The sequence below is a fragment of the Massilia sp. W12 genome, assembly GCF_037300705.1.
Lineage (GTDB): Bacteria > Pseudomonadota > Gammaproteobacteria > Burkholderiales > Burkholderiaceae_D > JACPVY01.
Genome location: NZ_CP147776.1, coordinates 518,025 through 575,695 on the forward strand (window position 1 = coordinate 518,025; position 57,671 = coordinate 575,695).

The window sequence follows — 57,671 nt, forward strand, 5'->3', positions numbered from 1 at the left end:
GGCCGGACGGCACGCGGATTGCATATGACTACAGCAAACATGGGCGCCTGCAAAGCGTGCAGATTCCGGGCGAAGGCAGTTTGAGCGTCAACGCCTGGAACTGGCTGATGCCGGCCAAAACCACCCTGCCGGGCGGCAGCGTACAAGAAGCGCAGTATGACGGCGTATTGAATTTACGCGGCCTGCAACTGAAAAATCCAGCGCAACAAAACGTGCTGAGTTTGGAAAACCGCTATGGCAAAGCGTTTGAATTAACACAGCGCAGCCGCAGCCAGGCCGAAGGCAGTTGGCAGGAAAGCTTCCAATACGACCATGAACAGCGCCTGACGCAAGCTGCGCGCAGCGGCAGCCTGGGCGAAGAAACGCAAAGCTTCACGCTGGACGGCGTAGCCAACCGGACGCAACATTCACGCACCGACGGCGCCTGGGAATACGACGCCAACAACCGCTTGCTGCGACGCGGCAGCGGGGCCAACGCCACGCGTTACGACTGGGACGACAATGGCGCGCTGCAACGTCGCAGCGAAGGCGGCAATCAGGTGCAGCAATACATCCATGATGAAGAAAACCGTTTAAGCGAAGTACGCGACGGCGCCGGCAAGCTGATCGCACGTTACGGCTACGACCCGATGCACCGGCGCATCTGGAAAGAACAATTCCGTGACAGACAAGGCGCAGCACTGACACAAGCGCTGCGCACGCTGTATTTGTACAACGATGAAGGCTTATTGGCCGAAAGCACCCAGCCCATCAGTCTGCAAGCCGACGGCAGCGCAGTCAGCACAGGCGAAGTCCAGATTCAAGCGCAATACGGCGCCGAGCCGGGTACAATGTTCGGCACGTCGTATCAATTCGCCAAGCTGAAAGCCGGCAACGGCGAAAGCAAATTCGTCTATCTGCAAAACGACCACCTGGGCACGCCGATACTGGCGACGGACAAAGAAGGGGCGGTGCAGTGGAGCATGCGGGCGGATGTGTTCGGCATGGAAAACCAGGTGTGGACGGATGCGGGCCAGGGCGTCAAGCTGAATTTCCGCTTTCCGGGGCAGTATGCGGATGAAGAGACCGGGTTCTTTTATAATTGGCACAGGTATTATGATCCGGGGGTGGGGAGGTACACGACCAGTGATCCGATTGGGTTGTGGGGGGGGGATAAATATGTATGCGTATGCTAGGGCGTGTTGACAATTAACAGCACTTTGGATGGGAATTTTCAAAAAAAGCTGTTAACTTTTTGCCACTTGTGTTTACATTCTTGTTTTTGGGCAAAACAGAATGGCACGGATGATGTTACGGGACGATCAGTGGGCAAGAATTGAAGCCTTGGTACCAGGAAAGGTTGGCGATAGAGGCAGAACAGGCGTGAATAATCGGCTGTTTGTGGAAGCTGTTTTATGGATAGCAAAGACAGGCAGCCCGTGGCGGGATTTGCCTGCTGAATTTGGCCCATGGAACAGCGTCTATGTGAGGTTTGCGCGTTGGTCGGATAAGCAGGTATGGCACAAAATCTTTGCCGTGCTACGCGAGGACGCGGACTTTGAGGAAGTTTTTCTTGATAGCACTATCGTGCGGGCGCATCAGCATGCAGCAGGAGCCGCAAAAAAAAGGGGCCGCAATCCATTGGCCGGTCTCGTGGGGGATTAACCACCAAGATTCATGCTTGCGTTGAGGGCTTGGGCAATTTGGTTCAGTTCATCCTGACAGGCGGAGAAGTTCACGATATAACCCAGGCAACCGCGTTACTCAATGACGTCGCGCCACAAGCGGTGCTGGCAGATAAAGCCTATGATGCCAACACACTGATTGATTGCATTGAGGGAAAAAATGCCAAGGTCGTGATTCCACCAAAGGCGAACCGGAAAGAACAGCGGGATTATGATCAGTTCCAATATCGAAACCGCAATCTCATTGAGCGCTTTTTCGCCAAAATTAAGCAATTTCGACGGATCGCTACCCGCTACGACAAACTGGATACCCGTTTCTCTTCGTTTGTAACCTTGGCGGCATCAATGATATGGTTGAAATAAATGTCAACACACCCTAATCAAAATCCAATGAAAAACTTTGATCCTAGTGGGTTACTTTATGGACTTAATTTTGGTGAATGCTATGGTGCGGCTGCGGCACAATATTGGGCGAATAAGCACGTTGATACAGGTAATTTTTTCTATGCCATCCCAGGTCTATTTGCTTCTGCGTGGACTCCCAAAACCAGTAATGCAACTTTCGGAGTTCTCGTGGGAGCTATGGGCGGTGTGGGTGTTGCAAATTCGGCAGGAAATTTTTCGACATGGATGCGTAACCCAATTCTGTATGAAGTCGGACAAAAAACAGTATCAACTGCAATATATCAAGGAGTGGCTGCAATGCCTGTAGCGGCAAGAGCTAATGCAATCATTCAAAAGATGGGGTGGTTTGGTGTGATTTTTAACCTATTTGGTTCATGGAGTAAAACATGGAATACCGGTGCAACGCCTGGAGCGGCATTGGGGTTAGTTGCTTTTGGTGCGGGTACATCGGTTACTCCGCAATCTGGTAATTGTGAGTGTGAGTGATCATGTTCAACATATTTGAATTAATTATTTTCATCCTTCTTCTTAATTTCGCTCGGTTGTTAAGCATATATTTCGGGGGGGGAGGGTTTGTTTCTTTTTTTGTAAGTGTAACTTTCGTTTTTTTTGTTTATTTTGCATTTTGGAAATGCATGCGAATATTAGTGAAGAGGCCAATTTGCAAGAGAAATAGGTGTCGTTCATGGAACTATAAAAAATGCGGTAAATTAAAGGAGGGGGTTTTATATAAATGCAAATGTGGAGATTATTATTTAATGTTAAATAAAAACGAGTTTAATTTTTTAAATCATGATGGCACTTCGGAATTATACATGAGCCGAATAGATTCCAACTGCCGATGGCAGAGATGTAGTGTAAGCGCCCAACAGCCCCATCTCCCCAGCCCATAAAAACCAGCGCATGCTATGCCCATCAAAAAGGAGGCATAGGATGCACAGCAAATCACGCAAACAACGCAGGGAAGAATGGCTTGAGCTTCCCCTGAAATTTAGTCTGCCACAGGTGACGTAAAATAACGTTACTTGAGAAAGACAGGAAATGAAAAAAATACCGAAACAAGCATACACGACCGAGTTCAAAGAACTGGCGGTCAAACGCGTCCAAGATGGTGAATCGGTGGCGGTCGTGGTTAGGGAGCTGGGGCTGGGCGACCAGACGCTGCGAAATTGGATCAAGGCGGCAGCAGAAGGAAAACTCAAAGGCGCTGGCGGCAAAGTGGTGACGCCGGAAGCGATGGAACTTTCCAGACTGCGCGCAGAAAACGTCCGGTTGAAGCGGGAGAATGAAATCATAAAAAAAGCAGCGGCGTACTTCGCGAAGGATGTCCTGTGAAGTACGCCTGGATGGATGGACAAATCAAGAGCTATGCGCTGACAGAAATGTGCGCCGTTCTCGACGTCAGCATCAGCGGCTATCGGGCGTGGAAGCGTGGCGGCACGCCTGAGCGTAAGCGCTTGAAGGATGCACAAATGCTTGCAGTGATACGCGCCATTCATGCCGAACTCAAAGGGGCTTACGGCAGCCCGCGCATCGTGCGAGAACTGCGCAAACGAGGCTTCAGCGCTGGCAAAGAACGCGTCGAACGTCTCATGCGAAACAATGGTATCCGTGCCCGCCATAAGCGGCGCTACAAGGTCACCACGGATTCCAGGCATAGTTTGCCGGTTGCTGCCAACCTGTTGGCTCGCAATTTCACTCCGGCAGCCCCTAACCAGGTCTGGACGTCGGACATCACCTATTTGTGGACTGACGAAGGCTGGCTGTATCTGGCGATTGTGCTGGATCTGTTCAATCGGGAGGTGATCGGCTGGTCGCTCAAGCCGCGCATGACCAGCGACATTGTGACTGACGCTTTGACGATGGCGTGGTTTCGCCGTCGACCGGACGCGGGCGTTATGCATCATTCTGATCGCGGCAGCCAATACGCCAGCCAAGCCTTTCAGGACAAACTCAAGGAATACGGCATGACGTGCTCGATGAGTCGCAAAGGAAACTGCTGGGACAACGCACCGACCGAGAGCTGGTTTAACAGTTTCAAGAATGAGCGATACCATGGCGTGCGTTATGCCAGCCATGCTGAAATGAAGGCTGCCAGCTTTGAATATATTGAAGTCTTTTATAATCGAACCCGTCAGCATTCAACTCTGGGCTATCAATCGCCGTTTCAGTATCTTGACCGCTGGCAGCGTGAGCAAAATCAGGAAAAGCTGGCTGCATAAAATTCATCTGATGGCAGACGAAATATCGAGGGAACGTCAGGGGAGTGGCGGCGATGAAAATTATAGTTAAAGATATTGAATACGATGATGTTGAATATATTGGTTGTGCAGGACTACCAAGCTATCCAGTGTGCTTTAAAGCAAAACATTTCGAGGGATGGGCGCGGTTTGTTCCATTTTCTGAAAATTTGGAAAAATACATAGATGAGCAAGTGGGGGTTGAAGTTGCATGCGAAAAAGTTACAGATTTTAGTGTTGGTGAATTTTTAAATGAGAAAATTGAAAATCTACCTGAAAAATATTGCTACGCAGTTTGCGGGAGGGTTACTGAGATAGCTCATCATTCGCAACCTGTTGGGAATAAAACAATCTATATTACATCGCATGATGCTGAGTTTTCACTGAGTTGGCTTGATATTGGTGATTGTGATATTAAAAAAGGTGATATTGTAACTTTTAACATTCATGGATTGTCTCTGTGGGATGAGATGATTTGACGCATTGGTGTCGAAGATGATTTGAGCGTCAGCACGCGGCATGGCCCCTTGCGCTGGAAGCGCTATTGGGACGGTACGCACTGGCGCTTTAATTCGCATTGGGAAAGCCTGTCGCAGAGCTGGAGTAATCTGACCTGCAACCGGGTGGATGAAAGCCATCCGCATTCGCCCGGCGGGTATTGGGCGGTAGTGGATATTTCCTGGCAACCCGGGGAAGGCGGCGGCCAACCTGCCCCCCTGTTCACGCCATTTAACAGCCGCTTGAGCGACAACCCGAATGACTATGTGCAAGCGCGCACCATGAATTTGAACTGGCAGCAATTATGCAGCGCGCCAACAGAGGGACAAAGCTATGAGGCCGATGTGGTGCGGCGCATTAATCAGCTGTTTACCGGAAAAAATGGCGAATACGCCTTTGACAACCGCACCATTTTGCGGCACAGAACGGTGCAAGCATATCGCCCCGTCGCTAAGCAGCCGGATGTGCCACAGAGCGAGGCGCAGAATGCAGTAAAACATGCGGCACCCGCTATGCGCAGCTTCAATTCGCCAATTGAAACGGTAAAGGGCTACCGCTTAAGCGACCGCAACGGCGGCTGGGTGGATTACAACGCGCGCGGCGAAATGCTGTCCTGGGGTGATCAGAATGGCAATGCGAGTTGGTTGCTGCGCGATGTGGATGGGCGCTTGATTGCGGTGTTAGGGCACGATGGGCGCACCCTGATGACGCTGCACTACTACCCCAGTACCTTGCTGGCCGAAGTGCGCGATTATCCGGCCCCGGACATCGCGCAAGACCTGCCGCCACGCGTGGTGCGCTACTTCTACGATAGCTTAAACCGCCTGACCGGGGTGGAAGATGTGCTCGGCCATCGCACGCAATACAAATATGATCAATACAGCCGCATTATTAAAATCATTGATCCCGAATTGCACGAGCAGCAATACAGCTACTACCCGTTCGGTTCAGTCAAACAATACATCGCAGCAGATGGTGGGGTGACGGACTACGAATGGGACTACGATACCGACAAAAAACAGTTTGAGAGCAAAATCATCTGGCCACGCGGATTGACGATGCGGCGCACAGAAAGCTATCTGCACGACCGCAGCGGCAGATTGTTAGAGCGTTTTGTGAATGGGCGGCGGGAAGAGAACATCACACGCGACAGCGCCAACAACAGCACCATCAGCACCGATGCGCGCGGCTTCAAGACGGAAGTGCGGCGAAATGAATTTGAACAAGTGGTGGAAATCCGCTACGGCGATAACAGCACAGTCCGGCGCAAATACTCAGCCTCGCATATGCAGTTGCTGGAAGAAGAAGACGAAGCCGGCATCAAAACCCGCTACGAATATGACGCCAAGGGCAATTTACTGAGCAAAACCGAAGCGCTGGACTTACCGGAACAACGTATCACCGAATATGCGCGCAACCCGCAGGGACAGCTCATCAAACTCACACGCAAAGGGCGTACCGAAAGCAATGGGACAGTCACACCGGATGCCGTGCTGCAGATGGAGTATGACGCAGTGGGCCAATTGGCCTTATTGATCGACGCAGAAAACGGCCATTGGCGTTTCAGCTACGACCGCGCCGGCAATTTGCGCAGTGTGAGCAACCCGCTGCGCGAGCGCACCAGCTTCACCTACAATCATGCCGGCCTCTTGTTGGAAGTGACAGACGCGCTGAATCATAAAACCAGCTTTGCGTATGACAAAGTGGGCAATCTGATCAAGCAAACCGATGCGCGCAGCAAAGCATGGCACAGCAAATATGATGGCATGCGCCGCCTGGTGCAGCGCATCAACGCAGTCAACGGGGTCAGCAGCAGCCGCTACTTGCACACCGGATTGGCGCAGGAAGAAGAAGATGAAGACGGGCGTAAGCAGCACTATCAGTATGATAGTTATCAGCGCTTGATGCTGGAGACGGACGATCTCAAGCATCAGACCGAGTATGGTTATCATCTAAGCGGCGATCCGGGCCAGGGGCCAGTGTACACGCCGCTGGAAATTAAATATCCGGGCTACAGTAAAAGCCAGCGCTTTGACGCACGCGAGCGGCTGACCAGCGAAACCATTAAGCATGGCGACAATCTGCAAAGCAGCAGCCACACCAGCAGCCGCAGCTACGACAAGCGCGGCCTGCTGCTGACAGAAACCGACCCCTATCAAAAAACCAGCCAACGCAGTTATGACGGACTGGGACAGATGACCGTGTATGAAGACAGGCTCAAAGGCAAAACCATCCTGAGCTACGATGCGCGCGGCAATCTGCTGCAAGTGGAAGACGCCCGTGGCAAACAATACCGCTATGAATACGACCGCAACGATAAAGTGGTGAAAGAAATCCGTCCCCTGGGCCAGGAAATCGCCTACGTCTGGGACGCCGCAGGACGCTTGCAAAGCCGGACAGATCCCTTGCGCAATAAAGTTCAATACAGCTGGGATGCGGTGGGGCGCTTGCGTCAAGTCGAGCATATCAGCGCCGCCGGCGAGCTGCGCCGCAGCATCACCTTCAGCTACGACGAAGTAGGCAATCTCTTGCAATGGCAAGAGCAGGATCATGCGCGCCAGCAGAGCAGCCAGGCGCAGATGACTTATGACGACGCCAACCGCAAGCTGACAGAAACCCTGCGCTGGCCGAATCAAGTCAGCCAAGGCTATGAATATGCATACAGCAAAGGCGGCAAAAAAACCGCGCTGATCTGGCCGGACGGCACGCGGATTGCATATGACTACAGCAAACATGGGCGCCTGCAAAGCGTGCAGATTCCGGGCGAAGGCAGTTTGAGCGTCAACGCCTGGAACTGGCTGATGCCGGCCAAAACCACCCTGCCGGGCGGCAGCGTACAAGAAGCGCAGTATGACGGCGTATTGAATTTACGCGGCCTGCAACTGAAAAATCCAGCGCAACAAAACGTGCTGAGTTTGGAAAACCGCTATGGCAAAGCGTTTGAATTAACACAGCGCAGCCGCAGCCAGGCCGAAGGCAGTTGGCAGGAAAGCTTCCAATACGACCATGAACAGCGCCTGACACAAGCTGCGCGCAGCGGCAGCCTGGGTGAAGAAACGCAAAGCTTCACGCTGGATGGCGTAGCCAACCGGATGCAACATTCACGCACCGAAGGCGCCTGGGAATACGACGCGAACAACCGCTTGCTGCGACGCGGCAGCGGGGCCAACGCCACGCGTTACGACTGGGACGACAATGGCGCGCTGCAACGCCGCAGCGAAGGCGGCAATCAGGTGCAGCAATACATCCATGATGAAGAAAACCGTTTAAGCGAAGTACGCGACGGCGCCGGCAAGCTGATCGCACGTTACGGCTACGACCCGATGCACCGGCGCATCTGGAAAGAACAATTCCGTGACAGACAAGGCAATGCGTTGGGACAGGCGCTGCGCACGCTGTATCTGTACAACGACGAAGGCCTGCTGGCCGAAAGCACGCAGCCTATCAACCTCCAAGCCGATGGCAGCGCAGTCAGCACAGGCGAAGTCCAGATTCAAGCGCAATACGGCGCCGAGCCGGGTACAATGTTCGGCACGTCGTATCAATTCGCCAAGCTGAAAGCCGGCAACGGCGAAAGCAAATTCGTCTATCTGCAAAACGACCACCTGGGCGCGCCGATACTGGCGACGGACAAAGAAGGGACGGTGCAGTGGAGCATGCGGGCGGATGTGTTCGGCATGGAAAACCAGGTGTGGACGGATGCGGGCCAGGGCGTCAAGCTGAATTTCCGCTTTCCGGGGCAGTATGCGGATGAAGAGACCGGGTTCTTTTATAATTGGCACAGGTATTATGATCCGGGGGTGGGGAGGTATATCCAATCTGATCCGATTGGGTTTAAAGGGGGGATGAATACGTATGCTTATGTGGGCGGAAATCCGCTTTCGTATTCCGATCCGCTTGGTCAAAGTGCTGTCGCGATCCCGTTGGGAACTGTCGGCGGTACTGCTTCTGTAGCAAGCAATCCTGCTGGTTGGATTGTGGTTGCGGGTCTTGGAGGCTATGTAGTTGGGACTGAGATTTATAACCGATGGGGTGATGCCATTGGTACAGGTGTGGAATGGGTGTTCGGCGATCCGTTGCTCGCATCGCGGGAACAAGGGCGAAACTACATAACTGCGCAAGCCAGAAGCGAAGGGCGAGCAATGGGTATGGAACCCTGTGAGTATTACCGCTGGCTAAAAGAGCAGCCCGGTTACAAAGGAAATACCCAAAAAATCAAAGATATCGAAAAGGCCGAAAAATTTGATGGTTGCCGGAATAAAGAAAAACGGCGCAACATCTACAACTGCGGATAAGGGGTAACTATGCTTTGGTTTGGCGCGCACATTGTTATGCGAGTTTTTTACAAAGATGGCGATCAAGACAATTGTCTCGTAATGGAAAATGTCATATTGATATCTGCCAATGATGATGAGGAGGCGGAACAAAAGGCGGAAACGATTGGCCGATCACTCGAAGGCGATAGCGAAGGGACATTTACTTGGAAAAATAGGCCCGCATACTGGGGCTTTGTCGGGGTGCGTAAACTTGTTGAGATACGAAATTCAAAGAGTTCAAATGACGAGGTGGATGATGCCAGCGAAATTAGCTATTCGATCCTTGATATTGAATCCGTTGAACTACTCCGCAAATTTATGGAAGGTGAAGAGATTACATTAAAGGTTGTTGAGTAATTTAAGTATCTGAAATTATCGGTTTCATTTGAGTGTTTTTAAAAAGCCTCGCGTTCGGCATCGCCGGTCGCGGGGCTTTCTTCATTCTTGGCTCAGCGTTTCTTGCGGCGCTTGCCGTGCGGTTTTGCGGTGGCGCTATTTGCCTGCCGGCTCTTGGCCAGAATGTCATCAATCAGCGCCACCATTTGCATGCGTTCGGTTGGCGTGAGTTCCTTGATCAATTGCATGATGCGGCCGCCAAAGTCATTCTGCTGGCAAGTGTGGCGTTGCGGGCTGTCGGCGCAGGTGGGGCCGGCGGCGTCTGATGTGGGGTGTGTCATGATCATGTCCTTTCGCGTAGATTGTCTTTCTCTATTTCTTTAAAAAAGCATCCCCATCCCCGGCTGGCGCCGGGGGGGGAATCTGCTTCTTTCTTCGCCGCTTGGTTTGCAGCTAAAAGAAAAAGCCTTACGGGACAGGCATGGCCGCGTGCAGCGGCCGCGCTGCGGTGGTGATCACCAGCTTGCGCTCGCCCACTTTCACCAGTACGCGCACGCCCTGCGCAAAACCTGCATCTTCCAGCCCCAGCCGGCCAAGCGCAGCATGGTGTGAATGCCGCTGATGGAGCGCGGCACCGTCAATTGGCTTTCCGGTTTGGGGTGGATGAGGTTGCGGGTGGTGCGTGGCCGGCTTAGCCATAAAACCAGCTTTGCGTATGACAAAGTGGGCAATCTGATCAAGCAAACCGATGCGCGCAGCAAAGACTGGCACAACAAATATGATGGCATGCGGCGCCTGGTGCAGCGCATCAACGCCGTCAACGGGGTCAGCAGCCGTCGCTACTGGCACACCGGGCTGGCGCAGGAAGAAGAGGATGAAGACGGGCGCAAACAGCACTATCTGTATGACAATTATCTGCGCCTGATACAGGAAACGGATGATCTCAAGCATCAGACAGAGTACAGCTATTATCTGAACAGCGATCCGGGCCAGGGGCCAGTGTACACGCCGCTGGAAATTAAATATCCGGGCTACAGTAAAAGCCAGCGCTTTGACGCACGCGAGCGGCTGACCAGCGAAACCATCAAGCAGGGTGACAATCTGCAAAGCAGCAGCCACACCACCAGCCGCAGCTACGACAAGCGCGGCCTGCTGCTGACAGAAACCGACCCCTATCAAAAAACCAGCCAACGCAGTTATGACGGACTGGGACAGATGACCGTGTATGAAGACAGGCTCAAAGGCAAAACCATGCTGAGCTACGATGCGCGCGGCAATCTGCTGCAAGTGGAAGACGCCCGTGGCAAACAATACCGCTATGAATACGACCGCAACGATAAAGTGGTGAAAGAAATCCGTCCCCTGGGCCAGGAAATCGCCTACGTCTGGGACGCCGCAGGACGCTTGCAAAGCCGCACAGATCCCTTGCGCAATAAAGTTCAATACAGCTGGGATGCGGTGGGGCGCTTGCGTCAAGTCGAGCATATCAGCGCCGCTGGCGAGCTGCGCCGCAGCATCACCTTCAGCTACGACGAAGTAGGCAATCTCTTGCAATGGCAAGAGCAGGATCATGCGCGCCAGCAGAGCAGCCAGGCGCAGATGACTTATGACGACGCCAACCGCAAGCTGACAGAAACCCTGCGCTGGCCGAATCAAGTCAGCCAAGGCTATGAATATGCATACAGCAAAGGCGGCAAAAAAACCGCGCTGATCTGGCCGGACGGCACACGGATTGCATATGACTACAGCAAACATGGGCGCCTGCAAAGCGTGCAGATTCCGGGCGAAGGCAGTTTGAGCGTCAACGCCTGGAACTGGCTGATGCCGGCCAAAACCACCTTGCCGGGCGGCAGCGTACAAGAAGCGCAGTATGACGGCGTATTGAATTTACGCGGCCTGCAACTGAAAAATCCAGCGCAACAAAACGTGCTGAGTTTGGAAAACCGCTATGGCAAAGCGTTTGAATTAACACAGCGCAGCCGCAGCCAGGCCGAAGGCAGTTGGCAGGAAAGCTTCCAATACGACCATGAACAGCGCCTGACGCAAGCTGCGCGCAGCGGCAGCCTGGGCGAAGAAACGCAAAGCTTCACGCTGGATGGCGTAGCCAACCGGACGCAACATTCACGCACCGAAGGCGCCTGGGAATACGACGCCAACAACCGCTTGCTGCGACGCGGCAGCGGGGTCAACGCCACGCGTTACGACTGGGACGACAATGGCGCGCTGCAACGCCGCAGCGAAGGCGGCAATCAGGTGCAGCAATACATCCATGATGAAGAAAACCGTTTAAGCGAAGTACGCGACGGCGCCGGCAAGCTGATCGCACGTTACGGCTACGACCCGATGCACCGGCGCATCTGGAAAGAACAATTCCGTGACAGACAAGGCAATCCACTGGGACAAGCCTTACGCACGCTGTATCTGTATAGCGACGAAGGCCTGCTGGCCGAAAGCACCCAGCCTATCAGCCTGCAGGCAGATGGCAGCGCAGTCAGCACAGGCGAAGTCCAGATTCAAGCGCAATACGGCGCCGAGCCGGGTACAATGTTCGGCACGTCGTATCAATTCGCCAAGCTGAAAGCCGGCAACGGCGAAAGCAAATTCGTCTACCTGCAAAACGACCACCTGGGCGCACCGATGCTGGCGACGGACAAAGAAGGGGCGGTGCAGTGGAGCATGCGGGCGGATGTGTTCGGCATGGAAAACCAGGTGTGGACGGATGCAGGCCAGGGCGTCAAGCTGAATTTCCGCTTTCCGGGGCAGTATGCGGATGAAGAGACCGGGTTCTTTTATAATTGGCACAGGTATTATGATCCGGGGGTGGGGCGGTATATTCAATCCGATCCGATTGGGTTAAGCGACGAAATGACGACTTATTCGTATGTTGCTGGAAGTCCTCTATCTGCTATTGATCCATTAGGACTACAACGTAGAGGGCTACCGCCTCCACAGAGCTCAAATAACAATTCTGTAACTATTGCAAGGGCAAACAATTTAATCAGAGATATTCAGCAGTATGAGCCAAATTTCACATATCAAACTTTTCGACCGAACAGTGGGCCTAATAGTCATTCCATTACACACATCTCCGCAGGACGCCCTGAACGCGGCCAGAAATCCGTTTACATTCAATGAGTTGCACGCCCGCTTGTAAACTTACCGGATTTCGCGTTTACTCACATCTTTTGGGCGGCGCACGTGAGCAGAAAGCAAGCAGCACAGAGTTGGACCGACGATGAGTTTGGCGGACTCGATCTTGGCGATGCCCGCCTTAACAACAGGGCGAGAAAATTGATGGAAACATTCGCGACCAAACCGAAGGCCAGCATTCCCGAAGCATGCGACAACTGGACGGAGACGCAAGCGGCCTACCGCTTTATGGCCAATCCGGAGGTGACATGGGATGGCATTCTGGCGCCACATTGGGCGCGCACCATGGAACGCATGGCCCCCCGTGTCAAAATAGTTGTCGCCTCCAGTGATTTGGAGTTCTAATCCATCCCGGGGGCGATGGAACAGACGATAATGAAATACACACAAGAGAAGAAAGAACATGTGCTCAAGCTGATGAGCGCACCACAAAACAAGTCTGTGGCCGAGGTCGCTGAGATAAGCGGCGTGCCAGAGGCTACGCTTTACCTGTGGCGGAAGCAGGCCCGTGAAGCCGGTCGTGTTGTGCCTGGCGACGGACAAAACCCCGAGCAATGGCGTGCTGCGGACAAATTTGCTGCAGTACTGGAAGCGGCGCCGCTGAACGAAGCAGAGCTGGCTGAGTATTGCCGCCGTAAAGGCTTGCTGGTAGCGCAACTGGAGCGCTGGCGCACAGAAATGCACGCTGCGCTTAGCAGCCAGAGCAGTCAAGCCGATGCTGCAGCCCGGGCCAAAGACAAAAAGCGCATCAAGGAGCTGGAAAAGGATTTGCGGCGTAAAGAAAAAGCGCTGGCGGAAACAGCGGCCTTGCTGGTTCTGTCCCGAAAGTACGAGGCGCTGGGGATCGACGGCGAGGACGCATGACTGCGTTGCCCCAGCGCCTTGAAATGATCGCCGATATTCTGCAGGCCCGGAAGGCTGGTGCGCGTTTAGCATTGGCATGCGCCGAACTCGGTCTAAGCGTGCGCACCTTGGAACGTTGGCGTTGTGACGGTGAAATTCGTCCTGACGGCCGACCGGAGGCAGAGCGGCCAGCGCCTGCGCACAAACTGTCTGATGAAGAACGTCAGCGCATCCTGCAACTGTGTCATGAACCGCGCTTTGCCGATTTGCCGCCAGCGCAGATCGTGCCGCGGCTGGCCGACGAGGGAGCGTATGTGGCATCGGAATCGTCGTTCTATCGTGTGCTGAGAAGCGCCGACCAGCAGCATCACCGGGGTCGCAGCAAGGCTCCTGTGGCCAGCGAGCCGGTGCGCCATGTCGCCCATGGCCCCAACCAGGTCTGGAGCTGGGACGTGACGTACCTGCCCAGCCGGGTGCGCGGCCAGTATTTTTATCTGTATGCCGTGCTCGATATTTACAGCCGCAAACTGGTCGCATGGGAAGTCCACGAGCGGGAAAATGGTGAGGAAGCTGCTTTACTGATTGAGCGCGCCTGCTGGCGTGAACAGCGCCGCTGCACGCCATTGGTGCTGCATGCCGATAACGGTGCTGCGCAAACTTCGCACACGCTCAAGAGCAAGTTGGAAATGCTGGGCATCGGCTCCTCGCATAGCCGGCCTGGCGTCTCCGATGACAATGCCCATATCGAAGCGTGGTTCCGCACCTGTAAATATGCGCCCAGCTATCCAGCCAAAGGCTTTGAGAGCATCGCGCAGGCTCGGGATTGGACACTGCAATTTGTGACTTGGTACAACTGCACCCATTTGCACAGCGCCTTGGCCTATGTGACGCCGGAGCAGCGCCATACGGGCGCCGCCAATGCGATCCTGGAGCGCCGACGCGACGTTTATGCCGAAGCCCGGCAACGCCATCCGCTGCGCTGGAAGCGTCATACACGGCCCTGGCTGGCGCCCAATGAGGTCTGGCTTAATCCGCCATCAAAGCTGGACCAGCGCATGGTTGCTTAATCGATTTTTTGCGACAACTACCTTGACACGCTCCGGTGACGGAATACCAAAAAATGGCGGTGCGCTGCCAATGTGGGCAGGTGCATACAGGTGAATATCCAAGCGGGGTAACGGAAAATGTTCAGTACGGCCCCAACTGTATATTTCATCATCGTCAGTTCCATCGCCCCCGGCATGGATTAGAACTCCAAATCACTGGAGGCGATAACTATTTTTGCCTATGGGTACAATCTCAGATTAACCGTGTTCCATATCCAATTGCGGCGGTAGCTTATGTTGCAGGGGCAGCTGCTGTAAATGCGAGCGATGAGTGTGAGTGTAAAAATGACTAACGGGGGGGGTATGATTTTTGATATGTTGCGGGGGTTTTTTTTTGGTGTTTTCAATAAATTAGAAAAAAATATTTTGAATGCAGTTTCTAATGCGCTGGATGAGGAAAGACGGAATATTTTCCGCGATCAAATAGAACGGATTAACTTGCTCCGACGAGATCCTAACGGGAATGAAACTATCTTTTATTGGATGAAGAGAGGCAAGCCATGCCGAGATTTTCCTTTGATGTTTTCAACTGGGAAAAAGGAAGTTTGCCTGGCAAAAGTTCACATTCGTTACTACGGGAGAACCCTTCCTGCATTAGTAATGTTGCTGGATGGCGCAATTTTTAGAATTAAATACAGTCAGTCAGTTGTGAAATTTGATGTTATGGATAATTTTTCGATTGAAGATGTGAAAATTTTCAACTGAAATGGTGTTTTTGGCTCAGTTCGTAATGTGCAATAGCCGCAGGCGTATTGCACTATCAGCAGACAGTTTAGCTGTTACAGGGTGTTGAAAAACCCTCAGCCATGTCAACCAAAGCTTGAGCGTAAACATTAAGCAAAAACCATTATCAAGCCAGGCTCACCATGCGCAGCGCAGATATCACACAATACAAACTATTCAGCTATCACGACCTTGAAAGCCGGATACCGTTGCAGCATCCGATCCGCAAACTGCGGGTGATGGTGGATGGAATTTTGCGACTGATGGATGAAGAGTTTGCAAAATTGTATTCGTTCACGGGCAGGCCATCCATCGCACCAGAACGATTGTAGCGGGCGAGCCTTCTACAGGTCATGTTCACAATACGATCAGAAAGGCAGTTGGTTCAGCACATCGAATACAACTTGCTTTATCGCTGGTTTGTCGGGTTGAACATTGATGAGGAAGTTTGGGATCATTCGACGTTCAGCGCCAATAGGGAGAGGCTTTTTAACGAGAAGATCGCGCAGAAATTCTTTAGCTATGTGTTGCGAATAGCAGAGTGGCGCAAGCTGGTTTCAAATGAGCACTTCAGCGTGGATGGCACATTGATAGAAGCTTGGGCATCGATGAAGAGTTTCGTGAAGAAAGATGACGATAGTGCGCCGCAAAGTAACCCGCCATCAGACGGAGAGCGCAATCCATCAGTTGATTTCAACGGCGAAAAACGAAGCAATACAACGCATCAATCGAGCACTGATCCGGAAGCAAGGCTGTACAAAAAATCTGAAGGGGACAAAGCAAGGCTTTGTCATATGGGACACGTGCTGATGGAAAACCGAAACGGATTGACCCTCGATACGCCCGTCACTTTGGCGACAGGTACGGAAGAACGAGAGGCTGCGCTGCAAATGGCGGAGCGCACGGTAAAAAGAGTGGGGGCCACGCTGGCAGCAGACAAGGCTTACGACGCAAAAGAGTTTGTTGAAGACGTGCGTAAGTTGAAGATCACGCCGCATGTGGCGCAAAAGAAAAATAGCATTGCGATTGACGCCCGCACCACACGACATAAAGGCTATGCCATGAGCATCAAAAAGCGCAAGATTATCGAAGAGAGTTTTGGCTGGGCGAAGACGATTGGCGGATTGCGTAAGACACGATTTGTCGGCTTGGCCAAAATCAAATGTCAGACGATCTTCACTTTTGCTGCGTACAATTTGACGCGCATGGCGACGCTGTTTGGGTGGCCTTTATCGGGCTTCGGACACCCTCAGTACGTCTGGTGAGAGAGAAAATGGCCGAAAAAAGTTGGAAAATGATGATTTCCTGAAATTTTCGATTCTATTTTTAAAGCATTTCCACAAAAAATCATGCATTAATTGAAATATGAGCGGAAATTTTTCCATTTCTCAATTTTTCCACTCAATAAGGACGTGAGAATTTCAACACCCTGTTAAGGAAATACTGATTTAATACCCGTTATGGGTGTGTTACGGTAGATAAAACTCAGCCAGAAGGGGCGGAAAAATGGAGGCATATGAGAAACATAATCGATGGAACAGTGAAAGGGACTGTTGCTGTTCGAAAAGGCCCGCATTGGTTGAATGGTGCGCAAAATGTAATTTATTATGGAATTATGATAATAAAATGAATTAAGGTAGGTTATTCAAATGATTTGGAAAAAATCTGTTTCCACAGAGGAATGCACCAAGTATTTTTTAATCAATTGCTACATCGAGCTTATGAGTAGAAAGATTGCAAAGAGATTGGCTTTAATTTTTATACTGTTGATTATTTTGTGTTGTGTTATTGGGTGGACTATTTTTATTTATAATGCTACATCTGAAGTACCTGTCAATGTACGTCGGAATGTGCAAGCGGTTGTAATGGCTGAGCTGAGAAGCTCAGCCATTGGCGATTATTCATGGGAAAATGAACTTCTTGAACAATCAAAATTAGTGAAATCTATGCCACTTGAAGATAGGGTAAATTATTACCGGGAAATTTTGGTGAGATTTGATTTTGATAATTATCGAGGGGTTTTTATGGAAGAAGATGTTATAGCTGATGACTTTTCGCATCTTTATTTGCATCTTATGGAGTATAAAAAAACAAAAAATTATGAAATGTTATTTTTTGATGGAAAAAGACGATTAAATGATTGGATAATGGTTTTGCAAATAATAGTTAAAAATAAGTGTCGAAAAGACGCGGGGGAATGTTGACTGAATGAACGGGAACTTGCGTGCGCTGGCACGCGAATTCCTGCTCGATTGGGATCGCAATCTTTGAATTCAAGATTTGAATTCATGAGCCACATTCAGCGTGCAAAGCATTTACCCACATGGATGAAGATCGGAACCGCTGGTGTTGCTTCATTTGGAGCAGGAATAGCGATAGGATCTGGTTGCGACTGTGAGTGAAAGATTGATAATAAATAAATATTTTCTGGAGGAGATATGAAATTTCCTGTCTTCATTTGTATTGGAAAATCATTGATTTATGTGAATAAGGACTTCTTTGAAGGTATTGGACATCTTGATATTGAGGGTAGTGTGTTAGATATGAGTGTCACCAAAACTGGGAGATCGGAGCTGAATTGGATTTTAGATTCAGACGGAGTCTTCTTTAAGTTGAACTCAGAAGGGTTGTGTGAGCGAAATTTCTGGCAAAAAATGAAGCTTTTCAGAAGTAAGGAACGACTTAGGATTTCTGCGGGAAAGAAAATTTCTGTAGGGGAATTTTTATTGCTTATAGATAATTTGCAAGATAGATTTGAGGAAATGATGGTGGTTTATGATTTAAAGAAAAATTTAGCATTAATTAATATGGAATATATTCTGGATGGTGAAATGATACGAAAATGTTTGATATGAGGTTGCGACGGCGCCGGCAAGCTGATCGCACGTTACGGCTACGACCCGATGCACCGGCGCATCTGGAAAGAACAATTCCGTGACAGACAAGGCAATGCGTTGGGACAGGCGCTGCGCACGCTGTATCTGTACAACGATGAAGGCCTGCTGGCCGAAAGCACGCAGCCTATCAGCCTGCAAGCCGATGGCAGCGCAGTCAGCACAGGCGAAGTCCAGATTCAAGCGCAATACGGCGCCGTGCCGGGCACAATGTTCGGTACGTCGTATCAATTCGCCAAGCTGAAAGCCGGCAACGGCGAAAGCAAATTCGTCTATCTGCAAAACGACCACCTGGGCGCGCCGATACTGGCGACGGACAAAGAAGGGGCGGTGCAGTGGAGCATGCGGGCGGATGTGTTCGGCATGGAAAACCAGGTGTGGACGGATGCTGGGCAGGGGATCAAGCTGAATTTCAGATTTCCGGGGCAGTATGCGGATGAAGAGACCGGGTTCTTTTATAATTGGCACAGGTATTATGATCCGGGGGGGGGAGGTATATCCAGTCCGATCCGATTGGGTTGAATGGGGGGGATGAATACATACGCCTATGTGCTGGGAAACCCTTTAAATTATGTTGATCCTTTTGGCTTAGATATCATGGTCATAACAGGGGGTGTTCGTGATGGCAGTGCTAATGTGTTTGGGCACGTTGGAGCAGCAGTGCAAGGTTTCGGCATGGCTAGCTACGGGAACGACACAGATTTAGGTAGCTCAGTTTTTGATTACATTTCGAGTCAAAGCATGGCGCGTAATCAGCAGATCACAATTATTCCGACAACTCCGCAGCAGGATGAGTTGGCGCGAGCCTTTATAAGGAAGCATCCGAAGAAGAACGATGTAGGTAAGTTCGATAATTGTGCAGTACGGACAAACGAACTTCTCAATGCTGCGGGTATCCGGACAAAAGGAGTTCCATTTCCAGGAGGCCTTGCCCGAGATGTGCAAAGCATACCAGGCGCAACAACCTATTTTATTCCTCAACATGGGACAATCCCTCTTCCCATAGTCAACGTGCTTCCCAAATTCGATGGCAAGTGATTAAAATGCGAAAAATATCACTTAAGAGGATTTTTTTGGGGTTGCTTTTGATAACCCCAATTTTGTACATCACATCTTGCAACTTGGTCACTACAAGTAGAGCAAGTGCGTTTGCAATTATCAATGCTGGGGATACGGGGGCTACAGTCATAGACCGCTTTGGCCCCCCATCTCACATTGAGCGATCAGGTACTTTATTCACTCGCTATACATCAAAACAGTGCCAGCACCCTTGTGTTGAGCGATTGTGGTATGAGAATCGACTGTCGTTTGATATGGAAGCATGGTCAGTTACGTTAGATTCCCAAGGCAAAGTGCTTGAAAAAACTCATTGGGTATCTCCATAGGGGAAGCACAGGCGAAGTCCAGATTCAAGCGCAATACGGCGCCGAGCCGGGCACAATGTTCGGTACGTCATATCAGTTCGCCAAGCTGAAAACCGGCAACGGCGAAAGCAAATTCGTCTATCTGCAAAACGACCACCTGGGCATCAAGGCCGTTGAAATGGCCGGCCCGGTTTTATCGTGCCAACGCGTAACGGTGGTAAATGGATGCGGGTGAAATGTAAATGAGCGTGGCAAAGGTGCGTTGTACTACGACTGCGCCGGCAATCTGCGCAGTGTGAGCAAGCCGCTGCGCGAGTGCTCCAGCTTCACCTGCAATCATGCCGGACTCTTGCTGGAAGTGACAGACACACTCAGTCATAAAACCAGCTTTTCGTATGACAAAGCGGGCAATCTGTAAGCGCCCAACGCCCCCATCTCGATCAGACCTGAATCACAGACCCAAGCGGCAATAGCTCATCCAAGCGATTGGCTGGCCAAGTGGGCAATTTGTTGAGCGTATCAAGCAGCCATTCGTATGGATCAAGGCCATTAAGCTTTGCCGTGGCCAGCAAAGACATGATGCAAGAGGCGCGATGGCCGGCGCGTTCTGTGCCGTAAAACAGCCAGTTCTTGCGCCCGATGGCCACCGGGCGCAAGGCATTTTCCGCCGCATTATTATCTATCGGCAAATCCCCGCTGTGTGCATAGCGCACCCGCGCAGGCCATCGGCTGAGGGTGTACACGATCGCTTTTTGCAAGCCGGAGGACGGACTGGCGCGGGCGCTGGTTTCATTCAGCCAGGTCTCGAATTCCGCTAACAGAGGCAGACTTTTTTCCCGTCGCAAATCCGCGCGTTGTTCTACGCACATGTCTTTTGCTTCGCGCTCAATTTCATATAACTGAGCAAAGCGATGCAAGGCTTCGGTGGTGATGGGCGTTGGACGTGCTGCGTGCAAATCGAAGAATTTGCGCCGCGCATGCGCCATACAGCCCAGCTCCACCACGCCGCCAGCAAATAATGCCTGATAGCCGGAATACGCATCCGCCATCAAATAGCCGCTCCAGCCCGCCAGCATGTTGCGCGCGTGCTGTCCCTGGCGTGATGGCTGATAGTCATACACCACAATCCGTGGCCCAGGCTCCATATCGTTGCTGCGGTACACCCATTGATAGCCGCGCTCGGTTTTGCCGGTTTTCGGCGCTAATTGCGCCACCGGCGTTTCATCGGCATGCAAGCAGCGCCGCTGTCGCAACAATTGCGCCAAGCGATCCGCCAACGGCGCCAGCGCCACGCCTGTACGTCCTACCCACTGCGCCAGCTTGGTGCGGGACAGGGGCACATTATGGCGCTCACCGATCTGCTCCAGGCGATACAGCGGCAGATGATCGAGATATTTCGACACCAGCAACCAAGCCAGCACATCGTGCTCAACGCCGCCGCCGTCAATAATCGACGGTGCGCTGGGCGCCTGATGAATGGATTGGCAAGCCTGACAGGCATATTTCGGATAGCGGTGACGCTTGACGCTGAACACTGCCGGCTGCACCGATAATTTTTCTGTGACATCTTCGCCAACTTTGCGCATCGCTTTGCCGCATTCCGGGCAGTCGCAACTGGCCGGCTCGTGCAACACGTCTTCGCGCGGCAAGTGCGCCGCCAGCGGCAGGCGACCAGGGCGCTTTTGTTTGACCGCTTCTTTTTTTGGGGACGCTGCTGCGAGCTTATCCAACTCGGCTTGCAGCGCCTCAATATCGGCATCCAAATCTTGCTCAAACAAATCGCGCTGCGTGCTGTCAGCCATGCGCTCACTCTTGATGCCGTAACGCATGCGGCGCAAGTACGTGACTTCTTGATGGAGTTTTTCGTTTTGCTGGCGCAGTTGATCCGCATAGCTTTGCACTTGTGCGGCTTGCTGCTCTGCATGTGTGGCGCGTTGTGCGAATGCAGCAGCTTTTTGCTCTGCCTGCGTGGCTTGCTCAATGAGCGCCAACAGCTCTTCCCGTAGCGGGGACGGGATGCCTTCGGTGTGTTGCAAGCGGTGTTTTTGCGCAATGAAATCCATGCCTGAAGTGTAACGCTTTCAAGCGCTTTTTCCTGCGTAAACACCATCTTTTTTGCGGTTTCTTTCATGGGATTTTTTTACCTGATCAAGAACCAGTCGGATCGTTGCCAAAGCGCATTTCAATACAGCCAGGCGGGGATGTGGGCAGCGCTCAGACGGCGCCAATCCACGCCTTTACACAGCCATTCCCATTGTTCTGTGTTGAGCAGAAACACTTGCGCGCCCGGTTCCGGCCAGGTGAAGCCGCCTTGATGCAGACGGCGCTGGCACAGCCAAATGCCGCTGGCGTCAAACACCAGCGCCTTGAGGCGATTGTTGCGCCGGTTGCGAAACACGTATGCAGCGCCATCCGACGGCGTGCGTCCCAAGCTGTGCTGAATGCGCGCGGCCAGGCTATCGATGCCGGCGCGCATATCCATCGCTTCTTGCACCAGCCAGATTTGCTTAGGCTGCGGCCAGCTCACGCCAGTTCTCGCAATAAAGCAGCCAGCCATTGCGCCGGAACATGCAGCGGAATATGCAGCCGCTGCGCGCCGCATTCCAGCGTCAGATTGCCGCTGATGGGGGCAGAAATGGCGCCAGTTGGCGCTTGTGCGGCAACCAAGGTCAGCGGCGCGCTTTCAGATCCGCTGCGGCTGCGCTTGATCCAGTATTGCAGGACCGGCAGATTGATTTCGTGCTGCCGGCAATACGCGCTTTGCGTTTGCCCACTCATGCGCCACGCCCGCACGTGCGCGAGCCATTCTTCTCTGCTTTTCTTCGGTGATTTGCTTTGCATACTTGCCCCTCCTGTTTGATGGGCACAGCATGCGCGGGTTTTGTGGGCTTGGGGAGATGGGGCGGTTGGGCGCTTACGGCAATCTGATCAAGCGTGCCGATGTGCCAAGCAATGCATGGCAGTATCTTCAATTCCATCAGTTGCTATGTGTCTATGTGCATTCACATGCATTGTCATGATAGAATGAAGACTAATTACAATGAGTATGCATTCTATTTGCTTTCCTTGCTGATGCAGCGCAGGGAGCGCTGTAAGGGCATTGTAATTTCCGCCAATTTTTCCACCACATGCACAGGTGCGCGCCAAGTCAATTTCCTGATAAGTTGGCGCGGTTCTGGTGCAGTCAGGAATCAAGATGAGATTTCCTTCAGAATTCGCAAGTCGATTTTTAAGAGTGCAAGCCTGTGCAGCGTGTTGGTTTTGTCTGTTTGCTATCCTCGGCCTGAATCCTGCCAAGGCGCAGGAAACGGTGTGCGCCAAAGTCAAGATTGAGATCAAGCAGCAGCTAACCCTTGAGCGGCAAGGGTTTGATGCGGAGATGAAGATCAACAATACAACAGATAGCAGCGCAATCGAAAATGTCGGCATCCAAGTTCGCGTGATGGATGAAGCAGGGCAACTGATTCCCGTCACGGATAATCCCAATGATTTGTCTGCAAAATTTTATGTTCGAGTCAGCTCAAAAGTGGATATCGACGACATCGCGGGGCAAGGCAGAATCAGCCCTAAAACCACGGCGCGCATCAACTGGCTCTTAATTCCCGCCCCCGGCGCCGCAGGTCAGTCCCCCTTGGGGAAAAAATACCTGGTCGGCGCCACGCTGCAATACCGTTTCAATGGTGAAACCACCACCTTGAACGTGGACCCGGATGTGATCACGGTCAAACCTTTACCTTTGCTCAGCCTGGATTATTTCCTGCCTGAAAACGTGATGGCGGATGATCCGCTGACGACGGAAATTGAACCGGTGGTTCCCTTCTCGCTCGGCGTGCGCGTCAAGAATGCCGGCTTTGCGGTGGCCAAAAATCTGAAAATCGATTCGGCCCAACCGAAGATCGTTGAAAACAAACAAGGCTTGTTGATCGGCTTTAAATTGACCGGAAGTTCTATCGACGATCAGCCAGCGCAAAACAGTCTGCTGCTTTCTTTTGGCGATATTCCAGCCAACACCAGCAAGAGCGGACGCTGGGTGATGGAAACCACCTTGTCTGGCCGTTTTAGCGAATTCACCGCGAAATATTCGCATGCCGATGAACTGGGCGGTGCGCTGACTTCCTTGATTAAAGATGTCAAAGCGCACCAATTGATAGGCGATGTGCGGGTGGATTTGCCGGGGCGCGATCCGGTGCGCGATTTTTTGGCGCGCGATGGCGATATTTTGCGCGTGTATGAGTCAGAAGGCATGGATAGTGAAGTGACAGATCGCAGCCAAAGCGCGCAATATTTGGCGGATGGCGCGAATGGTTATCGCTTTGTGTTTGCGCCGACTGCCGGCTTTGTGTATGTGAAGGCGCCCGATCCGTTCAATGGCCGTCGCATGCCCGGACGTTTGTTGCGCTCGGATGGTAAACAAATTGCGCCTGACAATATCTGGCTCTCGCAAAGCCGCAATACTGTCACCAAACGAACCGAGTATTGGCTGAATCTGTTTGATGTCAACAGCAGCGGCAGCTATGGCGGTGAGTGGAAGCAGAGCAGTTCTGAGCCGCGTGCGCCAGTGTGGCAATTCATTCCGGATCGCAATGTCAAAGAAGGCAAGCAGATCTCATTCATTGTTGAAGCCTCCAGTCCTGATGGTAAAGCCCTGCAATTGAGCGCTGCGCCTCTGCCACCCGGCGCCAGCTTTGTGCAGCAGCCGCTTGATCCCAATCAAGCGGGTGTTACCCGCGCTATCTTTGATTGGCCCCCGCCGACTGGCAGCCATGGCAATTATCAGATCCATTACAGCGCCACGGATGGAGCATTATCGAGCGTGCGCAGCGCTGGCATTCTGGTGGAAAACGAAACCCCGCCCACCGGCCCGATCATGCCGGTGCTGGACAGCCCTGCGCTGGATGCGCATGTGCCGACGCAAACCCCGGCTTTGGCGGTGCACACTTCGGACAACTCGCAAGACCCCGCTTCCCAGGTGGATTTTGAGTTGTATGCGGATGAGGCATTAAGCCAGCGCATAGGCAACAGCGTGCAGCCGAAAAATACCCAAGGCGCCACCGCATGGACAATCGCCACGCCTTTGAATGACAACACAAAATACTGGTGGCGTGCGCGCAGCTCCGATGGCAAATTGGCCAGTTCCTGGGTGAATGGGCGTTTCTTCGTGAATCTGTTTAATGATGCGCCGGACGCTTTCAATCTGGCCAGCCCGGCGCCAGGCGCAACGGTCAGCAGCGTAACGCCAGTCTTGAGTTGGAATAACAGCAGCGACCGTGATGGCGATGCGATTAGCTACGAAGTCGCGCTGTATCGTGATGCCGGTTTGACGCAACGCGTGGCGTTTGCCAAAGATTTGCCACCGCAAGCCGGCCCGGATTCACAGTGGACGGTGAATACCGCTTTGCAAAACCGCCAGAAATACTGGTGGCATGTGCTGGCGCGTGACAGCCATGGCGCCAGCACGCCGAGTGCGCTGCGGACTTTTACGGTGAATACTGGCAATACGGCGCCAGGCGTGCCGCAGATCGTCAGCCCGGCTGCGGGCAGTCAGTCTGCTGTAAATGCGCTGGCGCTGACGGTGAGCAACGCCAGCGATGCGGATGGAGACAGTCTGCGTTATCAATTTGAGCTGGACGTGTCGCCTGGCTTTAATACCAATGCCAAACAAAGCGCTTTGCTGGATGGCGCAGCGGATGGGCAAACGCGCTGGCAGGTCGCCAATCTGCTGGAAAATCAGCGCTATTGGTGGCGCGTCAAAGCACGCGATGCGGAAAGCGAGTCGGCTTGGGTGAGCGCGGATTTCATGGTGAATGTGGCGAACGATGCGCCGCCGGCCCCTGCTATCGCCAATCCGGGGGATGGCGCCTGGAGCGCGGATTTACAGCCGGTCTTGAGTGCGACTGCGGTGCAAGATCCTGAAGGTGAGCCGGTGCGCTATCAATTTGAAGTATTCGGCGATGCCCGTTTGCAAAATAAAGTGTTGGATGGCGTGAGCGACAATACGGCATGGAAACCGGCCCAGGCGCTGAACGATCACACCACTTACTGGTGGCGTGTGCGTGCGCTGGATGCACATGACGCCGCCAGCGCATGGAGCCAGGCCGCAACCTTGTATCTGAGCAGCTCGCCCTATCAGGCGCCGGGCATCAGTATGCAGAGTCCGGCCGGGCCGAGTTTGCCGCAGCTGCAAAATGGACGCAAGCTCTTGCAAATCCAGTGGGAAGGGACGGATTTGAATATTGAACCAAGCATTGCGCTGTTTTACAGCATGCAGCCGAATACCTATGACGGGGTGCTGATTGTGGATGGTTTGCGCCAAGCCGCCGGGGTGCAACGCGGCAGCTACCAATGGGATGTTACGCAAATGGCGCCCGGCACGTATTACATTTATGCGCAAATCAGCAATACGCGCGGGCGTGGTCAGGCGTATGCCGCCGGGGCATTGGTGATTCCTCCGGCGCAGCCGCACGGCGCTGTGTTAGTCACGCGCACCGGGGCGCCTTATACCAGCGAGGCGGGCGGCAGCGTCAGCTTGTTTGTGCATCTGGCGAATGCGCCTGCGGCAGAAGTTGTGTTGCCGCTGGAATCTTCCAACCGGCGTGAGGGCGTGCCGGCGCTGAATCATTTACGGTTTACGCCACAGAATTGGAATGCCATGCAGATCGTGAATGTGCAAGGGCAGAATGATTGTGCGCCAGACGCCAATCAGGCTTACCAGGTCAGCCTTGGCCCGGCGCAGTCGCTGGATGGCCACTATATGGGTTTGCCAGTGCAAAAATTTGATTTAACCAATCTGGATCAGGGTGATCAAGGCAACACCAGCAACAATCCGGCGATTCATCTGTGTGGTTTGAATTTGCTGAGTGAGAAAAAACTCAGTGATGGCCGCTATGAATACACGCTGAATGTGGAATTAAGTAATAGCGGCGCCGCTTTGCCTGCTCTGGTGGTGGAGCTGAGCACGGTTCCGGCTGGCGTGCAAGTGGTGCAGGGGCGTTTGCAATATGGCGCAATTGGCGCAGGCGACACCGTGAGCACGGCGCAAACGCTGTTGTTGCGTTCCAATACGGCAATCAGCCGTGATGCTTTCCGCCTCGCCAAGGGCTACTTCTGGACGGTGCGTCAGCCATGATGATGCGCGTCCTGATCTTGGTTTTGGCCTCATACTGCATGCAGGCGCAGGCGCAGGCGCAGGCGCAGGCGCAAAGCACGGCTGCGCCTGCTGCCAGCGCTGCCGCACAGACTTTACCTCCTATCCTGCAGCAACTGCCGCGCGCCAGCGGGCAATGCCCGAAAGAACAGGCGGCGCCGGGAGAGTTATTGGCGCCGCAGCGCAAAGCCGATTTGTCTTGCCAATTGAGCGCTGCGGCATTGCAGCGCTTGATGTTGACAGACAGCGCTAAATTATTGCTGGCGGATGTGCGGCAGGAGGCTGAGTATCGGGATTGGCATATCAATAGCGCTTTACATTTATCTGAGCAAGAATTGCTGCGTAAGCCATATTGGCGCAATCACACAGTGGTTTTGTTGGGCAATGGTAAATCCGCGCGGGAATTGTATGAGGTTTGCGCTGCCGTCAAGCAACAGGGCTATGCCAAAGTGCATGTTTTGCATGGCGGCATGCCCTTTTGGCTGATGCATGCCGCCAAGCAAAGTTTGCCTGCGCCTTTTCAGCTGGTGGGACGGGTTCCTGCGGTGGGCGGCATGTTGCGCATCAATGCGGCGGAATTATGGGTGGAGGCGCAGAACCATGACAATCTGGTGTTATATGCGCCAGAGCAAGCAGGTATGGCGCAGGATGTGCCGCAAGCCTTGCCGCTCAAGCAGCTCAGTCCTGCTGCACTCAAGGCTGCGCTGGAAAAGCGGCGCAAAGAAGCGCCACATGCGCCGCCCTTGTCGGCCCTGCTTGTGCTGGCGCCTTCTGGCTTAAGTGATAAGCAGATAGAAGAATTGCAGCAAGCTGCCGCGATGCCGATTTTATTGTATGAGCAGGGCAGGGACGCTTGGCAAGCCAATCTGGTGCGGCAAAAGCAAATCTGGCAGGCCCAGGCGCGTGGTCCCAAGCTGCCCGGTTGCCCGGGGTGAGTCTGATGTTTTCTGCACGCCGCCGTTTTTTGCAACATCTTCCGGCTTGGGCCGCGTTGCTGGCGACGCCGGCGCAATCTGCATCACCAAGCCGGCGCATGCGCCAACTGTTTACCTTGGTTAATCCTTTGCCGCATCCGCTGCAGCAGCAACGCTTGTGGTTGTATGTCCCGGCTGAATGGCCGGGGCAAGCTGAAATGCGTTGGCAAGCTTCTCACCCTGCACATCTGGCGCGCGATGCATGGGGGCATCGCTATCTTCGCTTTGACTTTGCCATGCTCAAACCTATGGCGCGCCAGGTCCTGCAATTGGACTTTGAATTAACATTGGATGCGCGCATCGCGCGCCTTGACGACTTGTCACAGCCAGCGGATTGGCTGCAGGCGGAACCTTTCATTGAATCTGATCACAGCGAATTGCAAGCACGCGCCGCCACTTTACGCAGAAGCAGTGTGGCGGAAACCTTGCAAGCTGATTTTGCCTGGGTCGCGCAGCATATCCAGCCGGGGCCATATCAGGCGCGCGATTTAGGCGCGCTATATGCTTTGCGTCATGGCCAGGGCGATTGCACTGAGTATGCGGATTTGCTGGTGGCGCTGGCGCGTGCGCAAGGAATTCCGGCGCGCATGGTGGGCGGCTGGGTGGTGCGGCATGATGCTGTGTTGCAGGCTGTGGACTACCATAATTGGGCTGAATGTTGGCATGCCGGGCGCTGGCAGGTGCTGGATGCGCAGCGCGGCATCTTGCATGCGGACCCCTTGCAATATCTGGCGTGGCGCTGTCAGCGGGAGGCAAACGCCAATCCGCTTGGCGCTGCGCACCGTTGGCGGATTGAGGGACAGATGCAAGTCGAGGCTTGAGCCGTTGCAGAAGATTCGCAGCTGTGCTTGCATTTCTGATGCAAGACTGCAATCGTTGCTTGAGCGGCGCCGCATCAGCAAAAAAAACGGACGCCAGCCCAAGCCAAGCGTCCGAAAACGCCGCCCACATCACGGGCGGCGGATGCGAAAAATAAGAGACGTCTGCGCGTCTTTGTCCTGTCACTTCATAAAACCCAGATCCTGCAACGCAAAGCGCGACAACTCGCCTTTGAAGACTTGCTGGTCGAGTGTGGCGTTATCCAGACCAAACCATTTGCCCAGGGTGGCGCCATATTGCTGGATCGAAAATTGCGGGATCCAGACCCCGCGCCCGCTGGCGTCGTCCGCCCCGCCCAAGGTGAAATCGGGGAAGCGCCCAAACAGATTGCCGCCGTTGACCGCATCGCCCAAAATCAAATGATGATTGCCCCAGCCGTGGTCGGTGCCGCCGCTGTTGGGCTGGAAGCTGCGCCCGAAGTCGCTCAAGGTGAAGCTGGTGACTTGATTGGCGACACCGATTTCCTGGGTTGCGCGGTAAAACGCCGCCAGCGCGGCAGAGAGTTTCGAGAGGCAATCGAATTGCTGCCAGGATTGCCCGCCATGCGTGTCATAGCCGCCCTGTGCGACAAAATACACTTGCCGTCCCGGCCCTTGCGCGGCGCGGCGCTTGATCAATTGCGCCACGGTTTTCAGTTGGCGCGCCAGGTCTGTGCCGGGAAACACGGTTTGCAGCGCGCCGTTTTGATTCGCCGCCTGCAAATCGGCAATCAAATCAATCCCGTTGGACAGCGCTTTATTGGCCGCATTGTCCAGCACATTGCCATGATCAGCGCGCAGGATTTTCACGAGCGCATTGCGGCGCGCGGCGGCTGCGCTGTCGGGCCAGAAATTCATGCCGTTCATGGATAACTGGCCATCGCTTGGCAATAAATTGCCGTGCGTATTCTGTCCCTCGATGAACAAACCGCCGTTGCTGGTGGCCACTGCATCCAGGTCGCCGCCAGTGCTCAGTAAATCCATCAGGCGGCCGCCCCAGCCGGCCCCGCTGACCGCCGGGCTGCCGGCTTGCATTTGCAATTGCTGATCTGAGTGTGAAAACAATTGCGGCGGCAGATTGCGCCCGGCCTGATAGTCCGCTTTGCTGGTGGGGCGGCTGAGCGAGCCGACATTCAGCAGCGAAGCCAGCTTGCCTTCCGCGAACAGGGCATCCAGCTCAGTCATGCCGTAGTGGAAGGCAAAGGGCTGTTCGACCGGAGTGGCGGTGCTTTGCAGGGTGCAGGTCCGCGTGCCAAGCAGGGTTTTTGCGCTTTGTGACAGACCAATGCTGGAATTGCCGCGCACTTGCTGGTATAGCGCTTGATGCGCAGCATCCAGCGGCAGCAGCATATTATTGCCATCATTGCCGCCGAATAAATACACGCACACCAGCGCTTTGTAATCAGTCACCGCAGCCTGCGCTGCGCCCGGCAATAAACCCATGCTGGCCAGTCCGCCCAGCATGCTGGCGCGCAAACCCAGACCCAGCGCCTGGCGCCGGGCTTGATTGATGTTTTGCTTAGTCATGATCCGGCCCTCCTCATTTGTGCACAGCGAATTCAGCGCTGATCGCAGTCAGATACAGCACAGTCAAGACACGCTCACGCCGGTCAGCAATCGAGAGCAGGGCTTCAAATATGGCGCTGCGCGAGGTGGCCGACATGCGTCCCTGCAGCAATTGCAAATCCACCAGATTGATCAGCGCATTCGGATCCGCCGCCACATTCAGATACGGTTGCAAATCAATGTCGGCCATGGTTTTGTAATTGCCGGCCAACAGCAGATAGATGAAATTGGCGCGCCGCACGGCGATGGCGGGGGCGTAGATTTGAAATTCCGGGCCGTAATATTGCGCATCGCCGGGCAGTTTGGTGAGCGGCGAATAGAAGTTGAAGACCGAGGGCGCATAGCCTAAGCGTTGGCCCATCAGGTAGTAATCCCAGAACAGATTGCTGGGATCGCCCATTTTGGCGCCCATCACCCGCATCAAACCCAGGGTGTGCAACAGCGGATCTTTCAAATGCCCCTGGCTGGCGCCGGGCTGGTCCTGGCGTGCTTCCGGGTCGAACAAGACCGCGCGCAGCGTGGCTTTCAAGTCGCCGCGTGCGCCGCCATTCTCCGCCGTGCCTTGCGCAAAAACGCTGGCCACTCTTTCGATATACGCCGGACTCGGGTTGCTGCTGACAAAGTGACGGATCAAGCGCGTCGCGATAAAGGGCGGCAGATTCGGATGCATGAACAGGTTTTGCATCACGCCCTCATAGTCTTGCTGCACGCTTTGGCCAGCCGGCAGGGTGGCCCCTTGCAACAGGGTTTTCGCGCTCTTGTCGTGATAGCGTTCGCGCGCTTGCAGCGGCGCGTTAAAGCCTTCCCAGTTCAAGCCGCTGGCATTGTTTCCGGGATAGGTCCAGCCGCTCAAGGCGCGTGACACATCGCCGATGCGTGCCTGGTCATAGGTCGGAATCGGCTGGCCGGCGCCATCCAGTTGCAGGCTGCCATCCATGTTCAGCATTTGCGTGCCGATGGTAAACAGCTGCATCACTTCGCGCGCATAGTTTTCATTCGGGTGCGGAATGCGGCTGTTGGCCATGTCCAGATATTTGCCCATGGCCGGGTTGAGCGTCATTTCGCGCAGCAAATCGCCAAAATTGCCGAAGGCGTGACGCGACAGGGTTTGATGCCAGGGGCGCATTTGTTCGGCGCTGTTGTTTTTGTCGGCGGACACCACAAAAATTTGCGAGAGCGCAAAAATCATGCGCTGGCGCAATTGATCTTGCCCCTGCGCCATCGCCAGGTACCAGGTATTGCGCCATACCGAATTGTCATTGGTTTCGGCAATCGGCGAGGCCGGCAGATTCAATTGTTGATTGAACCAGGCTTGTGCGCCGCCCTGTTTCACTGCCGCCAGATCAGCGCTGGTCGGGCCAAAGCTGGCTTGCTCCAAAAAGCGCGCGGCGCTGATCAGCTGCATATCTTTTGCCGGGGCTGGCGTCGGCGTTGGCGTCGGGGTGGGCGTTGGCGTGGGCGTCGGCGTGCCGGGGTCTTCCGGCGGTTTTTTGCCATCCGGACTGACCCAGAATTTGGCGACAGAAGTGGACAGCTGATCGCCCGGATTGAGCAATTTGATTTCATATTTGCCGGCGGCGCCGGCGTTGCCCTTGGCCTGCAATTCGGTCGCCGAGACATAGCTGGTTTCCAGCGCGGCGCCATTCAATAAAACTTTGCTGCCGGGGAAAAAGTTTTTGCCGCTCACCACCAGGGTGTAGGGGCCGGGTTTCACCACTTGCGGACGGACTTTGCTCAGACTGGGTTTGGGCAACACCAGCAACTGGCTGCGGGTGACGCTCAAGGTGCTGCCGTTTTGCTGCAGGCTCATGCGGATTTCAATCGGATTGCGCGCCGGCAGGGCGGCTGTCGGCGCGCTGTATTTGCCGTCGGCGGCAATGCTGCCATTGGCGGCGTCGCCGCCGGGCACGCCGTTAATGCTCCAGATCGGATTGACTGCGGATTTGCCATTGTTGCGGGCGCTGAATTTGCGTGTCTGGCCCAAGGTCAGTGGACTGTCGCTGCCGGTAATCGCCAAGCCTTGGCTGGACATGTTGTCCATGCTGCTGGCGCCCGGATTTTCGATGGCGTGCGCTGCCGGCGTCAGGCAAAGTGCGGCCCCAAGCGCGCAGCTGGCGAGCAAAGCGTGAAAATGTCTGGATAGGAAAAAAGTCGGCCTGGCGTGGCATAGCCGGGGAGTGGAATTCATGGATGACCTCCAATTATTATTGTTTTGAGCGCGCGTGGCGTTCAGTCGTCTTGCACAGTCCGGCATCGCGCCGGACTGTGTTCGCCTGATTGCGTTGACCGGGCGACATGAGGGGGGAAATCTCGAATGTTGCCGAAAATCAATACTGTGCTGGCCACTTGAGCTTAGAGACTGCGACCCTGTTTTGCCAGGGGCAACCGATGAGTGGCGCCTTTCGGTGGATGGACGTTTTGCCCAATTTCGGGCGCTGTGCAAATGCACTGAAATGGTGCGGCAAGGCGGCAAAAAAAAAGCCGCTCTGTGCAGAGCGGCGGTTGTGGCGAGGCTGGAATTTATCCCATAAAGCCCAAATCACGCAGGCTGAAACGGCTTAATTCGCCGCCAAACACATGCGTGTCCAACTGAGCGGTATCAATGCCAAACCATTTGCCTAATGTGGCGCCATATTGCTGAATCGAAAATTGCGGCACCCAGACTCCGCGTCCGGTGGCGTCATCCGGCCCGCCGAGCGTGAAATCGGGAAAGCGGCCATACAATGCCCCGCCAGACACGGCGTCGCCCAGAATCATATGGTGACTGCCCCAGCCGTGATCGGTTCCGCCGCTGTTGGGTTGGAAGCTGCGGCCGAATTCTGACAAAGTGAAGCTGGTGACATTGCTGGCGACCCCGATCTCACGGGTGGCGCGGTAAAACGCCGCCATTGCTACGGATACTTTGCTCAGGCAATCATTTTGTTGCCAGTTTTGTCCGCCATGGGTGTCAAAGCCGGTTTGCGCGACGAAATACACCTGCCGCCCCGGGCCTTGCGCGGCGCGGCGTTTGATCAGCTGCGCCACGGTTTTCAGTTGCCGCCCCAGATCGGAGGACGGAAACACGGTTTGTACCGCATTGTTTTCGCTCGCTGCCTGGATATCGTCAAGTAATTCGACGCCGCTCAGCAAGGCGCGGTTGGCGGCATTCGCCACCAGATTGCCACGCTCGGCGCGCAAGATACGCTGCAGTGCTGCGCGGCGCGCTGCGGCGGCTTCTGTTGGCCAGAAATTAAAACCGGACATGGATAACAGACCGGTGCTGGGTAAAAGGTTGCCGTGATTCGCCACCCCTTCGACAAAAATGCTGCCGTTATAGGTGGTGACGGCATCCAGGTCGCCGCCAACGCCAAAATGGTCGAGCAGGCGCCCACCCCAGCCGCTGCCGCCAACTGTGGGCGAACCGGCTTGCATTTGCAATTGCTGGTCGGAATGGGAAAACAATTGTGGCGGCAGATTGTTGCCGTCCAGGTAATCAGCCTTGCTGGTCGGGCCTTGCAGTGAGCCGGCATTCAAGAGCAGGGCCAGCTTGCCATCGGCAAACAAGGCATCCAATTCCGGCATGGCGGAGTGAAAGGCAAAGCTTTGTTGCACCGGGTTTGCAGTGCTGCGCAGCAGCGCGCTGCGCGTGCCAAGCAAAGTGTTATTGCTCTGTGATAAGGCAATGCTGGTGCTGCCCCGGGTTTGCCGGTACTGCGCTTGATGTGCATCGTCCAATGGCACAATCATGTTATTGCCATCGTTGCCGCCATATAGATAGACGCAGACCAGGGCTTTGTAATCTGATACAGCGGCATGACTGACGCCTGGCAGTAAGCCCATGCCGGCCAGTCCGCTTAAAACCGTGGCCCGTGCTCCCACTCCCATCCAATGCCGGCGCGAAGAATTGATTGCATGTTTGCTCATGTTGCGCTCTCTTTCACAGTTGGACAGAAAACTCTGCGCTGATGGCCGTCAAATACAGTACGGTCAAGACCCGTTCGCGCTTGTCCGCAATTGTCAGCAGTGCTTCAAACAGCGCGCTGCGCACCTCTGCGCTCATGCGGCCTTGCAGCAATTGTTTATCGGCCAGATTGATCAGTGCATTCGGATCGGCGGCCTGATTGATAAAGGGCTGCAGATCGAACAGGACCATGGTTTTATAGTTGCCGCTTAACAGCGAGAAAATAAAGTTGGATCGTTGCACCGCCATGGCCGGCGCATAAATCTGAAATTCAGGCCCATAGAGATGTTGGTTGCCGGGCAGCTTGGTCAGCGGTGAAAAGAAATTAAAGACGCTGGGGGAGTTGCCCAGTTTTTGCCCGCTGAGAAAATAATCCCAGAACAGGTTGGTGGGGTCGAGCACTTTGCCATTCAAGGCGCGCACCAGGCTCAAGGTATGCCGCAGCGGATCTTTCAACTGACCCTGGGTTGCGCCTGGCTGATTTTGCCGCGCTTCCGGATCGAATAAAATCGCCTTGAGTGTGGCAGCCAAATCACCGCGCTGATTGCCATTGGCCGCAGTGCCTTGGGCGAAGACGGTGGCGACGCGCGCAATATACGCCGGACTGGGATTGCTGGTGACGAAGTGGCGGATCAGCCTGGTTGAGATAAAAGGAGCCAGATTGGGGTGATTCAGCAGATTCTCCATGACCGCCTCATAATCCTGCTGCGCAGTTTGGCCGGCAGGCAGCACCACACCTTGCAACAAGGTCTTGGCGCTTTGGTCGTGATAGCGCTCACGCGGCGTCAGCGGACCGCTGAAATTCTCCGGATTCAAACGCGTATCACTGGCGCCCTGATAAGTCCAGCCGCTCAGAGCGCGGGAAAAATCGCCGATTCGCGACTGATCATAGCTGCGAATGGGCTGGCCCGAACCATCCAGTTGCAGACTGCCATCCATATTCAGCATGTGCATGCCGATGGTAAATAGTTGCATCACTTCGCGTGCATAGTTTTCATTCGGGCGCGGTGCTGCGCTATTGGCCATATCCAAATATTTGCCCATGGCCGGGTTGAGCGTCATTTCCCGCAGCAGATTGCCAAAATTGCCAAAGGCATGGCGTGACAGCGTTTGCAGCCAGGGGCGGATCTCTTCAGCCGCGTTGTTTTTATCTGCGGAAACCACAAAAATTTGAGACAGTGCAAAGATCATGCGCTGGCGCAACTGGTCATCGCCCGATGCCATCGCAAACAGCCACCGATTTCGCAGTATGTTCAGATCCATGCTTTCGGAAATCGGCGAAGGCGGCAGCGCCAGTTGTTGCTCAAACCAGGTCTGCGCGCCAAATTGCCGCACCTGCGCCAGATCGCTGGCGGTCGGGCCGAAGCTGGCTTGCTCTAAAAAGCGCGCGGCGTGGATCAGTTGCGCATCCTGCGCCGGGGCCGGGGTTTGGGTTGGCGTCGGCAGCGGCGTCGGGGTCGGCGTCGAGCCATCAGCCGGGCTGCGCCCATCTGCCGTGACAAACACCTTGGTCAGCGGCGGCGAACGCTGATCACCCTGATTCACCAGCATCAATTCCAGTGTGCCCAATTGATTAATGCTGCCATTCACGCGCAGCTCGGTGGCGGAAACATAGGTCGCTTGCGCCAGCTGTCCGTTGACGATGGCCTTGATGCCGGGGTAAAAATTATTCCCGGTCACCGTCAGTGTATAAGGGCCGGGCATCACGGCGCGTGGCGAGATATTCCACAAGCCTGGTTTGGGCAATTGCACCAATTGGCTGCGCGCCACCGAAATGGTGTTGCCATCGAGCGTGAGGCTCAAGCGGATTTCAATCGGGTTACGCGGCGGCAGGCCACTGCTGGGGGCGGTGTATTGTCCCTCCGCTGTGATGATGCCGTTGGCTGCATTGCCGCCAACCACGCCATTGATAGTCCAGACCGGATTGGGCAGCATTTTGCCGTTAAAACGCGCGCTGTATCCGCGTGATTGGTTCAGCGTAAGCGGGCTGTCGCCGCCGACAATCGCCAGACCGTTTGCGTCCGGCGTCATTGGCGAAGACTCAGACGGCATGCTTGGCACAGGCGTGGGCAGCGGCGTCGGAGTGGGCAGCGGGGTGGGGGCCGGGGTTGCCTGACCGGGGGTCGGGCGCGCCGCGCGCGCAGCTTCAGCTTGCGGCAGCGATAAGCAGATGGCGGCGCCAACCAGACAGACAGAAAACCAGACCGGCATGTGGCGCTTCAGGCTTAGCGCAGCCGCGCCAGTCCTGGGCGACGCGGAAGATGGCTTGAGCATGGGTGAACTCCTGTTGTTCTTACAGAGAACCAAAACCCGCTGCATATTGTGCGCGTTCTGCGGTGTTTCGGGAATCTCTTTTTTGCTTTTTGCCGGCGTCAATCCGGCGGTATTGAGTCGGTGGGCGCGCCTGCCTGGGGCGGGTCTGCCGTGTGGACTATCATGTCAAAAAAGTTGCCCTAAATCAATATTGTTTCAGCATGTGGAGAGTAGAGAGATCCGCCTGTCTGCGCCAGTTTCAGCCGATGAATGGCGTAATCCGGCTGATGGACTGCCGCTGCCGGCAGGCGACTGCAGGCTGGCGCAAACGGGTGGGGAAGGGGTGAGAAACTCAGGGAAGTGCAAATTGTACAAGATTTTGCATTTTTTGAAATTTTAACTGCAAGGCTGGATATGCTACCGCCTGGATGGCGTAACTCCCGCCTGGCGGATGGTAAAGCTACCCTACAATTCGTGCCACCAAAAAGAAGAAAAGCAGATACAATACTGCCAGTCTGTTGTTGGGAAGGCGGCGCACATCCCGGAATTGTGTGTTTTGGCCGTTTTTCCCCGATTTTCATGCTGTGGAATGCCAGGAAACGTCCAAATCGAACATGAGCAAACAGAAATATCCGGCGCAAGCATCATTCTTATTTCGTCATAAAGCAATCCAAAAAGTCTGTCACCAGATTTTGCAGCAAAACCGGAACCTGGCCTTGCTGCAGGCGGCTTGCGCAGCTGCCGCCTGGCAGGCGCAACAGGAATTGTGGCCTTTGTGTGGGCAACGCGACGCTTTGCGTGTGCAATTGGCGCAGGCGCTGGATGCGCAAGCCGACGCCGGCCATGAGCGCAAACCGGAACGCGCCAATCTTTACCAATTCACCCATGATTTGCTGGATGTGCATTGCACCGGCCTGGCGCAGGACGGGCGTGCGCAATTGCGGCACTTGTGGCCGGCGTATTTCGGCGCAGATTGGCCGCAACATCCATCTTGTTTATCCGGGCGCGAGCAGGCGGACACCGCTGCGGCTTGCCGCCGCTGGCTGGCGGCGCACCCGGACTGGCATCGTGTGTGCCCGCCATTTATTCAATTGCTTGAGGCGGTTGCGCATGAGCGCGGCTATGCGGCGCGCCCTGATACGCACGAACATGCTGAAGCTGCGCTGATGAAAGCCGCGCGTGATAGCGTGCAGGAGCAAAAATGGCCGGAACGGCAAAGCCAGGCCCTGGCCGGTTTGCACAATCTGCAGCAAGACTTGCTCGGATATTTACAGCGCAGCGGCGCGCCGCAGCTGGCCGTGCAAGCTTTGCAAGCCTGCGCCGGCGATGCGCTGGCGACTGCCGACTGGTGTGAGCAGCAAAGCGCAGCGCTGGCCGGCTGGCAATGGTCGGGCGCCAATCTGCATCAATTGCAAGCCGCGCTGGCGGCGCAAGCAGAACAAAGCCTGCGCGCCAGCGCGGCGCTATTGCATGCATGGTGGTGGCTGTTTGCGCGCCGGATCGATGCGCGCGCACAGATTTGCACCGGGGCGCAGCAACTCTCGCATCAATTACAGGATTTATTGCAACAGGTGCGCAGCGAATGCGCCACCATGCAGCGCGCACTGACGCTGTTGCCGCAACCGGAGCAGCGCAATCCCTGGCTGGAACGGGCGATTTACGGCGAGGCCCAGTTCCAGCATTGAATGTCGCTTGAGTTAAAAATACCGGGGCGCTGCATGTGGTGAAATCGGCGTAGTGCTTGTATGCGCCAGCGGCGCCGGATTCTGGCAAAAAACGCAGGCGGGCTTGCGCAAGTGATAAGCCGGCCTGCGGCTGCGCAGCAAGCGATATCAGGCAATCCCGTTACGCCGACAACAAATCGCCTGCGCGGCGCGCTTCCTGACCGGCGATGCGCGCGATTTCCATGCCGCGCAGCGCATAGCGTTGCGCCGTGCGCGCATACAGCAAACCGGCGATGCTGGCGCGCACCGGGCTGCGCACGCCGTGCACCGGATCGACGATTTCCGCCACCAGTTGCCCTGGCTGCACCATCTGCCCAACTTCAGCGTCAAACACAATCACCCCCGGCGTGGCGGCGTGCAGCGGCTCGACCCCGGCCAGCGGCGTCACCGCATAGTGCGCCGGCGGCAGCGGCGGCGCAGCGCCGAGTAAGATGCCTTCGCTTTGCAAAAAGGCGCAAATCGCCGCCGCATCTTGCGCCGCCAGCTCATCGCTGACATCGGTTTGCCCGCGCAACTCCAGCGTCAGGGCATGGCAGGCTTGCGGCAGCGGGCGGCCCAGCAATTGCGCCAGTTCCGGCCACAGGCGGCTGCAGGATTCATCAAACGGCTCGCCGCCGGACACCTGCGCCGTCAACACCGCGCGAGCGCCGCTGTAGGCGAACAGGGCGGCAAACGCTTGCGCTGATTGCGGACTGGTGTAGGCGTGCATCACGGCCTGGCAATCGCAGTGCAAATCCAGCACCAGATCGGCATCGATGGCCAGCGCCAGCAGGATGTGCTTAAGCTGGCTGGCGGCGTTCTGGCGCGTGCCCTGCAGCAGTAATTCGCGCGCCTGGCGGCGCAGCAGGCGCAGCAGCGCAGCCTCATCCGCCGGCAGCTCCTGCCCTTCCAGACTGGCCGCGACTTCCTGCGCCAGCAGCGGAAATTGGCGGTTGAAATTGATCCCGTTATCAAATTGAAAACGGCCAAACGGCTGGCCGTGCAGGCTTTGCGCCAATCCAAGCGGATTGGCCAGCGCCACCAACACAATTTCGCCGCAGATCTGCGCTTGCTGTTCGGCCTCTTGCAAGCGGCGCCGCAAATGGTCGGCGGTCAGCAGGCCGGGCAGCTCGTCGGCGTGCAAGCCGGCCTGGATATACACTTTGCGCGCGGCGCCGGCCGGGCCGAAATGCAGACTCAACACATGGTGTTCCGCTTGCAAGCTGTCGGCAGGCAGGGAGTGGCGTTCAATTCTCATGACGGGCGGCGGAAAATGGAAAATCGCATTATCGCATTATCGCATTGACGCGGCAGCAGCAGGGGGCGTGTGCTTATGCGCGCCCAAACTCATCGCCCAGCTCGCAGGCGCGCACATATGCGCTGCGGATCGCATGCACAATAATGGTCTTGGTTTGCGCATGTTCCATCGCCGTCAGCGCGGCTTGCGTGGTGCCGCCCTTGGAGGTGACTTTTTCACGTAAAGCCGCTACCGGTTCGGGCGATTGCGCCGCCAATTCCGCTGCGCCGCTGAAGGTGGCCAGCGCCAATTGGCGCCCCTGTTCTTCACTCAGGCCGAGCAACTGGGCGGCGGATTGCATGGCTTCGATGAAATAAAACACATATGCCGGGCCGCTGCCAGACAGGGCGGTGACGGCGTCCAATTGCTCTTCGTGCTCCAGCCACAGGGTGGCGCCAACGGCGGATAAAACCTGCTGCGCCAGCTGTTTTTGTTGCGCCGTCACATCCGGCCAGGCTGTCATGCCGCTCATGCCGCGCCCGATCAGGGCCGGCGTATTTGGCATGCAGCGCACCAGCGCGCCATAACCGCCCAGCCAGCGTTGCAAATCCACGCCCCGGATGCCGGCGGCGATTGAGATAATCAGCGGCCCGTGCTGAGGCAACAGCGGGGCCAATTGCAAAGCGATCTGGCGCATTTGCTGCGGCTTGACCGCCAGCACCAGCACATCCATTTCCATCAAACTGCGGTTGATTTCCTGCGCCGTGCTGGCCCCGGGATAGTCATGCGCATATTGCGCCAATTGGGCGGGATTGATATCCACCACATGCAGCCGCCCCAGCATGCCGCTGCGCGCCACCCCGGCGATCAAGGCCGAGGCCATATTTCCGCCGCCGATAAATCCCAGATTCACTGTTTGCATGCACTTTCCCCCTTGTGATGTATTGTTTGATTTAAGCTGGATAATGACGCTTGCCGAAGATCGCGCTGCCGATGCGCACCAGATTGGCGCCTTGCGCGACGGCGTCCTCCAGATCATCCGACATGCCCATTGAGAGCGTATCGAAGGCGGCAAATGCTGGCTGTGCGCCATATTCTGCGCGCAGCTGTTCAAACAGTGCGCGCATTTGCGCAAAAGGCGCGCGGCGCACTTCTGGCGCGGCCTCCGGGGCTGGCGCGGGAATCGCCATCAAACCGCGCAAACGCAGCTGCGGCAAGCCGGCCACCGCCGCCGCCAGCGCCGGCAGATCCGCCGGCGCAATCCCGCTTTTGCTGGCTTCGCCGCTGATATTGACTTGCAGACAGATATTTAAAGGCGGCAAATCGGACGGGCGCTGCGCTGACAAGCGTTCAGCGATTTTTAAGCGGTCCACCGTATGCACCCAGGCGAAATGCTCCGCCGCAGGCCGTGTCTTATTGCTTTGCAAAGGGCCGATAAAATGCCACTCCAGCGGTAAATCCTGTAACAGCGCCTGCTTTTCCAGCGCTTCCTGCAAATAATTTTCGCCAAAGGCGATTTGCCCGGCCTCATACGCCATGCGCACAGCGGCGGCGTCAAAGGTTTTTGAGACAGCCAGCAGGCGCACGCTCTCAGGCGGACGGCCGGCAGCGCTGGCGGCAGCGGAAATCCGCTCGTGCACAGCTTGCAAGTTTTGGCGAATTGCGAACATAATCAGCAACCATGGTGAGGAAGAGACAAAACCCGGAATCGACGCCACAGCAAAAAACCGTTTTGCGCTTCGGGGGCGGAGATTCTGCAGTGCAATATTCTAGCGGCACAACACAGGATTGTCCGGTTTTGACGCCTCACCCGGATGCCGGCATGCCCGCCGGCCCGGCCATACTCACAGCACAGGGATAATACATGGACATTTCCGAACTGTTAGCTTTCTCTGTCAAGAACAAAGCTTCCGACTTACACCTTTCCGCCGGCCTGCCGCCGATGATCCGCGTGCACGGCGACGTGCGCCGCATCAACCTGCCCCCGCTTGAGCACAAAGACGTGCATGGCATGGTGTATGACATCATGAACGACGCCCAGCGCAAAACCTATGAGGAAATGCTGGAAATCGACTTTTCTTTTGCGATTCCCGGCCTGGCGCGTTTCCGTGTCAATGCTTTTAACCAGGATCGCGGCGCGGCCGCCGTGCTGCGTACCATTCCTTCCAAGATCCTGTCCCTGGAAGATTTGAAATGCCCGAAAATTTTCGCCGAGCTGGCTTTGAAGCCGCGCGGCCTGGTGCTGGTCACCGGCCCCACCGGCTCGGGCAAATCGACCACGCTGGCGGCCATGATCAACCATTTGAATGAAAATGAATACGCGCACATTCTGACCATCGAAGACCCGATTGAATTTGTGCACGACTCGAAAAAATGTCTGATCAACCAGCGCGAAGTCGGCCCGCACACTCTGTCGTTCGCCGCCGCCCTGCGCTCCGCGCTGCGTGAAGATCCGGATGCGATTCTGGTGGGCGAGTTGCGTGATCTGGAAACCATCCGCCTGGCCATGACCGCAGCTGAAACCGGTCACTTGGTGTTCGGCACCCTGCACACCTCATCCGCTGCGAAAACGATTGACCGTATCATCGACGTCTTCCCCGGCGAAGAAAAAGAAATGATTCGCGCCATGTTGTCGGAATCGCTGCAGGCGGTGATTTCGCAAACCCTGCTCAAAACCAAGGACGGTTCGGGCCGTGTGGCGGCGCATGAAATCATGTTGGGCACCCCGGCAATCCGCAATCTGATCCGCGAAGCCAAAGTGGCGCAGATGTATTCCGCGATTCAAACCGGCTCGAATGTCGGCATGCAAACCCTGGATGCCAATCTGGCCGATCTGGTCAAGCGCAATATCATTTCCAATTCGACAGCGCGCTTTGCCGCCAAATCGCCGGAAAACTTCCCCGGCGCATGATGTAAAGGTAAGAAAACATGGAACGCGATCAAGCCACCCGCTTTATGTTCGACCTGCTGCGCCTGATGGTCAGCAAGAATGGTTCGGACTTATTTTTAACCTCCGGCTTCCCGCCGGCCATCAAGATCGACGGCAAAATGACGCCGGTCTCCAATCAGGCCCTGACGGCGACCCACACCACCGAGTTGGCGCGCGCGATCATGAACGACAAACAGGCCGCCACCTTCGAGCTGAGCAAGGAATGCAACTTCGCCATCAGCCCGGGCGATCTGGGGCGCTTCCGCGTTTCGGCCTTTGTGCAGCTGGGTTGCGTTGGCATGGTGGTGCGCACCATCACCACCACCATCCCGAAAATCGAAGACCTCGGTTTGCCGCCGGTATTGCGCGATGTGGTGATGAGCAAGCGCGGCCTGGTGATCATGGTCGGCGCCACCGGCTCCGGTAAATCCACCACGCTGGCGGCGATGCTGGGCTATCGCAATGAAAACAGCTATGGCCACATCATCACGATTGAAGATCCGGTGGAATATGTGCACCCGCATAAAAACTGCATCGTCACGCAGCGCGAAGTCGGGGTCGATACCGATTCCTGGGAAGCAGCGCTGAAAAACTCGCTGCGGCAAGCGCCGGACGTGATCCAGATCGGCGAAATCCGCGACCGCGAGACCATGGACCATGCGATCGCCTTCGCCGAAACCGGCCACCTGTGTTTGGCCACCCTGCACGCGAACAGCTCAAACCAGGCGCTTGACCGCATCATCAACTTCTTCCCGGAAGAGCGGCGCCAGCAATTATTAATGGACTTGTCGCTCAATCTGCGCGCCATGATTTCGCAGCGCCTGATTCCGCGCCGCGACACCAAGGGACGTTGCGCGGCGATTGAAATCATGCTGAATTCACCTTTCATTTCCGATTTGATTTTCAAGGGTGCGGTGCATGAAATCAAAGAAGTCATGAAAAAATCACGCGAACTGGGCATGCAAACCTTTGACCAGTCGCTGTTTGATCTGTTTGAAGCTGACATGATCACTTACGAAGACGCCCTGCGCAACGCCGATTCTCTGAACGACTTGCGTCTGGCGATCAAACTCAAGGGCAAGGCCGCCAAACAGCGCGACTTGTCCGCCGGCACTGAACATTTGGGGATTGTCTGATGGCTACCGTACACGATTTTGAAGTCAATTTTCTGCAAGGCAAGGCAGCCCAGCTGTCTGCCTACAAGGGCAAAGTGCTGCTGATTGTCAACACCGCCAGCGAATGCGGCTTCACCCCGCAATACAAGGGGCTGGAAGCCCTGTTCCAACAATATCAGGACAAGGGCCTGGTGGTGTTGGGCTTTCCCTGCAACCAGTTTGGCGGGCAGGAACCGGGCGATGCGCTGCAAATCGGCGCATTTTGTGAGAAAAATTATGGCGTCACCTTTCCGCTGTCGGAAAAAGTGGATGTCAACGGCGACGGCGCGCACCCCCTGTTCGTGCACTTGAAAGAAGCCGCGCCCGGCCTGTTGGGCAGCAAAGCCATCAAATGGAATTTCACCAAATTCTTAGTCGGCAAAGATGGCCGCGTGCGCGAGCGCTTCGCCCCCACCACCAAGCCGGAAGAACTGGTAAAAGATATCGAAAAATTGCTGGCGGAGTAAGTCTTTGCGCATGCCCCGGTCATGCGCAATTTCACATGCCGCCGCAGCCCGGGGGGGCGACTCGCGCGCCCCTCAATCTGCGCGTGTTGGGGCGCCGCGCACCAATGCTCTGTGTCACGGGCCACAAGCGGGGAGATGGCGCCGGCCTGAAGCCGGATTGGCGCCGCCACATCCAGCCCGGCGAAAACCAAGCGCGCTGCGCGCAATATGATCAGACATCGGCGATACTGATCCACTCACTCAAATGTAACTTTTACCATACTCTCAGCGCGCTCCTTTTATTCTTATGAGGCGCTGCGGTAAAATTCCTGCTTAGCTTCCAGCCTGTCCCAAACACAAACCGCACCGGCGTCTGCGGCTCTTAAAGGATTTCTATGAGCAAGGCTGTCCAGCGCAACTATGCAAGAAAGGCGCGATATGCTGCATAACACACCCTTGATCACCACTATTGCCAGCGCACTCGGGCTGGGCTTGGTGTTTGGTTTTGCCGCCACACGCCTGAAGTTGCCGGCCTTGGTCGGTTATTTGCTGGCCGGAGTCTTGATCGGCCCATTCACGCCAGGTTTCGTCGCCGATACCGCGCTGGCCGCCGAGCTTGCCGAAATCGGTGTGATGTTGCTGATGTTTGGCGTCGGCTTGCATTTTTCTTTGGATGATTTGCTGAAAGTGCGGCGTATCGCCTTGCCCGGCGCGGTATTGCAAATTGTGGTCGCCACCGGACTTGGCGCCGCCGCCGCATTGTATTGGGGCTGGCCGATCGGGGCCGCGCTGGTGTTCGGGCTTGCGCTCTCAGTCGCCAGTACGGTGGTGCTGTTGCGGGCCTTGGAGGCATGCGGCGCCCTGGAGTCGATGAATGGACGGATTGCAGTCGGCTGGCTGATTGTGGAAGACTTGGCGATGGTCTTGGTGCTGGTGCTGTTGCCGCCTTTGGCCGGCATCCTGGGCGGCGTGGCGCCGGCGGGCAGCGGCGATATCTGGCAAACCCTGGGGCTTACCCTGTTGAAAGTGGCGGCATTTATTCTCTTGATGCTGCTGGTCGGGCGGCGTGTTTTTCCGCATTTATTGTGGCAGGTGGCGCGCACCGGCTCGCGTGAACTGTTCACTTTGTGCGTGTTGGCGGCGGCAGTCAGCATTGCGTACATTTCCACCGTCTTTTTCGGCGTCTCGTTTGCGCTCGGCGCTTTTTTTGCCGGCATGGTGATGCGCGAATCAGAATTCAGCCACCGCGCCGCCGAAGAGTCTTTGCCGCTGCGGGAGGCGTTTGCGGTCTTGTTTTTCGTCTCGGTCGGCATGTTGTTCAATCCCATGGTGCTGTTGGAGCGCCCTTTGCAAGTCTTGCTGGTTGTTGGCATCATCATCATTGGCAAATCGCTGGCGGCGGCAATCCTGGTGCTGGCCTTCCGTTATCCTTTGAATACCGCGCTGATGGTGTCGGCCAGTTTGGCGCAGATCGGCGAATTTTCCTTCATTCTGGCCGGGCTTGGCGTGAGTTTGAAATTATTGCCGCCTGAGGGACAGAGTCTGATTTTAGCCGGGGCGCTGATTTCAATCGCCATCAATCCCTTGCTGTTCGCATCGATCAAACACATGCAAAACTGGCTGGGCGCGCACAGCAATCTGGCGCGCATGCTGGAACGCTCCGCCGATCCGCTGGCGGAATTGCCCAGCAGCACGCATGAGCGTTATTTAGCGGGACAGATTGTGCTGGTCGGTTATGGCCGCGTTGGCCGCCGCATCGCCGCCGCGCTGGACGCGCAACATATTCCCTACGTGGTGGCGGAGCAAAACCGTGAAGTGGTGGAAGCGTTGCGCGACAAAGCTCAGGCTGCAGTATGCGGCGACGCCGCCGACCCTGCAGTATTGATCCAGGCGCACATTGCGCGCGCCAGCATGCTGGTGATCGCCACGCCTGACACCATTGACGTGCGGCAAATGATACAAACCGCACGCACCCTCAACCCCGGGATAGAAACCGTGGTGCGCACCCATAATGATGAAGAGGCGGCATTTTTGGAAAAAGAAACCGCAGATAAAGTGTTTATCGGCGAAGACGCCTTAGCCACCGAGATGAGCCGGCATGTGTTGAGCCGTTATGGCAAGCAGAAATAAGGGCGGGCAGAATGTGGTGAGTATGATTGCCCCAGGGCGCCAGTGCCGCCGGCGTGTGGCGCCAGCTTCCATTGAACTGCTTAGTTTTCAGGAAAAGGAAACACTTTCCCGCTGCTTTCTGTCGGGGGTGGAAAAAGGCGGGAAAGCGGCAAACCGCCTTTGGGTTCGATATGGGTTTTATATTCTTCCTTCAAATGATCCAGCATCAGATGAAGTTGCATAAGATGCTCTTCATAATCGCTGCGATCTTGCAAGGTTTGACTTTTAAGCAGATTTTCGTGAAATAAAATGGCGTCATTGACAGCGGAAAGTAGTAGTGGCGCCATTTTTTCGGTGATCAGAATGTTCATTTTCCTTGCTGAAGTAATTTGTATATCATGGTTTCTGCTTGAAGCTTGTTATTCCAGTTTTTGTAAAGTTATGCAGATATTTCAAATATGTCTGAAAACTTGGGTAAGCTTTCATCTGTGGCTTCCCTTTTTCTATAGATGCTGGCAAGCTCACTAAAAGCGGATTTTAATTCCAATATATATTCTCCAGCCGCATCCCGCTCATCTTCCGAGTGTTCAGCGTGGTTTTTAAAAATCAACTCATGATTTTCAATTTCTGAGTCAATTGCATAAAGTGCATTCAATAGGGTGCGGTTTGAAATGGTTTCCATAAATCACCAGTCTGTCATGTGGATTGCAATTTCTTTAAGATGCTGAATGAACAAGGAAAGTGGCATATCATCTTTAGGGCAGATGCTATAGTGGTTTTCCCGCTCAGCGCTGTCGCCATCTTGTGTGACTGCAATTGATTCTGGTATCGGGGTGTCTTGCGGGATTTTGAAATTTCTCCAGTCATTTTTGGCAAATGAAGGTGGCTTGTCAAATAATGAGACGCCCCAATGTTGTTTCCCTTTCTTGGTTGAACGGCAACCTTTGATCCATGGCATGCCATTTTTCTCAAACACTTCCACGTCGGGCAATCGCACTCTCTTCTTATTGCCAATGATGAGTTCAATTTTCTCGGTGACAGGTTGAAGAGGAAATACGCCTGCTTTGTAGTCTTTTTCTTTTTGGCCGCGCCATAAATCAATTGGGAAAACTTTGTCGAAGAAAAAATGTAGTTCGCCTGCATTTTCATATGCTTTTTGCATTAAATTGCTTGCCATGAATCCTCCAGTAAATTGCTGCTGTGTAGATTGTTAAATCTATGACATCAAAACTTCCTCAAATACTCCCCCACCTCCCAAGCCGACACCTGCTGGCAATATTCCGCCCATTCCGCGCGTTTCAGCATTAAAAACTGTTCGCAAAAATCCACTCCCAGCGCCTGGCGCAAGATGCTGTCGGCTTGCAGCGCGTCACAGGCCTGGCCCAGGGTTTGCGGCAGCAGGTCCACGCCCAAGAGGCGGCGTTCGTCTGCGCTCATCTGGTACAGATCCTGGTTGATCGGCGCGCCGGGGTCGAGTTGGCGTTTGACGCCGTCCAGGCCGGCGGCGATTACCGCAGCCAGGGCCAGATAGGGATTCGCGCTGCTGTCCGGCAAGCGCCATTCGATGCGGCCCGCCACGCTGCGCGCAACGGTGGTGCGGTTGTTGTCGCCCCAGGCGATGGTGGCGGGCGCCCAGCTGGTGCCTGAAAGCGAATCGGCGCACAGCAGGCGTTTGTATGAATTCACGGTGGGCGCGCAAAACGCCGCTAGCGCGGGCGCGTGTTGCAACAGGCCGGCCAGGAAATGGTAGCCCAGGCGCGACATGCCCTGGCCATGCCAATCCGCTTCTCCCGGCCCCAGGCGGTTGCGTTCGCTGCCGCTGGCGTCAGTCAGGGACAGATGAAAATGCAAGCCGCTGCCGGGCCGCTCGGCGAAAGGCTTGGGCATCATGGAAAAAATCATGCCGCGCTCTTGCGCCAGATGCTGGGCGGCGATTTTGAATAAAAGCAGGCGATCCGCCGCCGTCAGCGCCGGGGCGTAGCCGTAATTCACTTCATACTGGCCGCCGGCGTCTTCATGATCGTATTGGAAAACGCCAAAGCCGCAGGCGTCCAAACCCTGTCCCAGCGCATGTAAAAAATCGCGCTGCGCCAGCAGGCTTTGGCTGTCATACGAGGGCTTGCTCAAGTTGTCGCCGGGGGCGCTGTGCAGATGGCCCTGGGCGTCTTGCGTGAGCAGGAAAAATTCCGGCTCCAAGCCGGCTTGCAAGGTAAAACCCTGTTCCGCCAGACGTGCGCTTTGCGTGCGCAGGATTTGGCGCGGACACAGCGCAAATGGCTGAGCATCGACAAAACCATCCAACACCACCCGCGCATAGCCGGGCAGCCAGGGCATGGCTTGCAGGGTGTCGGCGTCGGCGCGGCCATAATATTCCGAGCGCGGCCCGGTGCGTCCCAGACCTGTGCCCCAGATCGAGGGGCCGGCGAAACCGGCGCCCGTTTTTGCCAGCGTGTCCCATTGGGTAAGCGGAACCAGCTTGCCCTTGGCGCTGCCGTGAATGTCGGCGAATTGGGCGAAGATGGTGTGTACGCCGGCGGCTTGCAAGGCGGCCAGCCTGTTTCCAATATCGCTCATGTCAGCCGCCTTGCAACGCTGCGCCGATATGCAGCCAGGTGGTTTTCAGCTCGGTGTATTTGTCAAAAGCGTGCAGCGATTTATCGCGCCCGTTGCCGGATTGCTTGTAGCCGCCAAACGGGACGGTGATGTCGTCATCGTCATATTGATTCACATGCACAGTGCCGGCGCGCAGCGCGCGCGCGATTTGATGCGCTTTGGCCAGATTGCCGCTCCACACCGCCGCCTGCAGGCCATAGCTGCTGTCATTCGCTTGGCGCACCGCGTCCGCCACATCGTCGAAGGTGATGAGGGATAAGACCGGGCCGAAGATTTCTTCGCGCGCGATTTTCATGTCATTGCGCACGCCGTCAAACAAAGTCGGTTCGACATAAAAACCGCCGCTGTCGCTGCGCGCCTGGCCGCCGCCGGCCAGCAGTTGCGCGCCTTCGGCGCGTCCGGCTTCGATGTAACCGAGCACGCTGCGCATTTGCTGCGCATCGACCAGCGCGCCCATGACCGTGGCTTCATCGAGCGGATCGCTGACTTGATATTGCGGCACCAGTTCGAGCGCGCGCGCCAGGAAGGCGTCTTTGATGCTGCGCTCGACAAACAGACGCGAGGGCGCATTGCAGCTTTCGCCCTGGTTGAAATACATGCTGCCGAGTGCGCTTTGCACGGCCTGTTCCAAGTCCGGGCAGTCGGCGCAGACAATGTTGGCGGATTTGCCGCCCAGCTCTGTCCAGACCCGTTTCAAATTCGATTGAGCGGCATAGCTGAAGATTTGCTTGCCGACGCAGGTCGAGCCGGTGAAAGCTAAGCAATCGACATCCATATGCAGGCCGAGGATTTGCCCGATTTCATGGCCATAACCCGGCAGCACATTTAAAACACCGGGCGGGATGCCGGCTTCTATCGCCAGTTCGGCCATGCGCAGCGCGGAGTAGGGCGATTTTTCCGAGGGTTTCAAGATCACGCTGTTGCCGGCGGCCAAGGCGGGCGCGATTTTCCAGGAGGTCATCAGCATGGGGTAATTCCACGGCACAATCGCCGCCACCACGCCCACCGGTTCGCGCGTGATCAGGGCCAGGCTGTTATCCGGGGTCGGGGCGATTTCGTCATACACCTTGTCGGTGGCTTCGCCATACCAGCGCAGGCAGTTGGCGGCGGAATTCACATCCACCGCCTGGCTGTAGCGGATCGGCTTGCCCATGTCCATGGTTTCGATCAGGGCCAGTTCTTCTTTGTGCGCCAGCATCAGATCGGCGAATTTGATCAGAATGCGCTTGCGTTGCGCCGGCGGCAGTCCGGCCCAGCGCCGGTCGTTGAAGGCTTGCCGCGCGGCCTGCACCGCCAATTCCGCTTCGCGTGCGTCGCAGCGTGCGACCTGTCCCAGCAGGCGGCCATCGATCGGTGAGGATTTGTCGAAGCTTTGTTCAGCGGCGATTCTTTCGCCATTGATGAAGGCGCGGCCATCGAGTTGCAAGGCGGCGGCTTTGGCGTGCCAATCGGTCATCGCGGTTCTCCCAAATTGGTTTATTGCAGCAACTGCGCTTGTGCAGACAACTCATTCACGCCAACAGACCTTGTATTGGCGGCAGGTGCGGTTTCAGCCGCGCAAACTGGCGGCGCCATAGCAGCGGCCTGATGCGCGGCTAAAGCCGCTCCCACAAGTATTCAGTCGCTCAAACGCATGCTCCCATTGTTTATTCTCTGCTTCCTGCGCAAATTGATGCGCGGCGCAAGCCTGTGAGTTTCTGGTAGGTTGCGGTATTCACGGCAAAAGCCAGCCATCAATCATGATCCGGGTCGCGGATTAACATGATGGCGTAATACTTGCGCACCCGGCCCCGGTTTTGCCATGTGCCGCTAAAGCCGCCCGGCACCACAAAGGCGTCGCCGGCTTTGAAGTGCTGGGCTTCGCCTTCGCTGCCGGTGAGCGTGACTTCGCCTTCCAGCAAGACGCAAAACTCTTCTTCATGCGGCCCGTATTGCACATTCAAGGTGCAATCCTCACCCTGCCAGATGCCGCAGGAAAACAGGCCGGCGGCGTCGGTGTAGTGGTTCCAGATCATTTGCGCCGGATTGCCGGCGGCGCACTTTTCCGGCGGCGGCGTAAAACTTTCCGCCTGTACGGCAGGGTTGTTCAGGTCGATGATGCGCATGCTCTACTCTCAGAAACTGAAGACGGTGGAAAAACCGAAGATGTGGTTGTCACGCACATAATCGCCATTGGCGTTTTTAAACACGGCGCCGCTGGCGCGGTCGTAGCGATATTCGCCTTTCAAATTCACGCCCGGCATCAGGGCGTATTGCCAGCCGAGCGACAGGGCCATGCGGTTGACGCCGCGCGTCGGGTCCGCCACCAGCCAGTTCGCGCCGTCAAACACCATGGCTGCGCCAAAGCCGTTGCGGCCATCCGGGCACAGGGCGTCGGCGCCGCCTGCGTCTTTACAGCCGGTGGCGAAAGTCGAGCCGAGCAGGCCGCCGCCGTTTTTGCTGTTCCAGATGTAATCCAGGCGCGCAATGCCTTCAAAACGCGGCGTGAATTTATAGCCGGCCAGGGCCGATAAGCCGGTCCATTGGGTGCGCCCATTGGCGAATTGGTTGCCCGGCGTCGGTTTTTGCCGGCCCCAGGTCAGCTGGCCTTGCAAGGTCCAGTCGGCGCGGATGAAATAGCCGTCGATCTCGACGATATCCAGGCGTCCGAATTGGCTCTTGTCGTCAAAGCCGGAATGGATGCCGGAAAAGCCAAAGCCCTGGAATTCACCCTTGGCGTAATCGACGCGGTAAAACAGGCCGGGGGTTTTTTGCTGCGCGGTGTCGATCCGCGCGCGGTTCATATTGCCCAGCATGAATTTGGAAATCCATTTGCCGCGCGTCAGTTCCATCCCGACCCCGGTATAGAAATTGGCGGCGGAAAAATCAAACAGCATATTGTGCGTGATCAGCTTGTTTTGATTCGAGGGGATGTATTCATAGCCGCTCCAATCCGGCACTTGGCCGCCAATCAGGCGCGTGGTCGGATCTTCGCCCAGCGGGATCGAGAAGCTGGCTTCATGCACCAGATTGCCAAAGTTGTAGCCCGAGGATGTGCTCTTGCTGGGCATGATGCTCAGTTTTAAACGGCTGCCGCCTTCGATTTCTTTTTCGATATTCAGCATGGCGCTGCCGAAAAAGGTGTTGTCGTAGCCGAAGCTTTCTTCCGAGCCATTGACTGAACTGTTATTGTTCAAAAAGACGAAGCTGGAGGTTTTGGCGTTGCGGTTGTGGATGTAGGTCGGGTCGATATAGCCGGAAATCTTCAAACCCTTAAAGCCCATGACTTCCTGTGCATCTTCCATGGCTTCGGTTTTGATGCGGATGCGGTTGAATTCCGCCACATCCACGGTTTCCGCTTTGGCGGCGTCATCCGCCTGTTTTTTTTCCAACAGCGCTTCGAGCCGTTTGACCTGGGCTTTGAGGGCGTCCAATTCGGCTTTTAATTCGGCATTGCTTTGCGCATGCGCCAGGCCGCAATGCGCGGCGAACAGGGTGGCGATCAGCGCAGACAGTTTCAACTTGGGCATACGTCTCCTCCTGAGGGTAGCCCGCGATGCGGCTGCGGGGGAATGGGGCCGGACGCGCGATTGCGTCCGGCGGTTTTTTTATTGCGCCTGCTTATTTTCCTGTGTTGCGGCCATCACCTGACGATGGCGCACCCGTTCCTTGTGCGCCATATACAGCGAGAGTGAGATGACAGCGACTGAAACCGCCAGAATCGTCAGCGCGGCGACTGCATTCACGCGCGGATCCAAACCCAATTTGGCGCGCGCAAAAATCACAATCGGCATGGTGTTCGAGCCGGGGCCGGAGAGGAAGGCCGAGAGCACCACATCGTCTAGGGAGAGGGTGAAGGTCAAGAGCCAGGCCGAGGCCAGCGCCTGCGTGATATTCGGCAGGGTGACTAAGAAAAACACCTGGCCCGGTTTGCAGCCCAAGTCCATCGCCGCTTCTTCCAGCGAGCGGTTCATTTCCTGCAGGCGCGCTTGCACCACCACGGTGGCGTAGGCCATGCCCAGCAGGGTGTGGCCCAGCCAGATGGTGAGCATGCCGCGCTCGGGATAGCCCAGGCTCTTTTGCATCGCCACCATCAGCAGCAGCAAAGACAGGCCGATGATGACTTCAGGCATCACCAGCGGCGCATTCACCATGCCGGCGAACAGGGTGCGTCCTTTGAAGCGGCGGTAGCGGTCGAGCGTGAAGGCGGCCAGGGTGCCGAGGATGACGGAAGAGCAGGCGGTCATGACGGCGATTTTCAGCGACAGCACAAAGCCGGCGATGATGTCACGGTCTTCCAGCAGGGCGGCATACCATTGGGTGGAAAAACCGGTCCACACCATATCCTGACGCGAGCTGTTAAAGGAAAACACCACCAGCACCACAATCGGGATGTAGAGGAAGAGATAGCCGGCCCCGAGCCAGCCGCGCGCAAACCAGCGGTGTGCGGGATTGGGTCTCATTTGTTGCCTCCCTGTTGTTCGGCCTGGTATTTATTGAAAATCGCCAATGGCCCCAAAATCAGCAAAATCACCACCACCGTCACCGCCGAGGCCATCGGCCAGTCATTATTGGTGAAGAATTCATCTGACAACACGCGGCCTATCATCAGGGTTTCCGGCCCGCCCAGCAGTTCCGGGATCACATATTCACCCACGCAGGGGATGAAGACCAGCATGGCGCCGGCGATGATGCCGGATTTTGACAGCGGCACGGTGATCAGCCAGAACGCTTTCCAGGGCGTGGCGCCGAGGTCGGCGGCGGCTTCCAGATAGCGCAAATCCAGTTTCACCAGTGTGGAATACAGCGGCAAAATCATGAAGGGCAAATAGGCGTAGGTCATGCCTATCACCAGTGAAAACGGGGTGTTCATCATGTGCAGCGGGGCGTCGATCAAGCCTATGCTCATCAAAAAGCTGTTCAAGATGCCATTCGTCGCCAAAATCCCTTTCCAGGCGTAAATGCGCAGCAGGAAGGAGGTCCAGAACGGCATCATCACCAGCATCAACAGGGCCGGGCGCAGCGAAGGTTTGGCGCGCGCCATGAAATAGGCGAAGGGGTAGCCGATGAACAGGCACAGTACGGTGGTGATCGCCGCATATTTCAGCGAGGAGCCATACGTCACCAGATAGAGATTATCCTGGGTCAGCATGATGTAGTTGGCGAGCTTGATTTTTAAGGTCAAGACGCCATCAACCCAGGTCGAGAGATCGGTAAACGGGTCGCCCGCCTCATTGGTCTGGGTGATGCTGATGCGCAGCACAATCAGAAATGGCGCCAGGAAAAAAATCAGCAGCCAGACAAAGGGAATCCCAATGACCAGATTGCGCCCGTTGAACAGGCGTTGCCATAAAGGCGCTTTGTGTTCACTCATGGCGCAGCCTCATTGGGTCAAGACCACCATATCCGACACGCTCCAGGAAGCGTACACGCGGTCGCCCCATTTCGGCTGTTGCCCGGCGTGCCGCACCGCATTGGTGACGGTGGCTTTCAACACTTTGCCGGTGGCCAGCTTCAAGTGGTACACGGTATAGGCCCCGAGATAGGACATTTCGCTGACTTCGGCTTGCACGCAGTTGGCGTCCGGCGGCAGCTTGCCGCCTTCGGGCGGATCGAAACTCAAGACGATTTTTTCCGGGCGGATGCCGATCGAGGCCGGCATGCCTTCGACCCCGGTGATGCCATGGCCGACATACATGCGGCATTCCGGGGTTTTGATCACCACATGATCCGGCTCGTCTTCCACCACATGGCCGTCAAACAGGGTGACATTGCCGATGAAGTCGGCGACAAAGCGGCAATTCGGCGTTTCATAAATTTCCAGCGGTTCGCCGATTTGCAAAATCTTGCCTTGGCTCATGATGGCGATGCGGCTGGCCATGCTCATCGCTTCTTCCTGATCATGCGTGACCATCACGCAAGTCACGCCAACCTGTTCGATGATATTCACCAGTTCGAGCTGGGTTTGCTCGCGCAGCTTTTTGTCCAGCGCGCCCAGCGGCTCATCCAGCAGCAAGAGTTTGGGTTGCTTGACCAGGCTGCGCGCCAGCGCCACGCGCTGTTGCTGACCGCCGGAGAGCTGATGCGGGCGGCGGGCGGCGTATTGCTGCAGCTGCACCATGGCCAGCATTTTGTCCACCCTTTGCGCGATCTCGTCTTTCGGCACGCCATCGCGCCGCAAGCCGAATGCAATGTTGTCCCACACCGAGAGGTGGGGAAACAGGGCATAGGACTGGAACATCATATTGATCGGGCGCTGATAGGGCGGGGTGCTGACGATGTCTTGCCCGTTTAACAGAATCTGGCCTGAACTCGGGGTTTCAAAGCCGGCCAGCATGCGCAGCAAGGTGGACTTGCCGCAGCCGGAACTGCCAAGCAGGGCGAAAATCTCGCCTTTGTTGATGGTGACGGAAACATCATTGACGGCGCGCAAGCCGTCGAATTCCTTGACCAGGTTGCGGATTTCGACAACCGGTTGCGCTGCGTTGGCGGGTGAAGTGCTCATGGTCGCTGGTTGTGTGCGGCGCCCGCAGGCGCCGCTGTCTGGTTTTCAGGTTGTTACAGACCGGTCTTGAACTTGGTGAAGACGCGGGTCATGGCGCGGCGGATGTCGGCGTTCAAGGCTTCCGGCGCCACAAAACGCGCTTTATCGGCTTCTGACAGGAAGATCGATTTGTTTTCCGCCACGTCTTTGCGCACATGTTTCACGCTGGCCGCATTCGGGTTGGCGAAAAACACTTTATTCGTCAGGGAGGCATGCACTTCCGGGCGCAGAATGTAATTGATGAAGGCGTGCGCGTTTTCCGGGTGTGCGGCATCGGCAGGAATCGCCATGGTGTCAAAGAACAGCGTCGCGCCGCCCTTGGGCAGCAAGGCTTCGATCTTGTTGCCGTTCTTGGCTTCCTGGGCGCGGCGGTTGGCGATGTTGATATCGCCCGACCAGCCCAGCGCCACGCAAATCGAGCCATTCGCCATATCGTTGATATAGCCGGAGGAAGAGAACAGGGTCACATACGGGCGGATTTTTTGCAGCATCGCGCCGGCCTGGGTGTAGTCAGCCTGGTTTTTGGAGTAGGGCGGTTTGCCGATGTATTGCAAAGCCGCCGGCAAAATTTCAGAAGGCGAATCGAGGAAGGACACGCCGCAGGATTTGATCTTGGCCGCATATTTCGGATCAAACACCAGATCCCAGGCGTTCTCCGGCATCGGCATGCCGCCTAAAGCCGCTTTCACTTTATCGACATTGATGCCGACTGTGGTGAAGCCCCACAGCCAGACCACCAGATGCTCATTATTCGGATCAAGTTTGGCGATTTGTTTTTGCAGCGTCGGATCCAGGTTCGCCAGATTCGGCAGCTTGGATTTATCCAGCTTGCGCAGCAGGCCGCCGTCGATTTGCAAACGGCCCCAGTTGGCGGAAGGCACCACGATGTCATAGCCGGTTTTGCCCGCCACCAGCTTGGCGTGCAGCACTTCATTGCTGTCAAAGTTGTCGTAACGGACTTTGATGCCGGTTTCTTTTTCAAAATTCTTGATTGTGTCGTCGGCAATATAGTCAGACCAGTTGTAGATGTTCAGCACCTTTTCTTCTGCTTGCGCCCCGCTGCTGCAAATCGCTAATGCGCTTAACACGCCAGCGCTCAGGGTACGCAAAAAAAACGCCTTGCCACGCATGCTATAGGTCATGCCGTTCTCCTAAATCGATGTCAATCAAGCATCCAAACCCGGCTTGAAATTGGCGTAAGCGGGGCTTGGAAATCATACGCGCACGCGCGCCCATGTGCGCGCGCAGCCACAGCCGCAATTATGCCCAACTCTGTTGCAATTTCGCGGATTTCCATAGAAATCCGCTTCGATTTTTTTGCTGCGCCGCCAGCACACGCTGATGCGCTGCGGCGGCAATCCATCACACCCAGCCGCGCGACTGCAAGTCGGCATGCGTTTTGTCGAGGCAGTCGCGAATCAAACCCAGCATTTCATCAATTTGCGCCCGTGTGACGCACAGCGGCGGCGCAATAATCATGCGATCACCCACTGCGCGCATAATCATGCCATTGCCAAACATATGGCCACGGCACACCATGCCGACTTCCAAGGCCGGGTCGAACAGCTCGCAATCGTGCAAGACAGGGGCTTTTTTCTTCACCAGATTCAAACCCGCCACCAGACCGCAGGAATTGGCCAGGCCGACTAAAGGATGGTCGCCCAGTTTGGCGAATTCCTGCGCCAGATACGGGCCGGTGTCTTCGGCCACGCGGCGCACCAGATCTTCGTCTTGCAGAATTTTCAAATTCGCCAGTGCGGCGGCGCAGGCTGCCGGGTGGCCGGAATAGGTGAAGCCGTGATTGAATTCGCCGCCTTGCTCAATCAAGACTTGCGCCACTTTTTGTGACACCAGCACGCCGCCCAGCGGGATGTAGCCGGAGGTGACGCCTTTGGCGAAGGTCATCAAATCCGGCTTGGCGCCCATTTTTTCGCAGCCGAACCAGGTTCCGAGCCGGCCAAAGCCGCAAATCACTTCATCAGAAATCAGCAAAATCCCGTATTTCTCGCAAATCCGCTGAATTTCCGGCCAATAGCTGGCAGGCGGAATGATGACCCCGCCCGCGCCTTGCACCGGCTCGCCGATGAAGGCTGCGACGCGCTCCACCCCCACTTCCAAAATCTTGGCTTCCAGCCAGGACGCGGCATGCAGGCCGAATTGTTCTTCCGTCATGCCGCGCCCATGCTCGAAATAATGCGGTTGTTCGATATGCACAATATCGGGAATCGGCAAACCGCCCTGGGCGTGCATGCCGCTCATGCCGCCCAGCGAGGCGCCGGCCATGGTGCTGCCGTGGTAGGCGTTGTGGCGGCTGATGATGACCGATTTTTGCGGCTGGCCCAGCACATCCCAATAGCGCCGCACCATGCGGATGATGGTGTCATTGCCTTCTGAGCCGCTGGAGGTGAAAAACACATGCGAGAACTGCGGCGGGGCCAGTTCCACCAGTTTTTTCGCCAGCGCCACGGCGGGCGGGTTGGTGGTTTGGAAAAAGCTGTTGTAAAACGGCAGTTGCAGCATTTGCGCATAGGCGGCGTCGGCGATTTCCTTGCGCCCGTAGCCGGCGTTGACGCACCATAAGCCGGACATGCCATCGAATAAGCGCTGGCCTTCAGAATCCCAGATATACACGCCTTCGCCCTTGACCATCACGCGCGCCCCGCGCGCGCTCAAGGATTTATGAT

General features: G+C 55.6%; 46 protein-coding genes and 3 pseudogenes (2 of these 49 cut by a window edge). 26 read left to right on the forward strand and 23 right to left on the reverse strand.

The annotated features are described in order from the left end of the window. The 7 genes and pseudogenes from V8J88_RS02015 to V8J88_RS02045 form a co-directional block, all read left to right on the forward strand. Positions 1–1,175, forward strand: partial view of an RHS repeat-associated core domain-containing protein gene (locus tag V8J88_RS02015; RefSeq protein ID WP_338847474.1) — the 3' portion only. Its footprint begins 1,195 nt before the window's first position; 1,175 of the gene's 2,370 nt are visible here — the last part of the coding sequence; its start codon lies off the left edge, out of view; it ends in the stop codon at positions 1,173–1,175. A 112-nt stretch (positions 1,176–1,287) separates the two neighbouring features. Next, positions 1,288–2,027: pseudogene (locus V8J88_RS02020) on the forward strand (IS5 family transposase). Next, positions 2,028–2,555, forward strand: a complete 528-nt coding sequence (locus tag V8J88_RS02025) for a hypothetical protein (protein ID WP_338847475.1) — start codon at positions 2,028–2,030, stop codon at positions 2,553–2,555. It begins immediately after the preceding pseudogene. Between the two features lie 555 nt (positions 2,556–3,110). Continuing rightward, positions 3,111–4,291 (forward strand): IS3 family transposase gene (locus tag V8J88_RS02030; RefSeq protein WP_338846235.1). Its coding sequence is split into 2 segments (ribosomal slippage): positions 3,111–3,363 and positions 3,363–4,291, totalling 1,182 coding nucleotides; the frame shifts between segments, so codons are not numbered across the junction. A gap of 53 nt (positions 4,292–4,344) precedes the next feature. Next, positions 4,345–4,788 (forward strand): hypothetical protein, encoded by a 444-nt coding sequence (locus V8J88_RS02035; RefSeq protein WP_338847476.1) that lies wholly within the window; start codon positions 4,345–4,347, stop codon positions 4,786–4,788. A 21-nt stretch (positions 4,789–4,809) separates the two neighbouring features. Next, a complete protein-coding gene (locus tag V8J88_RS02040; protein ID WP_338847477.1) occupies positions 4,810–9,102 on the forward strand; it encodes an RHS repeat-associated core domain-containing protein in 4,293 nt (1,430 codons plus the stop codon). A gap of 9 nt (positions 9,103–9,111) precedes the next feature. Continuing rightward, on the forward strand, positions 9,112–9,480 hold the full coding sequence (locus V8J88_RS02045; protein ID WP_338847478.1) for a DUF4288 domain-containing protein: 369 nt from the start codon (positions 9,112–9,114) through the stop codon (positions 9,478–9,480). Between the two features lie 92 nt (positions 9,481–9,572). On the opposite strand, the gene V8J88_RS02050 is transcribed toward V8J88_RS02045, so the two are convergent. Beyond that, complete coding sequence (locus V8J88_RS02050; protein WP_338847479.1) at positions 9,573–9,800, reverse strand: hypothetical protein; 228 nt, start codon at positions 9,798–9,800, stop codon at positions 9,573–9,575. Between the two features lie 271 nt (positions 9,801–10,071). On the opposite strand from V8J88_RS02050, the gene V8J88_RS02055 reads away from it, so the two are divergent. The 11 genes and pseudogenes from V8J88_RS02055 to V8J88_RS02105 all read left to right on the forward strand — a co-directional run bounded on the left by V8J88_RS02055 (position 10,072) and on the right by V8J88_RS02105 (position 19,957). Then, entirely contained in the window at positions 10,072–12,594 is a 2,523-nt protein-coding gene (locus tag V8J88_RS02055; RefSeq protein ID WP_338847480.1) for an RHS repeat-associated core domain-containing protein, read from the forward strand. 63 nt (positions 12,595–12,657) lie between these two features. Then, on the forward strand, positions 12,658–12,954 hold the full coding sequence (locus V8J88_RS02060) for a transposase (protein ID WP_338847481.1): 297 nt from the start codon (positions 12,658–12,660) through the stop codon (positions 12,952–12,954). A gap of 27 nt (positions 12,955–12,981) precedes the next feature. After that, a pseudogene (locus tag V8J88_RS02065) lies at positions 12,982–14,519 on the forward strand (IS3 family transposase). Positions 14,520–14,825: 306 nt separating this feature from the next. Then, positions 14,826–15,263, forward strand: coding sequence for a hypothetical protein (locus tag V8J88_RS02070; RefSeq protein ID WP_338847482.1), 438 nt, complete (start codon positions 14,826–14,828; stop codon positions 15,261–15,263). A 161-nt stretch (positions 15,264–15,424) separates the two neighbouring features. After that, a pseudogene (locus V8J88_RS02075) lies at positions 15,425–16,546 on the forward strand (IS5 family transposase). 384 nt (positions 16,547–16,930) lie between these two features. Further along, on the forward strand, positions 16,931–17,485 hold the full coding sequence (locus V8J88_RS02080; RefSeq protein ID WP_338847483.1) for a hypothetical protein: 555 nt from the start codon (positions 16,931–16,933) through the stop codon (positions 17,483–17,485). 234 nt (positions 17,486–17,719) lie between these two features. Beyond that, positions 17,720–18,136, forward strand: coding sequence for a hypothetical protein (locus V8J88_RS02085; protein ID WP_338847484.1), 417 nt, complete (start codon positions 17,720–17,722; stop codon positions 18,134–18,136). 48 nt (positions 18,137–18,184) lie between these two features. After that, a complete protein-coding gene (locus V8J88_RS02090; protein WP_338847485.1) occupies positions 18,185–18,697 on the forward strand; it encodes a hypothetical protein in 513 nt (170 codons plus the stop codon). A gap of 9 nt (positions 18,698–18,706) precedes the next feature. After that, entirely contained in the window at positions 18,707–19,213 is a 507-nt protein-coding gene (locus tag V8J88_RS02095; protein ID WP_338847486.1) for a hypothetical protein, read from the forward strand. 318 nt (positions 19,214–19,531) lie between these two features. Next, positions 19,532–19,774 carry a hypothetical protein gene (locus V8J88_RS02100; protein WP_338847487.1) on the forward strand — a complete coding sequence of 81 codons (243 nt, stop codon included), beginning with the start codon at positions 19,532–19,534 and terminating at the stop codon, positions 19,772–19,774. 27 nt (positions 19,775–19,801) lie between these two features. After that, positions 19,802–19,957, forward strand: a complete 156-nt coding sequence (locus V8J88_RS02105) for an RHS repeat domain-containing protein (protein ID WP_338847488.1) — start codon at positions 19,802–19,804, stop codon at positions 19,955–19,957. A 22-nt stretch (positions 19,958–19,979) separates the two neighbouring features. Here the strand turns inward: V8J88_RS02105 and V8J88_RS02110 are convergent, their stop codons facing one another. The 3 genes from V8J88_RS02110 to V8J88_RS02120 form a co-directional block, all read right to left on the reverse strand. Then, complete coding sequence (locus tag V8J88_RS02110) at positions 19,980–21,602, reverse strand: IS66 family transposase (RefSeq protein WP_338844871.1); 1,623 nt, start codon at positions 21,600–21,602, stop codon at positions 19,980–19,982. A 119-nt stretch (positions 21,603–21,721) separates the two neighbouring features. Next, entirely contained in the window at positions 21,722–22,066 is a 345-nt protein-coding gene (gene tnpB / locus V8J88_RS02115) for an IS66 family insertion sequence element accessory protein TnpB (protein ID WP_338844870.1), read from the reverse strand. Continuing rightward, complete coding sequence (locus V8J88_RS02120; RefSeq protein ID WP_338844869.1) at positions 22,063–22,317, reverse strand: hypothetical protein; 255 nt, start codon at positions 22,315–22,317, stop codon at positions 22,063–22,065. The genes tnpB and V8J88_RS02120 overlap by 4 nt, the downstream gene beginning before the upstream one ends. Before the next feature lie 418 nt (positions 22,318–22,735). Between V8J88_RS02120 and V8J88_RS02125 the strand changes: the two genes are divergently transcribed. The 3 genes from V8J88_RS02125 (at position 22,736) to V8J88_RS02135 (ending at position 28,478) form a co-directional block, all read left to right on the forward strand. Next, complete coding sequence (locus tag V8J88_RS02125; RefSeq protein WP_338847489.1) at positions 22,736–26,665, forward strand: hypothetical protein; 3,930 nt, start codon at positions 22,736–22,738, stop codon at positions 26,663–26,665. Beyond that, positions 26,662–27,618 carry a rhodanese-like domain-containing protein gene (locus tag V8J88_RS02130; protein WP_338847490.1) on the forward strand — a complete coding sequence of 319 codons (957 nt, stop codon included), beginning with the start codon at positions 26,662–26,664 and terminating at the stop codon, positions 27,616–27,618. The genes V8J88_RS02125 and V8J88_RS02130 overlap by 4 nt, the downstream gene beginning before the upstream one ends. 98 nt (positions 27,619–27,716) lie before the next feature. Then, the gene (locus V8J88_RS02135; protein ID WP_338847491.1) at positions 27,717–28,478 is read left to right on the forward strand and encodes a transglutaminase-like domain-containing protein; all 762 of its coding nucleotides are present in this window, start codon (positions 27,717–27,719) and stop codon (positions 28,476–28,478) included. A 180-nt stretch (positions 28,479–28,658) separates the two neighbouring features. On the opposite strand, the gene V8J88_RS02140 is transcribed toward V8J88_RS02135, so the two are convergent. The 4 genes from V8J88_RS02140 to V8J88_RS02155 all read right to left on the reverse strand — a co-directional run bounded on the left by V8J88_RS02140 (position 28,659) and on the right by V8J88_RS02155 (position 36,294). Beyond that, complete coding sequence (locus tag V8J88_RS02140; RefSeq protein ID WP_338847493.1) at positions 28,659–30,041, reverse strand: DUF1501 domain-containing protein; 1,383 nt, start codon at positions 30,039–30,041, stop codon at positions 28,659–28,661. Positions 30,042–30,054: 13 nt separating this feature from the next. After that, on the reverse strand, positions 30,055–32,268 hold the full coding sequence (locus V8J88_RS02145) for a DUF1800 domain-containing protein (RefSeq protein ID WP_338847494.1): 2,214 nt from the start codon (positions 32,266–32,268) through the stop codon (positions 30,055–30,057). 332 nt (positions 32,269–32,600) lie between these two features. Next, positions 32,601–33,983, reverse strand: a complete 1,383-nt coding sequence (locus V8J88_RS02150; RefSeq protein WP_338847495.1) for a DUF1501 domain-containing protein — start codon at positions 33,981–33,983, stop codon at positions 32,601–32,603. A gap of 13 nt (positions 33,984–33,996) precedes the next feature. Then, positions 33,997–36,294, reverse strand: coding sequence for a DUF1800 domain-containing protein (locus tag V8J88_RS02155; RefSeq protein WP_338847497.1), 2,298 nt, complete (start codon positions 36,292–36,294; stop codon positions 33,997–33,999). Positions 36,295–36,887: 593 nt separating this feature from the next. On the opposite strand from V8J88_RS02155, the gene V8J88_RS02160 reads away from it, so the two are divergent. Then, positions 36,888–37,958 carry a hypothetical protein gene (locus tag V8J88_RS02160; protein WP_338847499.1) on the forward strand — a complete coding sequence of 357 codons (1,071 nt, stop codon included), beginning with the start codon at positions 36,888–36,890 and terminating at the stop codon, positions 37,956–37,958. A gap of 160 nt (positions 37,959–38,118) precedes the next feature. Here the strand turns inward: V8J88_RS02160 and V8J88_RS02165 are convergent, their stop codons facing one another. The 3 genes from V8J88_RS02165 to V8J88_RS02175 all read right to left on the reverse strand — a co-directional run bounded on the left by V8J88_RS02165 (position 38,119) and on the right by V8J88_RS02175 (position 40,883). After that, complete coding sequence (locus V8J88_RS02165) at positions 38,119–39,234, reverse strand: succinylglutamate desuccinylase/aspartoacylase family protein (protein WP_338847500.1); 1,116 nt, start codon at positions 39,232–39,234, stop codon at positions 38,119–38,121. Positions 39,235–39,307: 73 nt separating this feature from the next. Further along, entirely contained in the window at positions 39,308–40,126 is an 819-nt protein-coding gene (gene proC / locus V8J88_RS02170) for a pyrroline-5-carboxylate reductase (protein ID WP_338849984.1), read from the reverse strand. A gap of 40 nt (positions 40,127–40,166) precedes the next feature. Then, positions 40,167–40,883 carry a YggS family pyridoxal phosphate-dependent enzyme gene (locus tag V8J88_RS02175; protein ID WP_338847501.1) on the reverse strand — a complete coding sequence of 239 codons (717 nt, stop codon included), beginning with the start codon at positions 40,881–40,883 and terminating at the stop codon, positions 40,167–40,169. A gap of 194 nt (positions 40,884–41,077) precedes the next feature. On the opposite strand from V8J88_RS02175, the gene V8J88_RS02180 reads away from it, so the two are divergent. From V8J88_RS02180 to ybaL, 4 genes are all read left to right on the forward strand, one after another. Then, a complete protein-coding gene (locus V8J88_RS02180) occupies positions 41,078–42,124 on the forward strand; it encodes a type IV pilus twitching motility protein PilT (RefSeq protein WP_338847502.1) in 1,047 nt (348 codons plus the stop codon). Positions 42,125–42,141: 17 nt separating this feature from the next. Then, on the forward strand, positions 42,142–43,278 hold the full coding sequence (locus V8J88_RS02185) for a PilT/PilU family type 4a pilus ATPase (RefSeq protein ID WP_338847503.1): 1,137 nt from the start codon (positions 42,142–42,144) through the stop codon (positions 43,276–43,278). Next, positions 43,278–43,763, forward strand: a complete 486-nt coding sequence (locus V8J88_RS02190) for a glutathione peroxidase (protein WP_338847504.1) — start codon at positions 43,278–43,280, stop codon at positions 43,761–43,763. Before V8J88_RS02185 ends, V8J88_RS02190 begins: the two co-directional genes overlap by 1 nt. A 417-nt stretch (positions 43,764–44,180) precedes the next feature. Further along, a complete protein-coding gene (ybaL, locus tag V8J88_RS02195; RefSeq protein WP_338847505.1) occupies positions 44,181–45,872 on the forward strand; it encodes a YbaL family putative K(+) efflux transporter in 1,692 nt (563 codons plus the stop codon). A gap of 80 nt (positions 45,873–45,952) precedes the next feature. Here the strand turns inward: ybaL and V8J88_RS02200 are convergent, their stop codons facing one another. The 12 genes from V8J88_RS02200 to V8J88_RS02255 all read right to left on the reverse strand — a co-directional run. Continuing rightward, positions 45,953–46,222, reverse strand: a complete 270-nt coding sequence (locus V8J88_RS02200; protein WP_338847506.1) for a hypothetical protein — start codon at positions 46,220–46,222, stop codon at positions 45,953–45,955. A gap of 68 nt (positions 46,223–46,290) precedes the next feature. After that, entirely contained in the window at positions 46,291–46,533 is a 243-nt protein-coding gene (locus V8J88_RS02205; protein ID WP_338847507.1) for a hypothetical protein, read from the reverse strand. 3 nt (positions 46,534–46,536) lie between these two features. Continuing rightward, entirely contained in the window at positions 46,537–47,028 is a 492-nt protein-coding gene (locus V8J88_RS02210) for a hypothetical protein (protein ID WP_338847508.1), read from the reverse strand. Positions 47,029–47,075: 47 nt separating this feature from the next. After that, positions 47,076–48,425 carry a type III glutamate--ammonia ligase gene (gene glnT / locus V8J88_RS02215; protein WP_338847509.1) on the reverse strand — a complete coding sequence of 450 codons (1,350 nt, stop codon included), beginning with the start codon at positions 48,423–48,425 and terminating at the stop codon, positions 47,076–47,078. 1 nt (position 48,426) lies between these two features. Beyond that, a complete protein-coding gene (locus V8J88_RS02220; RefSeq protein WP_338847510.1) occupies positions 48,427–49,920 on the reverse strand; it encodes an aldehyde dehydrogenase in 1,494 nt (497 codons plus the stop codon). A 277-nt stretch (positions 49,921–50,197) separates the two neighbouring features. Continuing rightward, positions 50,198–50,569 carry a cupin domain-containing protein gene (locus V8J88_RS02225; RefSeq protein WP_338847511.1) on the reverse strand — a complete coding sequence of 124 codons (372 nt, stop codon included), beginning with the start codon at positions 50,567–50,569 and terminating at the stop codon, positions 50,198–50,200. 9 nt (positions 50,570–50,578) lie between these two features. Continuing rightward, positions 50,579–51,973 carry a DUF3138 family protein gene (locus V8J88_RS02230; protein WP_338847512.1) on the reverse strand — a complete coding sequence of 465 codons (1,395 nt, stop codon included), beginning with the start codon at positions 51,971–51,973 and terminating at the stop codon, positions 50,579–50,581. A 78-nt stretch (positions 51,974–52,051) separates the two neighbouring features. Continuing rightward, positions 52,052–52,906, reverse strand: coding sequence for an ABC transporter permease subunit (locus V8J88_RS02235; RefSeq protein WP_338847513.1), 855 nt, complete (start codon positions 52,904–52,906; stop codon positions 52,052–52,054). Then, positions 52,903–53,817 (reverse strand): ABC transporter permease subunit, encoded by a 915-nt coding sequence (locus V8J88_RS02240; protein WP_338847514.1) that lies wholly within the window; start codon positions 53,815–53,817, stop codon positions 52,903–52,905. The genes V8J88_RS02235 and V8J88_RS02240 overlap by 4 nt, the downstream gene beginning before the upstream one ends. A 9-nt stretch (positions 53,818–53,826) precedes the next feature. Then, a complete protein-coding gene (potA, locus tag V8J88_RS02245; RefSeq protein WP_338847515.1) occupies positions 53,827–54,948 on the reverse strand; it encodes a polyamine ABC transporter ATP-binding protein in 1,122 nt (373 codons plus the stop codon). Positions 54,949–55,001: 53 nt separating this feature from the next. After that, positions 55,002–56,129, reverse strand: coding sequence for a polyamine ABC transporter substrate-binding protein (locus V8J88_RS02250; protein WP_338847516.1), 1,128 nt, complete (start codon positions 56,127–56,129; stop codon positions 55,002–55,004). 220 nt (positions 56,130–56,349) lie between these two features. Next, positions 56,350–57,671 carry the 3' portion of an aspartate aminotransferase family protein gene (locus tag V8J88_RS02255; protein ID WP_338847518.1) on the reverse strand. 67 nt of this gene lie beyond the right edge of the window, so 1,322 of the gene's 1,389 nt are visible here — the last part of the coding sequence; its start codon lies off the right edge, out of view; its stop codon occupies positions 56,350–56,352.

What these genes read in the sequence shown, in the direction of transcription:
- V8J88_RS02025 (WP_338847475.1), top strand. Translation starts at nt 2,028, where the DNA reads ATGTCAACACACCCTAATCAAAATCCAATGAAAAACTTTGATCCTAGT.
- V8J88_RS02035 (WP_338847476.1), top strand. Translation starts at nt 4,345, where the DNA reads ATGAAAATTATAGTTAAAGATATTGAATACGATGATGTTGAATATATT.
- V8J88_RS02045 (WP_338847478.1), top strand. Translation starts at nt 9,112, where the DNA reads ATGCTTTGGTTTGGCGCGCACATTGTTATGCGAGTTTTTTACAAAGAT.
- V8J88_RS02050 (WP_338847479.1), bottom strand. Translation starts at nt 9,800, where the DNA reads ATGACACACCCCACATCAGACGCCGCCGGCCCCACCTGCGCCGACAGC.
- V8J88_RS02055 (WP_338847480.1), top strand. Translation starts at nt 10,072, where the DNA reads ATGCCGCTGATGGAGCGCGGCACCGTCAATTGGCTTTCCGGTTTGGGG.
- V8J88_RS02070 (WP_338847482.1), top strand. Translation starts at nt 14,826, where the DNA reads ATGAGTGTGAGTGTAAAAATGACTAACGGGGGGGGTATGATTTTTGAT.
- V8J88_RS02080 (WP_338847483.1), top strand. Translation starts at nt 16,931, where the DNA reads ATGATTTGGAAAAAATCTGTTTCCACAGAGGAATGCACCAAGTATTTT.
- V8J88_RS02085 (WP_338847484.1), top strand. Translation starts at nt 17,720, where the DNA reads ATGAAATTTCCTGTCTTCATTTGTATTGGAAAATCATTGATTTATGTG.
- V8J88_RS02090 (WP_338847485.1), top strand. Translation starts at nt 18,185, where the DNA reads ATGCACCGGCGCATCTGGAAAGAACAATTCCGTGACAGACAAGGCAAT.
- V8J88_RS02095 (WP_338847486.1), top strand. Translation starts at nt 18,707, where the DNA reads ATGAATACATACGCCTATGTGCTGGGAAACCCTTTAAATTATGTTGAT.
- V8J88_RS02110 (WP_338844871.1), bottom strand. Translation starts at nt 21,602, where the DNA reads ATGGATTTCATTGCGCAAAAACACCGCTTGCAACACACCGAAGGCATC.
- V8J88_RS02120 (WP_338844869.1), bottom strand. Translation starts at nt 22,317, where the DNA reads ATGAGTGGGCAAACGCAAAGCGCGTATTGCCGGCAGCACGAAATCAAT.
- V8J88_RS02125 (WP_338847489.1), top strand. Translation starts at nt 22,736, where the DNA reads ATGAGATTTCCTTCAGAATTCGCAAGTCGATTTTTAAGAGTGCAAGCC.
- V8J88_RS02130 (WP_338847490.1), top strand. Translation starts at nt 26,662, where the DNA reads ATGATGATGCGCGTCCTGATCTTGGTTTTGGCCTCATACTGCATGCAG.
- V8J88_RS02135 (WP_338847491.1), top strand. Translation starts at nt 27,717, where the DNA reads ATGCGCCAACTGTTTACCTTGGTTAATCCTTTGCCGCATCCGCTGCAG.
- V8J88_RS02140 (WP_338847493.1), bottom strand. Translation starts at nt 30,041, where the DNA reads ATGACTAAGCAAAACATCAATCAAGCCCGGCGCCAGGCGCTGGGTCTG.
- V8J88_RS02145 (WP_338847494.1), bottom strand. Translation starts at nt 32,268, where the DNA reads ATGAATTCCACTCCCCGGCTATGCCACGCCAGGCCGACTTTTTTCCTA.
- V8J88_RS02150 (WP_338847495.1), bottom strand. Translation starts at nt 33,983, where the DNA reads ATGAGCAAACATGCAATCAATTCTTCGCGCCGGCATTGGATGGGAGTG.
- V8J88_RS02155 (WP_338847497.1), bottom strand. Translation starts at nt 36,294, where the DNA reads ATGCTCAAGCCATCTTCCGCGTCGCCCAGGACTGGCGCGGCTGCGCTA.
- V8J88_RS02160 (WP_338847499.1), top strand. Translation starts at nt 36,888, where the DNA reads ATGAGCAAACAGAAATATCCGGCGCAAGCATCATTCTTATTTCGTCAT.
- V8J88_RS02165 (WP_338847500.1), bottom strand. Translation starts at nt 39,234, where the DNA reads ATGAGAATTGAACGCCACTCCCTGCCTGCCGACAGCTTGCAAGCGGAA.
- V8J88_RS02175 (WP_338847501.1), bottom strand. Translation starts at nt 40,883, where the DNA reads ATGTTCGCAATTCGCCAAAACTTGCAAGCTGTGCACGAGCGGATTTCC.
- V8J88_RS02180 (WP_338847502.1), top strand. Translation starts at nt 41,078, where the DNA reads ATGGACATTTCCGAACTGTTAGCTTTCTCTGTCAAGAACAAAGCTTCC.
- V8J88_RS02185 (WP_338847503.1), top strand. Translation starts at nt 42,142, where the DNA reads ATGGAACGCGATCAAGCCACCCGCTTTATGTTCGACCTGCTGCGCCTG.
- V8J88_RS02190 (WP_338847504.1), top strand. Translation starts at nt 43,278, where the DNA reads ATGGCTACCGTACACGATTTTGAAGTCAATTTTCTGCAAGGCAAGGCA.
- ybaL (WP_338847505.1), top strand. Translation starts at nt 44,181, where the DNA reads ATGCTGCATAACACACCCTTGATCACCACTATTGCCAGCGCACTCGGG.
- V8J88_RS02200 (WP_338847506.1), bottom strand. Translation starts at nt 46,222, where the DNA reads ATGAACATTCTGATCACCGAAAAAATGGCGCCACTACTACTTTCCGCT.
- V8J88_RS02205 (WP_338847507.1), bottom strand. Translation starts at nt 46,533, where the DNA reads ATGGAAACCATTTCAAACCGCACCCTATTGAATGCACTTTATGCAATT.
- V8J88_RS02210 (WP_338847508.1), bottom strand. Translation starts at nt 47,028, where the DNA reads ATGGCAAGCAATTTAATGCAAAAAGCATATGAAAATGCAGGCGAACTA.
- glnT (WP_338847509.1), bottom strand. Translation starts at nt 48,425, where the DNA reads ATGAGCGATATTGGAAACAGGCTGGCCGCCTTGCAAGCCGCCGGCGTA.
- V8J88_RS02220 (WP_338847510.1), bottom strand. Translation starts at nt 49,920, where the DNA reads ATGACCGATTGGCACGCCAAAGCCGCCGCCTTGCAACTCGATGGCCGC.
- V8J88_RS02225 (WP_338847511.1), bottom strand. Translation starts at nt 50,569, where the DNA reads ATGCGCATCATCGACCTGAACAACCCTGCCGTACAGGCGGAAAGTTTT.
- V8J88_RS02230 (WP_338847512.1), bottom strand. Translation starts at nt 51,973, where the DNA reads ATGCCCAAGTTGAAACTGTCTGCGCTGATCGCCACCCTGTTCGCCGCG.
- V8J88_RS02235 (WP_338847513.1), bottom strand. Translation starts at nt 52,906, where the DNA reads ATGAGACCCAATCCCGCACACCGCTGGTTTGCGCGCGGCTGGCTCGGG.
- V8J88_RS02240 (WP_338847514.1), bottom strand. Translation starts at nt 53,817, where the DNA reads ATGAGTGAACACAAAGCGCCTTTATGGCAACGCCTGTTCAACGGGCGC.
- potA (WP_338847515.1), bottom strand. Translation starts at nt 54,948, where the DNA reads ATGAGCACTTCACCCGCCAACGCAGCGCAACCGGTTGTCGAAATCCGC.
- V8J88_RS02250 (WP_338847516.1), bottom strand. Translation starts at nt 56,129, where the DNA reads ATGACCTATAGCATGCGTGGCAAGGCGTTTTTTTTGCGTACCCTGAGC.